Source organism: Mucilaginibacter sp. (genome assembly GCF_025359345.1).
GTDB lineage: Bacteria > Bacteroidota > Bacteroidia > Sphingobacteriales > Sphingobacteriaceae > Mucilaginibacter.
Genome location: NZ_JANYGQ010000025.1, coordinates 115,343 through 173,013 on the forward strand (window position 1 = coordinate 115,343; position 57,671 = coordinate 173,013).

Here is a 57,671-nt window from a genome sequence, read left to right on the forward strand (position 1 = left end):
GATTTCGCGCTTTTTATCTATATCCCCGATACTATAGGCGTATTCCAGTTTAAGTAGGTTATTTAACCCATTATCCAATAAATCTTCAATATCTATCTTCTGCAAATTCAATTCATCGAGCTTGCCATTAAGGATTTCCAGCTTACGGGCATTCAACGCCTTTGCATCCATAAAATCTTCCGGGTCGATTTTTTTACTCGACACCAATTCTACCATATAGGCGATCTTTTCTTTTATCTCTTTAATTTCCTGATTGATCTGGGTTCGTTCGTCCAGTAAATGCGAAGTTTGGCTAACCCAAATATCATGAACGGTCATTTTAAACATTTCGATAACATCTTCCCTGGGTGTAAACTTTTTTAATTCCTGATGGAACTGGTCATTTAAACTATCAGCACGAAACCTGAAGTTGCAGCCGTTGTAGCAGTGGTAATAAGAATAATAATCATGGCGGCCTTTTGAAATACTGCCTGATAGAATTTTACCGCACGATGGGCAGTTCAGAAACCCTCTCAGTGGCAAAGTTGGCTTAGATATGATCTTCGGCAGATAAGTGCGTTTACGGCCATCTAAAACGTCTTGTACCGTTTCAAACAGGTTCTCTGATATTAACGGCTCATGTTGTGCCTTTACAAATTGGCTCTCATCATCTTTGTATTTTGGAACGAAGATCTTACCGCAATACACCGGGTTACGGATCGCAAACCAAAAAAGACTTTTAGCGCCAGTGAAGCCTCTCTCTTTAGCGGCCTTGTAAATAGCCTCTGTGTTATAAGTTTCTTTTGCTATTTCTTCAAAAGCCCAACGTAAGACACTTGCTTCCGGCTCACGGATACCAATATACTTACGTCCGTATTCATCTGAACGGTTGATATAACCAAAGGGAGCTTTGCCCATATACCGGCCTTCCTTCCGTGCACGGCGCATACCGTGAATTACGTTTAATGCCCGGCGGTCATTTTCTACTTCCGGAGCAGCCAGGTAAAAGGCCAGCATCATCTTATTTTCAGGCACTGTCAGGTCAAGAGGTTGTTCAATCGCTTGCGGCTCTACTCCCAGTTTATTAAGCATGCTGATCATTTGATAAGCGTCCCCTGCATTACGACTGAACCTATACCATTTTAGAAAAAGAACTAAATGACTTTTTCCCTTGTGCCGTTTCAAATGTAAAAGCAGCACTTTCCATTGTGGCCTATTGAATGTTTTAGCGGAATGATCTTCATAAATCACTTTCCTCACCATAATATGATTAACCAGACAGTATTTTTGCAGCATCTCTTCCTGATGCCTTTGGGAGAACCCTTTTTCCGCCTGCTCGTCTGTGCTTACCCTGATATATAAATCTGCAATTTTCATTGTTTTAAGTGCTGTTCCACCACTAATTTAGCTAAAAAGTATAGTAAATTCAATACTTTTTCGGCTGTTTCTATGCTTATTTCTTCACCTCGTTTTTGATAAAAGTCGACGACTTTTTCGACGGTCAGTGACCTTTTCTCCTCATTATACGCCAACATAGTTTTTCGTTTGTACAATTATCCGTTAGTACGGTCAAGCGTTAGGACAAGTAGCCTTAAATAAATTTTCCGTCAAATATGCCGTCAGGTACATGTGTTTTAAAGGCTTATTAAATTTTAGGCAACTTGCCTAACCCTTAAAATCCCCCTTCCGACTTTTGACTATCTAATCAGATAGTCATGAAGAATACCGAAGTCATACCCGATCTTAAAGGCCGTAAATTCAACGGCCACCTTACCAAAATCAAACGTATCCGCACCGAGCCGCGTCAGCGGATCAGGCAACTTTTGCGCTCCTTTGTTCCGCTCGATCTGCCAGGCCAAAGGCCGGGGCAACAACAGCAAATTCCATAACAAACCGGGGCCGCAGGCTGCCCGGTTTCCGTTTTAAAAGCGTCCATTTTTCGGAGAAAAAAATGGAGCAAGCGGAAGTTGGGCAGAGCCCTACTTTGCTTGCCCTACGCTTCGCTGCGGGGGTATTAAGCATTCTCCGGGAATGCTTAACCGTGTTAAAGATATATTGCAAGCCGATTTTAGCATTCCCCCAGGAATTACAACAAACATAAATTCATTGTTATGCCACAAGCAAACGATTATAAAAAGACAGTCAAGTACACTGAGGAAACGGATGAGAAATTGCAGAAGCTGGCCGATCAGAGTGGACGTACCAAGCGCGAGTTTTTCATCCAAATGGTAGAATACTTTTACCGGACTAAGAAAGATCCAAAGGACATTAATGACGAGCTTCTGAAAAAGACGCTGGCCAAAAATCACGATACCTATATCCGTTTTATCAGGGCACAGGAGGAAAAAGTACTAATACCGGTTAAAGTGGAAGTTGACCGGATGATACAATCACAAATTAAAATTTTAGATTTCTTTAATAACCATGTATTAAAGGCGAATCAGGATCTATTAAGCAACCAGCAAACGCAGGTGCAGAAATTCACAGAAACGGAAAAGCTATTAAAAATCATTGCCGAGAAACTGGAAACCAAAGAGAGCCTTAAACTCAAATTTCTGTACATCCTGAACAATTACAATAAGGCCAGGGAAAGTTTCGGCTTTACGACACCGGCTAAAGAAAAGGAAGATCTATTAAACTTTACAAGGCAACAGATTGCCAAACTCTAAATAATGTATATCAATATCACCGATAGCGAAACAACGGATAATAAAGGCGGTAGCAGCGCCTTGGTTCATTACTTAGATAAAGAGAATCGAATAAATCTTGCCAAACAGCAGGAATACTGGTTTAATCAGGAACGCAGCAATATCCTTTCCGATGAAGTAAGACCGGCGATTGATAACAACATCGCCAAGTTAAGTAAAGGGGATGCCAAGTTTTTCCTGGTCAATATCAGTCCAAGCCAAAAAGAGATCACTTACCTCAAAGAAAAGTATGGCGAGGATTGTGCCAAAGAACAGCTCAAAGCTTATGCCTCATCTATTATGGATGAATATGCCCGCAACTTCAAGAGGCCGGGCATTGAAAGCGGCAAAGACCTGCTATGGTTCGGCAAGCTGGAAAACTACCGCTATTACAGCCACAAAGACCCTGAAGTAAAGCAGGGCCTTAAAAAACGGGGTGATCGTAAGGAAGGCGAACAAATGCACGTACAGGTCATTGTCAGCCGTAAAGACATTACCAACAAGATCAAATTAAGCCCCATGAATAAATCCAAGGGCAGCAATACGGAGCATTCCAAAAAAATGGGACAATTTGATCGTTCAGCCTTTAAATCATCAGGCGAAAGATTGTTTGATGACAAGTTTGACTTTGAACGTGGCTTAACCGAAACTTTCAGGTATGCCAATGCTCAGAAAAAAGGCGGTTTGGATGAGCGGATAGCCCTTCAAGCAGAAAAGCAAAATCAAGAATCAGTAAGAAAATCAAGACCAGCAGAGCAACAAGGCAGGAAAACCATAGTGGATAAACTATCTATTTCACTATTAGATAAAAGCAAACCATCGGTCGGTCTTTTGGAAAGGGAATCCAAAACTAACCTGCCGGACTTATTATCCCAGGCGTCGGATAACCTGTTACAGCCCCTTTTGGGCAATCCGAACAAAAGCGATAGCGCCCCTTTACTACCACGCAAGAAAGGCAAACGGCGCAAAGGCATGGGCCTTTAATCATCATTTAAATCATTAAAAACTACAGCTATGCAAACCGGCGAAGATATACAAGGATTAAGAAAGATCATTGATTTTACACGGCTAATCAGCCTGTCCATTTTAAGCATTCATTTCTATATCAGCTGTTATGCTGCGTTTCAGCATTGGCACTGGACAGCGGAAATAACCAATCGCATGATTTTGAATATTAGTAAAACCGGGTTATTCGTTGGGATGCTTAAACCTAAGCTGGCCGCTTTGCTGCTATTATTTATTACGCTTATTGGTGCCAAAGGCAAAAAGGACGAAAAGATCAGGAAAGATACCATTGCCATGTATATAGGTGCCGGATTGCTCTTATACTCTATTAGCGTATTATGTTTTTATCTTAATGCTACTGCAACAATAATAGCAATCAGTTACATAGGTATAACCAGCTTAGGATACCTGCTTATTTTAACAGGCGGTGGCCGCTTATCCCGCTTACTTAAATTGAACTTGCAAAATGATATTTTCAATACGGAGAATGAAACTTTCCCGCAAGAGGAACGATTGCTGGAAAATGAATATTCGGTAAACCTCCCAGCAAAATATAACCTGAAAGGTAAAGTACGTAACAGTTGGATAAATTTCATTAACCCGTTTCGGGGCCTGTTAGTGGTGGGTACACCCGGAGCGGGTAAGTCTTATTTCGTTATTCGGCATGTAATAGACCAGCATTTAAAAAAGGGTTTTAGCATGTTCATCTATGATTTTAAGTTTGACGACTTAACGAAGATAGCCTATAATAAACTGGAAAAGTATCAAAAGAACTATAAAGTAAAACCCAAATTCTATCTGATCAATTTTGATGATCTGTCAAGGACACACCGGTGTAACCCGCTTGACCCACAGAGTATGGATGATATTACAGATGCGACCGAGGCATCCCGTACCATCTTGTTAGGCTTGAACCGCGAGTGGATAAAAAAACAGGGTGATTTCTTTGTGGAAAGCCCTATTAACTTTTTAACCGCCATCATCTGGTATTTGCGGAAATATGAGAACGGCAGGTATTGTACCCTGCCGCATGTTATTGAGTTAATGCAAGCCGACTACGAGGAACTGTTCCCGATATTGAAAGAGCAGGAAGAAATTAAGGTGTTGATCAATCCTTTTATATCTGCTTTTCAGAATAAGGCAAAGGAACAGTTAGAGGGACAGGTGGCCAGTGCCAAGATTAGCCTGGCCCGCTTATCTTCACCACAATTGTATTACGTGCTATCCGGTAATGATTTTACGCTGGACATCAACAATCCGAAGGAACCCAAGATTGTTTGCATGGGCAATAACCCGCAGAAGCTGCAAACCTACGGGGCGGTACTATCACTTTACATCTCCAGGGTAATTAAACTGGCTAACCGTAAGAATCAACTAAAGAGCAGCCTGGTCTTTGATGAGTTTCCAACCATTTACTTTAATAATATTGATAGCCTGATAGCAACGGCACGTTCAAACAAAGTCGCCACCACGTTGGGTATACAGGATTACAGCCAGTTAAAAAAAGATTACGGTCGTGAACAGGCCGAGGTTATTATGAATATTGTCGGTAATATCATCAGCGGGCAGGTTACGGGCGATACGGCCAAGCAGCTATCTGAGCGTGTGGGTAAGATCATGCAGGAACGCAACAGCGTGAGCATTAATAACAGTGATACTTCGATTAGCAAATCTACACAGTTGGACTATGCCGTGCCTGCTTCAAAGATTTCCGGCCTTTCATCCGGTACGTTCGTGGGTATGGTAGCCGACAATCCAGATGAAAAAATTGAATTGAAAGTATTTCACAGTGATATACAAAATGATCATGCGGCTATCAAAGCTGAGGAAGATGGTTACGAGCCTGTTCCGTTAATTGATAACGTTACCGCATTGGATATACAGGAAAACTACCTGATGATCAAAGCGGATATTCAAAACCTGATAAATACAGAGATTAGCATTTTAAGAAAAAGAAAGGTTGCTGAAACTACGGAACCGGTTAACCGTGAAAGTAAGGACGAAAATAATGGAGAAACGAACGGAGTGGCGATGTCTATATGATTTTTTTGATCTCTGGTTCGAGCTCAGTCTGGGGAACAAAAAATAGGCTGTTCATAAATCAAACCGACCCTCTGAGAATTGGCTGTAGGAAAATTATCTCCATCAGGTGGGCGCATTAGTAAAAAGACCATCTTGCAGCAGGTATATTCAATTTGACAAACAGATGAAACATTAGCAAAGATATAAATTGTATCAAATGATACAATTTATATCTTTGTAGCCTGTACCGATAAAATGTTTTCCCGGTCAATCGTCTTTATAAGCAGATGAGATATATACTCTTTACCTTTTTACTTGTGATCCTGCTTGGAGCAGATCCGTATTTTTATCAGGCAGTCCAAACCCTGACATCAAACACATATGTTCTTCGGTCATACTGGCTTATTGATATCTTCGTAATCGCCTGGATAGTGGTCGCCCAGCTGTTCCCCCTTCCGGAGAAATTGTCCAAATTATTAAAGTCGGGTTCTATGGCGCTTTTCCTGATTGTTCTGGTACCTAAGGCATTTGCCATACCTGTATTGCTGATCGAAGACCTCTTCCGCGCTTTCCACGCCTTTCCGCCACGCGCAGCCTGGGTAAGTGAGGTTGCAATAGCTATCGCAGCCATACCGTTCTTTGGATTTATCTACGGCTTGACCGGTGGACGCCACCGGTATACCGTTCACCGCGAAACCCTTTATTTTAAGGATCTGCCGCCGTCATTTAATGGATTTACCCTGACACAGCTATCAGATATTCATTCCGGCAGTTTTTCAAACCCTAAGGGCGTGGAAAAAGGAATTCAAATGGTCAATGCGCAAAAAAGCGACCTGGTCCTTTTTACCGGAGACCTTGTCAATAACCAGGCGGCGGAAATGGATCCCTGGATCCCTTATTTCGCACAGGTCAAAGCGGCTTATGGCAAGTATTCCGTTCTGGGTAATCATGACTATGGCGATTACATCAAGTGGGATACGGAAGCGGAAAAACACCGTAACCTGGAACGCCTGAAAGAAGTACACAAGGAGATCGGCTTTAGCTTACTGCTTAACGAAGCCGTGTCGATCAATAAAGGCGGTCAGCAAATCTCCCTCATCGGTGTGGAAAATTGGGGCAAAGGTGGTTTTCATAAGTATGGAGACCTGGACAAAGCCGCGTCAAACGTAGCACCGGGTGTTTTCAAAATACTGATGTCGCACGATCCCTCTCATTGGGAAGCGGTAACCCTTGCACACCGCGAGCATATTCATCTTACCCTTGCCGGGCATACGCACGGCGCGCAATTTGGCCTGGAAATATTCGGGTTTAAATGGAGCCCGATAAAATACGTCTATAAACAATGGGCCGGCTTGTATGAAAAGTTCGGGAAATTTCTTTATGTTAACCGTGGGTTTGGCTTTTTAGGCCTTAAAGGCCGGGTAGGCATATGGCCGGAGATCACCGTCATTACCTTAAAAACAGCAGCGTGATCACCTTTACAGGCAACAAATTTAAATTCAACAGCATCGTCATTCCTTAAACAGATCATCGCGTCATGGCACAATTTCCGTTTTATCTTGGTTTGGTACTTGTTATTTTATTGCTCATGATGCTGGCTAAAAAGCTCCGTGTCGCCTACCCGGTTCTGCTCGTATTGGCAGGCCTGCTCATCAGCTTTATTCCGATGATCCCCAAGCTGCGTATTGACCCTGAACTGATCTTTATTATTTTTCTGCCCCCGTTGCTGTATGAAGCGGCCTGGGCTATCTCCTGGAAAGAACTGTGGCGCTGGCGGCGGATCATCAGCAGTTTTGCTTTTGTCGTGGTCTTTATCACTGCGCTTACCGTGGCCTTCATCGCCAATCACTATATACCGGGTTTTTCATTTGCCCTCGGGCTGTTATTGGGTGGGATCGTATCGCCGCCCGACGCGGTCAGTGCCGGGGCCATATTGAAATTTGTTAAACTTCCCAAAAGAATGTCCAGTATCCTTGAAGGGGAAAGCCTGATGAACGATGCCTCATCGCTGATCATATTCCGCTTTGCATTGATCGCCGTAGCCACCGGGCAGTTTGTATGGCAGGATGCCGCAATGAGCTTCAGCTGGATGCTGGCTGGCGGCGTCGGGATCGGTTTACTGATAGCGGTAGTCTTTATGAAAATGCATAAATATTTGCCTACCGATGCCAATACGGATATCATTTTCACCCTGATCACACCTTATGTAATGTACATCTCGGCAGAGGAGTTGCACAGTTCCGGCGTACTCGCTGTCGTAGCCGGGGGATTATACCTATCCGCAAAGCGGTTCCAATTTTTAAGCGGAAGTTCCAGGCTGAGGGGAAGCAGTTTTTGGGAAAGCCTGAGTTTTCTGCTGAACGGGATCGTATTTATGCTCATCGGCCTGGACCTGCCGGAGATCACCGCGGGACTTGGATCGGTCAGCCTGCTGGCAGCTACCGGTTATGGTGTGCTGATCACGCTGGTGCTGATCATTAGCAGGCTGATCGCTGCTTACAGCGCCATGCTGGTCACACTGATCGCAAAAAACTTCATCAAGGTTGCAGAGACCCGTAACCCCGGCCCAAAAGTACCGTTCCTACTGGCCTGGTCAGGTATGCGGGGTGTAGTCTCCCTGGCCGCGGCATTATCAATTCCTCTGCAACTACAAGGCGGTGCTGCCTTTCCCAGGCGTGACCTCATCCTGTTCATTACTTTTGTGGTTATCCTGCTTACCTTGTTGATCCAGGGACTGAGCCTGCCTTACCTGATCCGGAAGTTTGACCTTCCTGATGTAGATCAGGAAGGTAGTGATGAGGAAATTGAAAAAGGCCTTCGGCAAGGCATGTCGGACATCGGTCTTCGTCACTTACAACAGGAATGTGCCTCCCTTTTAGACACAGATCCGGTGTTGCGGCAAATGGCGATAAAATGGCATAACCAGGCCTATCCAAATTATGAACGCCCAATGACCAATGAGGTGAAAGCGATATGGCAGACAATCCTTGATAAACAAAGGAAATGGCTTTTAGAAAAGAACGGTTTGGAACCCGGTTTAAATGAAGATATTGTCCGGAAGCAACTCCAGTATCTTGACCTGGAAGAAGAGCGGTTGATGTTCATCTAACATTGATGCCAGAATCAATTTCAGTTCAGGAACTTTTCCCGGTACTCCGTCGGTGTCAGTCCGACCTCTTTTTTAAATAACCGTGAAAAATACGGCGGGTTTTCGAAACCTAATTGGTAAGCTGTTTCTGCCACGGTTTTATCGGTACTCATCAAAATATTTTTTGCTTCTTTTACCAAAGCAATGTGAATATGTTCGAGAGCTGCCTTTCCGTTCTCCTGCCTGAGCAGGTCGCTCAGGTACCGTGCAGATAATGACAATTGCGATGCCATGTATGTTACTGTAGGCAACCCGTTTTTTTCCAGGTTCCCGGATTCAAAATAGCACTTCAATATTTCCGAGAACCTGGAGGTTATGGTTCCGGATAATACCGCCCGGTTCAAAAACTGACGCTTGTAGAACCTTTGTGCGTATTTCAATATTGACTCAATATGAGACAGCATGATGTCTTTACTGTAATCATCCTGATTATTATTGTACTCATGACGGATCTTATCGAAAACGTCCCAGATGATCTCTTCTTCCTTCGGTGACAAATGCAATGCCTCGTTGGCCTCGTAGTCAAAATAACCGTATTTTTTTATGGCTTCATGAAGCGGATGTCCTATAAGGTAATCTTCATCGATGTAAATCATAAAACCGCGCTCTGTCAGCTCCAGGTCATTCATGCGGATAATCTGGTTAGGCTTGAGAAAGAACATGGAGCCGTTGTCATGATCATATTTCGTTTTTCCGTACATCACCGTACCTGACTTGATCTTTTTCAAAGCGATCTTGTAAAAACCCATGGTGAATTCCGTATGCGCGAAAACACAGCCTCTGATATCGTCAAAGGTGACCAGCCCGAGCAAGGGGTTTTCCGGAGGCGGAAATCCATTGATCGTGTATAATTCAGCGATTGTCTGAAAATGTTTCATTTTTTATATGTTAAAGATTATCATTTTTTTACAGATAAACTAAAAGTAGTATAACCTATACGTTAAGTGATCCTTAGATTGTGGCATTAAAGAGAAAACCCCGCCAAAACCAGCGGGGTTTTCCTGACCTATCAATATAAGGGTTATATCATCGATAGCACCGCAGCGATCTTTTCATCGCTATGCGGCGAATACCTGAAATCAGGCTCATTGGAAACAGGTTTTTTAAGTACGCTCTTGTAATGGGAGAAAGAACGGAATCCCGCTTCACCATGGTAGTTACCTATCCCGCTGTTTCCAACGCCGCCAAAGGGCAATGCGCCGTTGGCCAGGTGCATGATCGTTTCATTGATCGCGCCACCACCGAAGGAAACCTCAGATAATACTTGTTGCGTAGCCGTGTCGTCAGCTGTAAACAAATACAACGCCAGTGGTTTAGCCCTTAGCTTGATCTCCTCGATAATGTCATCCAGGTTTTCAAAGGACATCACAGGCATCAGGGGGCCGAAGATCTCATCCTGCATGATCTTGTCCTCCCAGGTAACATTGGTCATCACAGTAGGCTCAATGATGCGGCCTTCAATATCATAGCTGCCGCCTAAGATCACTTTTTGCTGATCGATCATGCCGACCAGACGCTCCGTATTTTCCACGGTTATAATGTTCGCAAAATTATTGTTCTCTATGCGGTAGTCCGCCCTGATGATCTCCTCTTTTACTAATTCCAGGAATTGCGCCTCTACCGTATGGTGAACATAAATATAGTCCGGCGCGATACAAGTTTGCCCGCCATTGATAAATTTCCCCCAAACCAGCTTTCTGGCTGCATTCTGCAGATCTGCATCCGGCAATACGATTGCCGGGCTTTTTCCGCCTAATTCCAGGGTTACCGGGGTCAGGTGCTTAGCTGCTGCCTGGTAAACGATCTTGCCGACCGGCACGCTGCCTGTAAAAAATATCTTATCGAATTGTTGTTCCAGGAGGGCATTGGTTTCCACCCGTCCGCCTTCAACTACTACAAAATACGCGGGATCGAAATTATTGTTGATTAATGCTGCCATCAGTTTGCTGCAATGTTCAGTCTGACGGCTCGGCTTCAGGATAACGGTACAGCCGGCTGCGAGGGCTGCTACCGCCGGGGACAGGGTCAGGTTCAAAGGGTAATTCCAGGCACCGATGATCAGGCTGACGCCCAATGGCTCCGGCACGATAAAGCTTTCACCGGGCTGATTGAAACCGTCTGTCGTTACTGTTTTGATAGCGGCCCACTCTGCCAGATTTTTCAAAGCGTCGTCAATTTCCTGGTGAATGATAAATAACTCGGTGACAATATTCTCAAAAGTGCCCTTTCCGAAATCTTTAAATACAGCTTCATTTAGCTGAACGGTATTTTCTTTCAGGATACCCTTTAATTTAGTTAACTGGGCTATCCTGAATGCTACGGGTTTGGTTGCATTACTGTTAAAATAATCCCGCTGTGCTTTTACTAATTCTTCCATGTTGTGCTGATTAAACCGGCCAGGCCGGTGATGTTTCTTTTAATAATTGATGTGGTTTACTTCAGGTCTTTCATGATGGAACCTTCATACATCTTCGGTGCATAATTTTGAAGGAACACGATCATTCCGGACATTTTACCAACCGGGTTAAGCATTTTAGGCTCTTTAGTGGCGATCAGTTTTTCCATTGCGGCAACCACAGCCTCAGGGCCCGGTGCGGCCTCCATGCTTTTCTGTGCATTGGTATTAACTTTATTCCTAAAAGTATCATAATCCGAAATATTGCCTTTTGCGCCCTCTGAATGCTCGCCAAGACCTGTTTTGAACCATAGCGGCTCGATCATGCTGACATTGACATTAAACTGCTTCAGTTCGAACCGGAGCGATTTGAAATATCCTTCGAGCGCGTGTTTTGAAGCTGTGTAATAAGACAATCCCGGAGGGCCGATGAGCCCGACAATGGAACTGATGGTAATGATCTGTCCTGACCTTTGCTTTCTGAATATGGGTAGTAAGGCGTTGGTAATATTAACGGTACCCCAGAAATTGGTTTCGAACTGTTTTCTTCCCAGTTCCACCGGCGTTTCCTCCGCAAGGCCCATCAGCATATAACCCGCATTATTCACGAGTACGTCGATCTTGCTTGCTACCTGAGACAGTTCTTTCTGGAATGTACTGATCGAATTAGGATCTGCGATATCCAGCGCCAGCAATTTAAAAGGTACTTTACCTGCGTATTTCTGTGGTTCCCGGCTGGTGCCAATCACGTTGAACCCTTTTTTGTGTAAGTTGTTGGCTAACAACAGGCCAAATCCTGAGGATGCGCCTGTAATTAAAATCGTTTTTTTCATTTGAATTTTATTTAAGCTTCATGCTGTTGCATTGCTGCATCCCAGCCTGATGGTTTATGATTATTTTTTTTGTAATTGCTTGTTGGCTTCACCGATATAGTAACCCATATTTTTCTCCACCTTCAGGGGGCCAACATCATTCAGCATCTTTCCCAATACAGGAATACGGAGGTAAAGGCCGGGCCACGATAATGATTTCTGAAATTCAATTTGAGAATTCAGGATTTCTGATTCTGTTGGAGAAGCAGTTGCATTGATCTGCTGTTTAACCGTAATCAAAGCTGTTTTATCAAAAGTTGCGATGCGCCTGGCCAGGCCTAAAACAAAACTGTCCAACTGATTGTCGGGTATAGCCCGTGTTATCCAGCCGTATCGTTCGGCCACATCCGCGGTATAGTCGTCAGCGCTGATCAATATTTCCAATGCGCGGTCCCTGCCGGTTAGCCTGGGTAATTGATTGGTGCTGCCGCCACCCGGGAAAAGTCCTACACCAACCTCCGGTTGATTGAACACCGCCAGTTCTTTGCTGGCATAACGCAGATCAAAGGCAAGTGCCAGTTCATCGCCGCCGCCCTGGGTACGCCCCCTGATGGAAGCAATGGTGATAAAAGGGGCTTTGGCAAGGTTTGTCACCAGCTCCACCCAAAGCGGTTTGCCATCCGCGCCTGTTTGCTTAACAAAATTCGGAAACTGGCCAAGGTCAAAATGGTTGTAAAAATAACCGGCTACATCGCTGGAAAATATGACCACTTTAATGCGCTCATCCTTGCTTAATTCTTTAACGGTCTCGTTAAGGCTGGAGATCGTTTCGGGGATTATAACGTTCACCGGCCCGTTGGCAAACTTTACTTTACAAATTTCAGGGGTCAGGTGCTCAATGCTGATGGTTGATTTCGCCGGTTCCTGCGCGTTAGCCGAATTGATGAATAGCAGTGCTGCAAATAGTACGCTAATGGTTTTTTTTAAGTTTTTCATGTTTTAAAGTGTTTTTTTTTAATGTGGATGCAGGTCAAACTCCAGAAATGGTGTCAGCATGGCTTTTAGCTTAATTAGCTTTCTCCCCCGGCTGTGCAATTGAAAATCCCGAAATTTCCGCCATGATCCACATCGTTAATTACTGCGACAAAATTAGATGACGGCGATTACGCCTGAGGTATACAAATGTGGGAGGATGTTATACATTTTGACGTTTCACAAATTATGTGCTTGGTTATGGCCTTGCTTTAACCACTAAAATGTGTTTGTCATTAGAGTTGATGAAAAAATCTTTTTATCTGTATAGAACAATACAGAATGCAACTTGCACCACTTCCCGAAAGTAGATTGTACCTATTTCTACAGACGGAACGCTGTCTAATCTTTATCAAGCGCTTAAGGAAAGCGCAGCTGTTGATCGCCGGAGGCTGTACATTTTTTATTTACACTCCCAATGCGCCGCCCGCCAATCAATTGATCGCCAACGGCGTGCTCACAAAACATTTCTATACATAATCTAAAGCTTTTTTCAAATGGTGTCTTTTACAGAGAAAAATAATTACGATTTAATTTGTATCAAATGATACAATATGTATCTTTGCCTCAGCAATGGCAGGAAGAAATAAGATATATAACGAAGAAGAGGCGCTTGATAAGGCAATCGGCGTATTTTGGGAAAAAGGTTATGAGAATGCTTCTTCCAGGGATCTACAAAAAGCCATGGGCATAGGAATGGGAAGTTTTTACTTGGCTTACAAAGGTGGAAAGCAGGAATTGTTCATTAAATCAATGGATCGTTTTTTTTCTGTTTATCCGACGCATGCCTTATCCATGTTGAAAACGATTGAGAATCCGGTAGAGGTCATTCGTCAGTATTACTATGTTATGGCAGATCCAAACGGTCAGTTCCGGCAATTTGGCTGCTATTTCAGCAATGCGATTATCCAGATCGCTGATCCAGATTTAAAGAATACGGCTATTGGCCATGTGGTGACTGTCGCTAACGCGTTTTCAGCGGCGCTTCTGCGGGCTAAGGAAGCCGGTATTATTCAACCGACGATCCCCCAGGAAATGTGGAACATATATTTGCTTAATTTATGGACAGGCCTCAATACGGCAAAATTTATAGAGAAAGATGTATCTAAAATGAAAGCAGTGATTGACTTTAGTTTAAGGGTTTTTGAATAAACCTTTTTTTTGATCTAAATTGTATCAATTGATACAATTTAGATCAACGATGAAATCAGGTAAATGACAGGACGAAACGCATAAAGATTTATACAGATCAAATAAAAATTTAATAATTATGAAAAAGACAATTTTAATTACAGGAGCATCATCAGGATTTGGTTTGATGCTTGCCAATGACCTTCAGCAAAAAGGGTTTAACGTGATCGGCACAAGCCGTGAGCCAGAAAAGTACAAAGGGAAATTCGCTTTTAAACTTTTGCGTCTGGATATTTCTGACGACGCGTCTATTGCCTTTGCCCGGGAGCTTTCTGCTGAAACACAAAAAGTGGATGTATTGGTAAACAATGCAGGTTATATGGTTACAGGTATTGCCGAAGAAACTCCCGTTGAAGTCGGAAGGCAACAATTTGAAACAAACTTTTGGGGTACCGTTAAAGTAACCAATGCTTTGCTGCCTATTTTCAGAAAACAAAAATCTGGTCAGATCATCACGGTAAGTTCTATCGTAGGCCTGATAGGCCCGCCAAACCTTTCTTATTATTCTGCCTCTAAACACGCTGTTGAAGGGTATTTCAAATCATTGCGTTTTGAACTAAACCAATTCAATATCAAAGTAAGCGTTGTAGAACCAATGTGGTTCAAAACCAATCTGGCACACAATGCGGTAACCGTTAAAACAGATGGTATAGCAGACTACAATGCGTACAGACCTAAAGTGAATGCTTTCACCCAAAAGGGTATTGATGAAGCAGGTTCACCTGACGTGGTAGTCAATACAATTAAAAAACTGATTGATGCAAAAGAGCCAAAATTCAGTAATCCTGTTGGGAAAATGGCGGGGATGGTATTGTTCCTGCAAAGCTATGCACACAAAATGTTCGAGGGTTCTGTATTGAAAGACGTAGCATCGGCACTTAAAAAATAAATATCAGGGAAAATTTCTTATAAAAATCATAACAGTAAAAAATGAATATTACAAACAAAACAGTCCTGATCACTGGTGGTGGATCAGGAATAGGTTTCGAAATTGCAAAATTGCTTTCAGCGCAAGGAAACAAAGTAATACTGGTAGGCAGAACAGCAAGTAAATTACAGGAAGCAGTAAAAAATATAGACAATGCAGTCGCTATTGCCGCGGACATTAACAGCGAAAGCGATGTGAAAAAATTAATTGCACAGGTTTCGGCAGAATATCCGGAACTAAGTGTTTTGATCAATAACGCCGGACGTGCGTTTGCATACACACACGCTGAAAACGCAGATGCTTTTTCAAAAGCAACGGAAGAGTTTGCTACTAATTATTTTTCATTGATCCGGCTGACCGAAGGGTTTCTTCCACTTCTTAAAGCTCAGGACGAAGCAGCCATCGTTAATGTTACTTCTATAGTGGGCTACTTGCCCTCGGCAGCTACACCATCCTATTCAGACAGCAAGGCTGCGGCACGTTCCTACACCCTTTCTTTACGCCATACTTTGGCCCAGGACACCAATATCAAAGTTTTTGAATTAATGCCGCCTTTGGTAAACACCGAGTTCTCCAGAGAAATAGGCGGTGAAGAATTTGGTATGTCTCCGGTAACGGTGGCTGAAGAATTTTTAGAAGGCGTTCGTACAGATGACTATGAGATCAAGGTAGGCCAAACTGCTGGTTTGAGACAATTGTACCTTTCTGATCCCCAGGCGGCATTCAATGCTATCAACCAGGTTGCACACTAATACTAAAAAAAATAAAATGAAAGCAATTAAATATTTAATGCTGATGTCGCCACCAATTAAAATGACTTGTTTATTTACATTATCAACGCATTCAAATAAAATAGCCCCCGGTTCAGTTTTCGCTATGACATATATCGGCTTTTGTTTTAACCCCATTTTAATCAATAGTTTTTTAACATCAGAATCAGTCAGTTGTGGTACTGGCATAATAGTTATTTGTTGTTTTTTCTAATGTAGTCGTTTACGAAAGATTTATGTTATTAAATTGAACGAATTGTATTTAACATTATAATTATAATCACGAATTAATGTCAGGAGCGAAAAAAAATTGTCCTTGCTATCTGTTTTATACTTTTAATTATATTAATTGCGGTTCGAAGTAAAAAATAGGGCATTCATTTATGCAAGCAAAGCTTATAATGATACCAAGTAATTAGAAATGAAACAGTTTTTATTTAAAATACATTAGATTTAGGCAGCACTATTGCTGTCAATCAAATCATTAGTCATCATTTTTCATCTTTAATCTGCATGGGTTGATTCTATGAAAACGCTCTATGCAACACGTTTAAATGGAATAATTATAAAACCAAGTCCGCTAATAATCTTAAATCATGTAGAAAAAGGTTCGAAATTTGTACAGGCAGGGCGACTTAAAGCGATACCAAGTAAAAGCCTCTTCAAAGAAATTTGAAGAGGCTTTTTAATTTAATACCGCGCCTGGATTGAGGTGCTATGCTGCACTGGGTTTTATCGTACCATATAGCTGTCCACACAGATTAAATAAGTTATTGTCTTGATAATCATTGTGTTCCACAGCGTTCCAAGTGTTCCATGTGTGAAAACGGAACGCTTTATCCGTACTTTTGCAGCGTAAAGCCGACGTGAACCATCGATATAAATCATTTCACAACCAACGCTGGTTTGTAATCCCGCCAAAGCCATTCCAGCGCTTCGGGGAGTGTTTGCTGTTTTACTTTGTAATCAACATGCCCAGCGTTGCGGGCGAAAATAAACTGGTATTGATAATTTTTAGCGGCGAGTGCTTTTGCCATATTTTCATTGGCAAGCACCCAATCATGCATGCCATCGCGCATTATATTTGGATTAAACAAGTCCCGGTCGCCCACCTCCATCCAGATCCGCAATGGTTTCAGGCGGCTATTGGGGATGATAGTTTCATGAAATCCCCAGGCACCTTGCGGTGTTTTCGGGTTGTAGGGCCATTGCTGGTTAATATAAGTTCCGGAATAGTTGAGCACAAGGTGATACAATTCCGGATGATACCAGGCCATAATCAGGGCGCATGACGCGCCTGAACTACCACCCATGGTGGCGCGACCAGCGGGGTCTTTGGTTAGTTTTACCTGGCATTTGCTCTCCACCAGCGGCAGTATTTCATTTTCAACAAATTCGGCATATACGCCGCTCATAGTGTCATATTCCAGGCCCCGTTCGCTGCCCTGCGCATCGCCGCTGCCATTACCGATAGAGATGGCAACCATCGGCGGCACTTTGCCTTCGGCAATCAGGTTATCTAACACCGTGAAAAGCAAATTGTCCGGCCCGTCGGTGCCAACTATAAACGGCGCAGCGCTACCGGCGATATACTGTTTGGGGACATATACCGCCAACTGGCGGGTGTAGGGCGCCGGATGACTTGTTGTGACGATTAACTTAGCCGGGTTTGCAGTATCCGGGATGCCAAATGTATTTGGTTCCCGGGCAATGCCGGGATAAATTTTACTATCCTTCGAGTCAATAGTAAATCGGTATATAGTACCCTGCGGTACGTTAGCCTGAACCAACGATTCTGGGGCGGGATCGTGTGTAGGGCCTATAATGAAATTTCCATTGGAACCGGGTGAAGGATTGGTGCCGTCAGGTAATTCCTTAGCTGACACATAACCCGGCGTATGAGGGTCGCGGGTTGGCACCTGGGCCGTGACCGGGCTTATACTACATACCACTTGAAACAACGCAGTGAAAGCAATGGTGCGGTTAATTAGTTTAACTAGCTTCATTTAATTTGATTTAAGGGAGGTTATGCCTGTTTTAAATTTAGGGTTAATAATTGCGGCATCAAAATTTGACCGATAAATTTTTATGTTAACCCGTATGTTTCTTCAAATCAAGAAAAACATTAGAAAACTGTCCCTTAAAAACAGTGATATAAACAACTAAGTATTTGTACTTATAGCCTGGTGTAAGTAGTTTGCATTTGCCTGGCCCTGGTAATGTTGGGCACACCCGGGTTTTCGGCATAATTAAAAGTCCATCTCATTTCATTGCTTCCAATAAATTCTATTTGATATTCAGCATGCTTCACCGGCGAAGTTGCATCAGCTACATCTATTATTAATTTATTGCCTGCCATTTTCCAACGTGAAGCTTTCAATTGACCGGCAATTTGTTTTTGCAACGCAATAGTGCAATCTTTCGCCTGTTCGCTCATTTTTCCATCGGCGGTAAATGTGTAAACTATATTGGCAAAGCAAGGCATGTTTTTTACAAGCATCTTTAAAGTGCTTACTGTTTTGCCGTCTTCCTTTGTAAGGATATCTTCCTTTTTCTTCCATGAGCCTACAACAGCCTGGGCATCAGTAAATGCAGCTATGCTTGCAAACGCAAGTGTTAATAGCAAAATGTATAACTTGTTAATCTTTTTCATTTTATTCATGTATTGTTTTTGGGGGTAACGGTTGCGGGTTTATTTGAACTCTGGACGGTTGAATAGTACCTGTAGAACTTTTCACAGTTTTTGGAGGCAACGGCTGTGGATTTATTTGAACATTTGCCGGCTGAATACTACTTGTAGAACTTTTTACATTTTTAGGCGGTAACGGCTGTGGGTTTATTTGAACATCGGCAGGCCGAATACTGCCGGAAGTTCGCCTCACAGTCCCCCCCGGAGGAAGCGGTTGCGGGTTTATTTCAACTTTGTCCGCGCCTGCATTGTTGTAGGGCCTCCCTGCGTTGGTTTGCGAGGCATGCGGGTCCACTTCTGCTTTAACAGGTTGAACGTTATTACCTGTTCTATCCATCGTGACTATCCTGTCGGGGTTTCCATAAACAACGGAGGTAAAATTGTTATTTCCTGACATCTCCCGGATAACAGCCGCATCGGGTACAGTATAAAAAATTACGCCGCCTTCAAATTTCTGATAGCCCTTCTCGCGATACGAGCTAACCTGCTTAATCCGGTCTACAGGCAGGTTAACGTAATCGGAAACCGGGTAACCTAATTTTCCTTTCTCCCAGCCCGTATTTTTCCAGGCATCGAAGATTTTATTTAATACAACATATGCACCATATTTAGGGCTCCAGTAGATATATCCGTGATTGAATTTTTGAAAAAGGCCGACAGCATCGGGCAATAAAGTCTCGCTTTGTTCGGGCCAGCCTAATTCACCAAATTCGTAACCGGCTTTTATATATTTATCTCTTACTGCCCCCCAATTGGCGCTTGCTGCCTTGGTTTTGTTTGAATAATAAAAGAAAGAATTATTGTTTTTTCCCGGCAAAAAATATCCATTACCATCTACGCGGTTCCCGTTAGATGGGATGGCCAACGAATGATCAGTAGTTCCGCCTGTATTGACTGCTATGTTTTTATCAAATGAGGCTAACATAATTTGCTTTGTCGCGGTAAATTGTTCGTCCGCATTCGACGGCTGATTTCTTAAAATATTTTGAATTACCCATGGCTGTTCAAAATCGCAAGTGATACTGTTACCATTTTTAAATATGCCTTTAGGCCTGTAAAAAAGTGTAACATAAAAATACTGAACAATCATAGCCTGTTGCTCTTCATTGTACGACTCTCCCAGGTTATGCCCGTCGCAACTGTATTGATATTGATTGCTCATAACCGTGTTTTTAAATTGATTTACCGCCCCATCTGCAAATAGTTTTAATGCGCCCACGTGCCATATTTGCCAGGCGTGGGTTAGTTCGTGAATAAAAACATCACCAGGAAAGCCGTTCATATTGTAGTTTAACGGATCATCAAAGGCGTTCCCCAGGTTCATCAGGATATAAACATCGTTGCCATTTTTAATTGGAACAGTGAACGGCCTTTTATCAATCGACATTAAATTGGTGACAATAATCTTATTTATGGGCGGGAGCGAATTCATGAAAATGGTTGAATTAGCAATGTTGTATGCGTTGCCGTAGTCGCTCAGCATACGCACTTTGGGCAAATTTCCGGTTTGCAGGAAGGTTGTAATTGTGCCAAAACATTGTACAAAGAATATCCCGTTGTTAACCACTATGGTTTCTCCCAGGTCTTTCACAGCCTCGCCGGTACCATCAACTGCTGCTTTTACAAAATTTGCCAAATCATTTGCCGCGTCTGAAACGGTATTCCACACGTCGTCAAAGCCGAAACACGTTTTACAATCGCCTTTTACCGATGACGCTACCTTAAAGCTGATGTCAGCCAAATTATTTTGCTGATTTGGCAATGAGTAAATGCCGTAGATAATATTGTTGCCCAGGTATTTTTTAGCATCCGATTTGAATTGATGTGTCATATTAGCCGGTACACCATCATTCGGCTTCCCGCTGAATTTTATTTGTGCATTTGCAGGAACTGTGGTATAAGCAATAGCCACCACATTGCCCTTAACAGAACTATAGCTGGCGTTGTATTGAATACCATTTTGCACCTGTTGGTACGATATGTTGGCATCGAGCTTTTGCAGTAAGATTATGTTGATGAAATGATTGTCCTGCCTATCAGGGCTGTAATTTACCTGCCAAAGCTCCACTTTAATTTTAATGCCCGCAGCCTGCGAAATGTTGCAATTCCATCCTTGCTGTAATTGCTGAACGACGTTGTCATTGGCAAATAAGATACTTCCCTGAACCTGTCCCTGTTGGGACGCCGAAGCGAGGCGGGCTTTGTTGTTAAATGTTCTAATCTGCGCGTTTGTATCATTGCCAGCTACAGTAAAGGCGATAGCTAATAAAGTGTAAAAAAACCTGTTCATTTCTTTGAAGATTAAATATTCGTAAAACGACCAACTACTACCGGGTTTTCAAAAGGGTTAAAACCTTCTTTGGGGTTGCCGGTGCTCCAACTGTATCCTGTTATATTTCCTTGCTCATCGGTGTACAGCCTGAAATTTCCTCTTCCCAAACCGCTGTATTCGCCGCCGTTTGAGTTAAACCGGGAATCGCTTTTGCCGTGCGGGCTTTTACTACAGTCAATGACCTCAACTTCATATTGCTGGGTATTCGGCTCGATAACCTTCGATTGCCTGTGCGGCCTTGGTAAGGCCGCAATCAGCATCACGTGGCCCGTATTATCCTCATGTTCAGACCGATCGACATACTGCAGGGCAATTATATCGCCGGGAAGAATGCCACTGATGTTTTTTATCTGCCGGAAATGGCTGCCGGATACTATTGCATCATAATAATGATGGGCGAACATCCGTTTGTGGCCCCATTCAGTTTTAAAATTATCGTCTGTCCAGTTAAAAGTTTTAGCCATTAGCGCATTGATAAATCCACTGCAGTCGGCAAAGCATTGCCGGGATTTACCGTCGTCGCCCCAGCTTACCGTATTGTCTTTATGCTGGTAAGAAGTATTTTGCGGGTTAATGTTTTGTTGTAGCTTCTGCGCCCAATACAGCAAATTTCCGGATGGATATGCCGCCTGCTGAGCCTGGGCTAAACAGCGGCTGCCAGGGGAGTAAGCAAAGCCTAATATTATAATTATTGCCGCGTATGTAACAATTCTTTTCATGGTTTTATTTAACATAAATAGCTACTACCTGGTTGGCCGACGTTCTTGCACAACTTGGACTTACCACATTACATCCCGGGTCCATTTCAACAAAATTTCCATTTTTCCAGTAGCAGTTATTACCAGAAGAGGAGGAAGCCCCGGTTACGTAGAGGTCGGTGTTATTGTATAAGAATATCGAGGAAATATTTTCTGCAAGCGCGTAGGTGCTTGTATTTATCATCGTGCCATTTTTCCAGACCGCCCCGGCTCCGTTATACTGCCCACCAATGTATACATCTGCACCCTTCACCAAAATGCTGGATACGCGGTTAAATAGGCTGTTTGCCGGGGTGGTAAGCGATATGGAAACACCATTCTTCCAAAGGCGTGGGGCCTGGTTGATAATGCCACCGGTGCCAGGGTCGCGCACTTCTTCAGTACCGGCCACGTAAATATCACTACCTGAAATAAATATAGCCGAAGCTTTCGCACTGCCGGTGTGTATACCATCAGTTATATCAACGGGGTTTCCGTTTTTCCAATAAGTTGCCTTTAGTGTGGTGGTGCCAGCCAGGTATCGTGAGCCCGCTACATACACATCCCCGTTACTCACGGCAATTGCATTGTTTAAATATGAGCTCGCGTTTGAACCAATAACAGTTACACTATTAGTGTTTAGTGCAGTTGGCGTACCATTTTTCCAGGTATAGTATGTGGTTCCAATTGCGCCAAGGCAATAAACATCGGTACCGGAAACAAAAATGGAAAATGTAAATCCCGTTTGTGCTGAAAGTTGCACTGCGGCGCCATTTTTCCAATAAGTCGGGGTGCCGCTTGTAGATGGACCGGCCACATAAATATCATTGCCGGAGCCAACCATCGAATAGGGGTTTGACCAGTCCGCAACAGGCGTGAACACAAAGTTTTTCCAGTAGCCGTAACCGTTCCTCGTATCAGAACCAAGCACATATATATTAGGACCGGTGGTAGCGTAAGTGAAACCGAATGCATTTGATGTGCCACCCGGAGTAGTAACAGTTACATTTCCCGAGGTTCCGCCTGTAGGCACGGTAACCACCAGTTGCGTTACAGTAGCGCTGGTTAATACGGCAGCCGTCCCGTTAAAACTAACATCGTTATTGGCAACGGTGGCATCAAAATTTGTCCCTGTGATAGTTACCGGAGTTCCCGCAGTAGCCGAAGCGGGGCTAATGCCTGTTATTGTTGGTGCCTGCAAATAAGTAAATACAGGCCCTGTAGCGGTGCCGCCTGGCGTAGTTACTGTTACGGCGCCAGTACTGCCGCCCGCAGGAGCTGTAACAACCAATGAGGTTGTTGTTCCGGATGTAATGGCCGTGGTAGTGCCGCTAAATTTAACGATGTTGTTAGCCGGTACAGCATCAAAATTAACCCCCGTAATTGTTACTGCCGAACCCGCCTTACCCGAAGCTGGGTTAATGGCAGTAATAGAAGGTGCCATTAAATAGGTAAATATAGGCCCAGTAGCTGTTCCGCCAGTTGTGTTTACAGTTACAGTGCCGGTGCGTCCGCCGGCTGGCGCCGTTACGACTAATGAGCCGCTGCTTGCCGATGTAACTACGGCCGCCGCGCCGTTAAATTTTACGGTATTAGCCGAGGCAGTTGTACTGAAACCAGAACCGCTAATGGTGACCGCAATCCCGGCAAGTCCAGTTGATGGCGAAATGGCCGTTATTGCCGGCGCCGGGACAGGGTTATTTTTTTTACAGCCTACAAATATTGAAAGGACTGTTAAAACGAGTACAAATGAATAGTTAATTATTTTTTTCATAAGAGTATGTTTTTGGTAGTTAGCGCTGATAAACATTAGCATCTGCAGTTCCATCGCTGTTGGTATCAATGCCCGTTGCTTTTATTTTTATTTTCAGGTAGCCGCTGCTACCGCTGGTGCCAATTTGTTTAATCACAGCCATCAATCCGTAAACTTCCCGGCTGTCCATCTGCATTTTTACTGCGAATACTTGTCCATCGAGTTTTTGACCAATCGATGCATAATAGGCGGCGTAGCCCTGTGCATTGCGCACCGCACTTTGAATTTGGCTGTTGTTTTGAATTTGATTAAACTGCCCGATTGTAAGCCTAGTTAGTGCCACTTCGCTTTCATTAATATCACTCCACTGCATCGCCTGTTCACTAACATGCTCGGTCATGTATCCCGCGGTCGAATTGTTTTTGGCAAAACCAGGTGTCATCAGGTAATAGGTATTCTGACCATCCGCTGGTGCGAAAAACATCAAGTCAACCGCACTTGGTTTTTGTGCGGCTTCACCCATGCCCATCACCGTGCCTGTCATCACATCCAGGCAATTGCCATATATGCCGTTATTTTGGTTGCCCAAATTGCCGGTGCCATCATTATTTACCGATTGTGGATTATTGATGGGCAAACTTTGTCCGGCCAGGTAATTTTGAGAGGAAACGCTGTTATTATTGTTTAATGCCGTATTTTGATTATATTGGTTTGCGCTATTATTCGTATTTTGATTGGATGAATAGGAGCCTGAGCCGCCTGCTGTATTACCGGCATCGTTAGCTGAATAAGAGCCTTGACTGCCCTGGGCGTTCGATGCCGAAACGCTTGAATTTGAGTAGCCAGCAGAACTTTGATTATTTGAATTGCTACCGGGTGCGTTTTTTGATGCCGCTTTTACATCCACCGCAAGTTGTTTACTGTCGTAAAAAAGTTGCCTGGCTTTTAATAAATATGGTTGAAATACGGCAATTAAATTGCTCGCTTTTGTTGTCGTATTATTAACTTTATCAAAAATACTTATTTTGTTATTTTGCTGCGAATAAGCGTCAAATGCGGGTAATAACAGCAGTATCAACACCGGCAAAAGGTTTATTTTTTTCATAGATATAAGATTTATATCTCAAATCTATCTATCCGGGCAGGCGTTTAAAAGTGCTACTCTACGAACGACATAAATAATCGCCCGGTGACGCTGGTTAAAGAATTTTACCGGTTGAAAACAGTTCATTATCATAATTTATTACGATAACATGGTTCATAACAACGACATAACGTGCATAGTAGTAGATGACGACCTGGTAGACAGGTTAATGACTTTGTCGTTTCTTAAAGACTATCCGCAGGTTAAAGTATTAGGTGCCTATTCTTCATCTGTAGAAGCTTTAGATGCCTGTATAAAATTAGCGCCCGATGTATTATTCCTGGATATAGATATGCCCGAATTAAACGGTTTGCAACTGCGGGCGCAACTAATGCAAATTCCTGCCTGTGTATTTATTACCAGTTTTCCGGAATACGCTTTAGATGGTTTTGAAGTAGAGGCTTTTGACTTCATTGTAAAACCATTTACGTCGGAGCGGTTTGAAAAAATGATAAATCGCCTGCAGGAATATTTTTTGATAAGAAATAAATCTGAACTACTGTCCCATACATTGGGTGCTGATACCATTTTTATAAAAGAAGGTACCCGCCAAATTAAGCTGCAATTACACGAGGTTATTTATTTGGAAGCAATGAAGGACTACACCAGTATCAACACCGTGGGCAAAAGGTATATGGTTCTGGAATCGTTGAGTCACTTGATTAAGGAGCGGGGCTTTGCGAATTTTATCCGGATCCATCGCAGTTATGCAGTTCAAAAACATTATATAAAACAATACAATTCGCTAAAAGTGACACTGGCAAATAACTATACGTTACCGGTTGGAAGGAACTTTAAAGAAACATTGCAAAATCTGTATCAATAAAAAAAGCAGTATGATTTACGCGATTGTTTAATTTCCTCAGTTAGAAACCAATACCCCTTTTATAATGAATATTAAAACATCAATTGTAATCTGCCTGCTGATTATTTGTTCCTCAGTTGTTGTTTACCCCCAGGCTAATAAAAAGATTGATTCCTTAAAGCAGGTGGTAGCGCATATTAAGCCAGGCGATAAAGTAACAAAAGCATTTGAATTGATAGCCCTCGGGCAGCAATACACAAATAAGTCCGACTATATATCGGCGATGGATTGTTACCAGCAAAGCCTCAACATAGCGCAAAGTATAAACAGCGACTCGCTTACCGCAAATTGCTATAAGCACATGGCTATAATTGCTTTTGCTCAAAAGAATTATAACCGCGATAGTGTGTATGATGCTGATGCATTGAGGATTTACAAAAAAATTAACGACAAGTTGGGTGAAGGCAGCGTACTGAGAGATATTGGGTCGGCGTACCTTAGACGCGGGATGCCGCTACAGGCAAAAATATACTATGATCAGGCATTGCCAATCTTTAAACAACTGGGGGAGGAGCAACTGGTGGCTGGGATATATTCAAACATGGCCACAATTTATAAAGACAACTACCGGAAATGTATCGAACTACATTTAGCCGCCAAAAGGATATGGGACAAATATCCGGGTGATGATGAACTAATCTCAATTAATACGGGGAATTTAGGAGTAGCCTATTTTTATATGGTACGTTTTGGGGCTTTAAAATCAATCAAGCCCGATTCTATAATTTTCGCCGATTCGGTAAAAGATTTAAAAAATAGCCCAGAAGTATATCAGGCAGGCTATAAAAATGACGGAACTGAGAAACGACATTGAAGATAAGGCGTATTACACCGAAATATTATCTGAATTACAATACCATAACGGCGACTATAAAGGCGCTTACGATAACTTTAACTTTTATCAGGATGTTACCGATTCCATTTTTTCACAGCAAAACAAAAACAAAATTGCTGAACTTGAAAGCAGGAATGAAATTCAAAAGAAGAACCAGCAAATATTAAATCAAAAAATACGGGCCCAATCCCAGCAGCGAAACATTCTGCTTTTATTAGCCGGTTTGCTAATAATGCTGATTATCGGAGGGCTTTATTACCGACTAAGCGCAGTTCGTAAACAAAAGAATATTGCACTAACAAAATTAAACGAGCAACTTGATAGCGCAAATAAACTGAAGGCGAAGTTTTTTGCGATAATTACGCATGATTTGCGGAGCCCGATTGTTAGCCTGGTGAACTTTTTGCAATTGCAAAAACGAGAGGCACGCCTGTTAAGCGAAGAACAAAAAGCTGAACAAGAATCAAAAATCACTAAGTCGGCTGTTGCACTTTTGGAGGTGATGGAAGAAATACTTTTATGGAGTAAAGGGCAAATGGAAAATTTTAGCCCTGAAAAAACGACCGTCGCCGTTACTGGTTTATTCTCTTATTTGAAAGACTTTTTCTCAGGAACTACCGGTATCAATTTTATTTACCAATCAGATGAAAACCTTGTCCTTCGTACCGACGAGAACTATCTAAAGACAATTATGCATAACCTTACGCAAAATGCTGCCAATGCGTTAAAGGGAACACCAGGCGCAACTATTACCTGGAAAGCGTGGGAAGAAAGCGATCAATTTAAACTTTCAATTAGCGATAACGGGCCGGGAATGACCGATGAGCAGGTTAAAAACTTTGAAGAAAACCTGACCATTGGAAGCGCCAAACACGGCCTGGGTTTAAATCTTGTGAAAGATATGGCACAAACAATCGGCTGCACAATTACCCTCAGCTCAAAAAAAGGCACTGGTACAAGTTTCGTTTTAACTTTCAGTTTAGTCCAGGGTTAAATAAATCAAACTAATGGGAACTGATAATCGAGCATATTTTAAAGAAGCTAAAATCAAAATTCTTAATATTAAATACTGTAAACTGACATGAGTTTTTATTATAATTGCTCACTTTATTTTGAGTAATAACTTTAACCTTTATCCTTATGCCTGCTTATCAATTAAACATCAACATCGCTGCCGCCGACCTGCAAACAATTTATGCCGCCAAAGAAAATATCATTTTAATTAAAACAGTGGAGGGCGAGGCTCCTTTTTCGTGGGTCAGTTTTCCTCCTTTTGAGAGTAACGCTGTGACCTGGGATGACGAGACGTATTCTGTTTACGCATCGGTAACCAACAACAGTGGCGTTGTAGTGGTAACAAGCTTTACCGAACAAGCAGCACAGCCTTCACAAAATTACACGTTTGATAAGACTGGCGCCTTTTCGCAGCCCACCCCGGTACCTATCGGGCCGGATGCTTACCAGGTTACCAATCAATATTCTCCGGGCACCGACCTTACATTTGGTTTGGTGCAAGCAGTTTTGGTAAATGGCACAGCTATTGACAAAGCCCTGCTCAATTCGCAATTTATCCCGCTTGCACAGCATGCTATTTTCAGGCCGACAACACAGCTAATCATTTTCCTTGCAAGCAACATCGCGGCGGGAGAAATTGTTGACCCGTCGACAGAAAGCGGTGTTATAAGCCAATCGACAACAATTACGTTTGCTAATGGCATATTTGCAGCAACGGTTACCTATGATGCTGCTACTGGTAGTTTTGTGCAAAGTATTTAAAATAAGGCACATAGCGCTGGGGACATTTGAAATGGGGCTTAAAGGGTAACAAGCTTGTATGAAATTTTAGCAACTTAAAACAAACTAGCCTGCTGCACATCCTGCCCTTGCATTTCGTATTCATAAGCACGGATAAATGCTATAATTTCAGCCCCGTACTGAGCCGCCTTTTGCGGACCTACGCCTTTAACAGCACTCAACGCTTTGAGCACCGGCGGCAGCTTTTCGGCAATGGTCTCCAATGTCTTTTCGGATAATACCATGTTGGGCATAATGTTGTCTTTGGCAGCAACAGTATCCCGCCAGGTTATCAACTGGAAAAAAAGTTTTTCGTTGGGTTTGGCGTTCAACGCCTGCAGGTATGCGCCCAATTTGTTGGCTGGTAAATATTTTTTTAAGCCGAGATAAATATCGCTGGTAAAATCTGATGCAGAAAAATGCTCCATAAGCGAAATACGCGCCATGGCCCAATTAATGAGCTGGTCGGCTTTGGTGGCTTTTTCTTTCGATTGACCTATAAATGCAGGTAGTTGAATATGAAGGTTTTCTATCGTCTCCCGCAGCTTACCGAGAAAATAAGCAGCGGCCGTTTTTATGCGGTCATTATCACACAACGATAACCTCCGAACAAATTTTTCCGCCACGTCGGTAATAGCCGGATCGAGATCAGGGATAAGTTCTTCAAATCCTTTATATTTTCTTTTTAGGCCACCGAAATCAAACAACTCCGCCAGCAGAAACTGCCGGTAAAGTTCGCGGTCGCGTTCCAGCCTTTGAGCATCAGGCTGCAACTGCTTTGCCTGTTCATTAAAACGCCCCACTGCCGGATCACCAATGATATTATTTGCAGTGATGGGATTACGCAGTACCATTCCCGAAAGGCTGCGACAGCGGCTCAAAGCCACATAGGTTTGACCATGGGCAAACGCCTCGCTCACATCAATAATAGCCCTGTCGAAAGTTAATCCCTGGCTTTTATGAATTGTAATTGCCCAGGCCAGCTTTAATGGTATTTGGGCGAAGCTGCCGGCAGTCGTTTCGCTGATCTGCTGCTCTTCCAATTGGTATTTAACGTTCGTCCACTCAACGGCCTGCACGGCAATTTCTTTGCTTTCTCCGCATTGAACAAAAACAGTGTCGGCCGCGAGCTTGGTAACGGTACCTATTTTCCCATTGTAATAAAGCTTTTCAGCCGAGCTATCGTTTTTTACAAACATCACTTGTGCGCCAACTTTTAGCTTGAGGCTGGTTTCGGTTGGATAGGCGTCTTTCGGAAATTCGCCCCTTATTGTTGCCGTAAATTCAGACTCATCACCTTCCAGCGCTTCAACAAATTCGCTATTGATTTGCTGAGCAAGCCCATTATGGGTAGTTAAAGTTATATATGGGTCATCTTTGGCGGGATGAAAACCCGGCTGGTGCCTCGCATTCAGCAGTTCCAGGCTTTTGGGGCTGATGGACTGGTTGCGCACCTCATTCAAAATATCGACAAATGCCTGTTCTTTTTGGCGGTATACATGGTCGAGTTCAATGCGCACATAGGGCGCTTTCTGCATAACTATGCTGCTGAAAAAATACGGGGTGGAATAATACCTGCTCAACATAATCCACTCTTCGTCCCTTATAATCGGGCTCAATTGTGAAAGATCGCCGATAAGCAGTAATTGCACGCCGCCAAATGGCGATGGACATTCCTTTATGTTGCGCAGTATAAGGTCTATTTGATCGAGTACATCAGGCCTTACCATGCTTACCTCGTCTATAATAAGCAGTTCAAGATTTTCCAGTAATTCTCTTTTCTCGGCGCTGTAATATGCGTCCGGCTTTGCATCTCCCGAAGGTATAATAGGGCCGAAAGGAATTTGAAACAGCGAATGGATGGTCATCCCCCCGGCATTAATCGCTGCAACGCCTGTTGGAGCAACAACGGCGAGTTTCTTTTTACAATTCTGCCTTATTTGTTGTAGGAATGTTGTTTTACCTGTGCCAGCTTTACCAGTCAGGAAAACCACTGTGTTGGTTGATTCAACGTAGTCGAAAGCTAATTGCATTACCGGGTTCATTGTGGTAAAGTTATACTAATATTTTTAGTTTTTAACCTGTTTTTATTAACAAAATAGACGCTGTAAAGTTAGTTTGATAGCTGAATTCACCCATTGGTTAGATGCTTATAAGCGATGTTGTTTTTTAGTTTTCTACACCCGAGTTTCGTGTAAAATAAAAGCTTATTTTTAATTCAAATAATATCAAAGTATCATATGGTCTTAATAAAAATTCGCAGTGGTCTAAAATTATTAATAATAGTTTCGTTACTGGTTGCAGTCATGTCCAATGCCAACGGTCAGGCAAACAATATCATCATAAAAAACATTCGCCAGACAGTGGAAAAAATCAATACCGATAAAACATTAAAAATTATTAAACTGGAGAATGAAGACGTTTCGCAAGAAATGCCCGATGGCGGCCTTTCGTTAACCGGATACATCAACGGGAAATCGATTTGTAAAATTGATTATTGGGCAGGCCTTTCATATTGTATACGTCAGTACAGTTTTTACTTTAATAAAAAGGGTAAGATAGCCTTCATTTACGAGACCGAGGAAGATTTTTCGAAAGATAAGCATGGCGGGCTGGACCACGGCAAGACAGTTCCTGCTTTTGAAGGTCGGTATTATTTAGATAATGGGCAAGCAATTGATATAAAACTCAAAGGCAAAAAGCGAATGGGCGAAAATCCATCGGTTAAAGAAATAGGGGATTTAGTATCGGATGCCAAAACATACGTGAAACTTTTATCCGACCGGATAAAATGAATAGCAGGTTATTGCATATACTAAAAAAACAGCATCTGGAAAGCTATCTAAGTACTGGCTTAATATCAATTACAGGCGTCTGATCAAGCACCTCAAGGCCGGCTACTTTAATTACGCCGTCTGCCGATAGATCAATAACCGTTACCGGGTGGATGCCGATGGGGTTAGGCCGGGCTGGCGACCGTGTTGAAAAGACGCCAACAACCGGGGCATCTACGTTATTGCGCGGGTAGCATTTTATAACGCTACTGTCGGCGGCATGCAGCCAGGTTAGTAGCAAAATTTCGGCGCCTGGTTTTATGTCTTTAATACCTTCTATAAATTCCGGGTAGATAATCACTTCCGCATCCGGCGCATTTTCGTTACCCTGCAACGGGCAATCTTCAATAGTTTTTAACACCGAATTTATTTTGCCGATATATTTTATTGTTGCATCCATAGTCTATTTAACAAATATTTATACAAAGCCTACCCCGACGTTATCGAATCTAAATTAAACGTATTAAATTATCCGGTTAAATAAAATGTAAAAAGATACTCCATTACCCGGAGCACCTTTTTACATGATTATTAATTATTATAAGGTTTGCATTTAGTGACTGCCAAAATCGCCGACCTTGTAGGTGCCAACCAACGGACGAAACGCAATATTGATACGGTTATAACTGTTAATAGTATTAACAGCAACGGTTAAATCAACCAGTTCGTCTTCGGTAAACTGGCTGCTTGCCTGTTCAAAAACCTCGTCAGAAACGGTGTTATCGGTTAATTTGGTTAGAGCCTCGGCCGAGGTGAGCGCAGCCCTTTCCCGGTCGGTAAAAAAAGGAGTATCGCGCCAGGCATCCATAACATAAAGGCGTTGTTCGGTTTCGCCTTTAGCGCGTAAATCCTTTGAGTGCATATCCAGGCAAAATCCGCATCCGTTAATTTGCGATACCCTAAAGTAAATTAAATCTAAAAGCGATTTTTCAATTGGCGATTTAGCAAGATAGCTTCCCAAACCATACATAGCTTTAAACGCATTCTGTCCTTTTTCAAACAAATTAATTCTTGGTTCCATTTTCGTAATATTTATTTTGTTATTTATACCTCAATGATGGATGAGATTCGCGGAAATGAACGTTTTGAATAATCTTTTTTTAAATTTGATATTAAGGAATGCTAACTCACTTATTAGCAGGTAATAAAATTTCGAAGGATATAATAATGAACATCTCGAAAATTAGCGACGCTTTATTTCTTGAAGCAATTGCGGCTGTTGACGGCGGCAATATCCCTGTGCTGAAAGGTTTGATAACTGCGCATCCACGCCTTATAAGTGAACGACTAAACTACCCATCGGGTGATTATTTCGACAACCCGTATCTTCTATGGTTTATCGCCGACAATCCCATCCGCAATGAAAAACTTCCGGCTAATATTGTCGAGGTTACTGCTTTGCTTATAGCTGAAATAAAGAAACATGCACCCGACACCGTTCAAAAGCAACTTGATTATGCGCTAGGCCTGGTAACTACCGGACGGATACCCCGGGAATGTGGTGTACAAATACAGCTAATGGATGTTCTAATTGACGCCGGGGCCACGCCCGGTGGTGGTTCGGGCGCGCTTGCCAATGGTAACATTGAGGCTGCCGCTCATCTTATAAAACGAGGCGGCAAACTAACGCTTGGTACCGCAATTGGCCTCGGTTGGTCGGATGAGGTTACCCGCCTTGCCCTCGTTGCAGCTGACGACGAAAAATTGGCAGCGCTGGCGATGTCTGCATTTTATGGTAAAACTGATATGATAGCCTATTTGTTGAGCATCGGTGTCGCCCCTAATGATTATCCGAAAAACGGCACGGGTTTCCATACGCATGCAACGCCGCTTCACCAGGCCGTATGCTCACGTTCGCTGGATTCAGTGAAGCTGCTGGTTAAAGCAGGGGCCAGGCTCGACCTTACAGACAAAGCATACGGCGGAACACCATTGGGTTGGGCTAAATACATGCAGACTGAAGATACTGACGAGCAACATCAAAAGGAGTACGCAGTTATAGAAGCCTATCTTTCAGGCCTAAACTAGCACCTTTATCTTATCAACGTAACATTGCCCGAAAGCACCTGGTTGAAGAGTTTGGTATCTATTACGTAATAATAAACCCCCACCGGCAACTGTTTGCCGTTGTATATCCCGTCCCAGGGTTTATCATAGCCGATAGAGTGATATACCTTTTGGCCGTAGCGGGTAAATATATCAACGGTGGCTTCGGTGTATGCAATTAAGCCTTGTATGTTCCATAAGTCGTTCACGCCATCACTATTGGGCGTAAAAGTATTAGGCACTACAACCTCCGGCGAAACCTTTACCATAGTTGAGTCGCTGCTTACGCACCCGCGGCTGTCTGTAACCGTAAGCGTATAAGTGCGGTCAACAATACCTGTTATTATCGGATTTTTTATTTTATTATCGCTTATATCAATATTGGGCGTCCATAAGTATTGCACATTGTTATCACTTACATTTGGGTGCAGCGTAATTGTGCGATTGCGTAGTACATATCGTAACTTTTCGGCAGTAACTTTTGCAGGCGGGATAAACGTTATCTTCATGGTATCAGTTTCAATCTGGCACGGCCCTGGGTTAGTGACATGTAGCACCAGGTTAACAAATCCGGCTTTTACGTCAGCCGCGCTGGGAAGATAATTTGCATTGTAGTCTGTTGCCGATGGTGTAAAGCTTCCTCCTGGGCCGGTGGACGTCCACTGGGCCTGGGTTCCCGCAAGTATAGGCGAGCCGGCTAATTGTATAGTTGGCGTCTGTTCGCAGACGGCTTGGTCGGGCCCGGCTTTTACAGCAGGTAGAGGCCCGAAAAAAACGGTAACATCGTCTGTAGAAATTGTACAATTATCGTCGCTGGTCGAAGTGAGCGTAAAAGTAACCTGGCCGTCGTTCTTTTCGTCCTGAGATGGCTTATAGTGTGCATTTAAATCTGTAAGTGATGAAAATGTTCCGGCATTGGTACTGTGCGACGACCATATCCCTGTTCCTCTTCCACCCTTTACGGTGCCGGCTAATATAATTTCCGGGTCTGTTATACAAACGATCTGGTCTGGGCCTGCGTTGGCTAATCCAGGTGTTCTTATTTCCACAAGCTGTGTTGTTGATACCTCGCTCGAGCAGCCATTAACGGTAACAGTTAAACTATAAACACCAGTGTTAGCGACCGATGCGTTGGGGATATCCGGATTTTGGTCGGTAGATGAATAACCATTAGGGCCTGTCCACATAAATGCACCGCCAGCAACATCACCTGTACGTAATTGCAAAGTACTGCCAACACATATAGGTGCATTAGTATTAGCAACAGGTTTATCTGGCTGCGGGTGAACAAACACCGCCAGCGTGAAACTTTTTCCGGGACACCCATTCGCAAAAGGCGTAATAGCATAATATACATTGATGGAAACAGGAGTGTGGTTTACAAGTGTCTCCGTAATGGTTGATGACGTTTGATTGGTTACAGTTGGATTGGTGATACCTGGTACTGCAAGCCGGCTCCAAATATATGTTGCCGATGGTATGTTTGAAGATATTACGTAATTTTGCGGCACGTTGCTACATGCCTCTCCGGCGTCTGCACTTGTTACCTTCACCGATGGGTTCACCGTTACATCCAGCTCAAACGGAATACCGGTACAGGTTAGTGTTTGTGATGTGATGATATATTTAACAACGATTGGTGCATCCGTAGTATTAATTAAAGTTTCGCGAATGGTAGCTGTGTTTTGTCCAGAGACTGCCGCGTTCGTTATCCCCGGTACTGCAGCCCGGCTCCACTCAAAATCTGCAGCGGTATTAAAAGTAATATCATAATTCACAGGTGCTTCGTTGCATATGGCAGGCGGCTGTCCGCTTGTAACTATTGGGGTTGGATAAACGGTGACCGCGTATTTAAATGGAGTACCCTGGCAGCCATTATTTATTGGGGTTATAATGTAGGCGACATTTACAGCAGCACCGCTTGTATTTAATAAAATTTCGGTAATGGTATTGCTGGATTGGTTTGCCGCCGGTGCATTACTTATACCAGCAACGGCCGCCCGGCTCCACAAAAAGGTAGCAGCTGCAATATCTGCTGTTATGGTATAGTTTAAAGCATTGCCGCTACAAACAGTACCTGTGGATGCACTTGTTACATTGGGAAGCGCCGATACCGTTACATCTACCTGTGTCCGCGGGCTGGTACAACCATTAATGGTTACCTGCACATAATAAGTTTGATTTGTTGTTAGGGCAGGCGTAGTATAGGTGCTGTTTTTTGATAAAAGGTTTCCACCGGCCGCCGCATCGTACCATTCAAAATTTCCGGTTAAATCAGCAGGAATAAGTATAGCAGTGTTACCCGCACATATTGGTGCTGGTGGCACAACCGGCGCTGCAGGAATATTATTAACGGTTACGAGCACAGTTGTACGCGGGCTGGTAACACCAAGGCTATTTACAGCCTCAACATAGTAGGTGGTATTAACCATTAACACAGGCGTTGTAAAGTTGGCGCCGGTAAATAACAAGTTACCGGCAACCAGCGCGTCGTACCATTTGTAAGTCCCTCCGGGCGCAATTGCACTTAAATTTGCGCTGCTGCCTAAACAGGTTGAATTACCCGTAACTGTTGGGGCAAAAGGCCCGTTTTTAAAAGTTATGGTCATTTTATCCGACTTTGGCCCACATGAGCCAGCCGGATCATCAGAGGTAAAAGTAAGCGTAGCGGATAGCTCGCCGGCACCTGGTGTATAAACAGGGTTAGGTATTGTGGTATTTGAAAACGAGCCCGTACCGCCCGACCATGTACCCTTGGGAACACCGCTTACGGTGCCTGCCAGTTGAACCGCGCTGCCTGCCGTAACAGTTTGATCGGGCCCGGCACTAACGGTTGCCGCCTGTTCAACGGTAACATCTGTGCTCGAGGTACTTCCACTACACCCACCGGTAGCCGTAATAGTATTTGTTACCGTATATTTCTGTGGAATACTTTTTTTTAGGTCAATTTCGCCTGTAGCGCTGTTAATAACCAAACCTGCCGGCGTAGCGGTAAAATTGCCACCGCTGCCAAGTAAACCAAAGTTCGGGAGTGGGTTCGCAGCATCCTGGCAGAAATTCGGGCTGCTATAGGAGAACGACGAATTAGCAACTGTAAAAATTTTGAATCTGGCTTTTTCCGGGGTCGAGCAACTGCCTTTCCCAACAAAAGTGATGGTATAAATTCCGGGCGTGCTGCTACTTATTGTTATCGCTCCTGTTGTAGGGTCTATAATTAACCCCGCCGGTGATGCGCTGAATGTGCCTCCTGCTGGCTCAAAAATGGTAGGGGCAATTGTACCGGGTGTAAGCGAACAAACCGAACCTGCCGGATATTTAAATTGTGGTGTTATTGTTGAGCCAACTGTTACAGTAACTGGTGTGCGGCTGCTTATGCATGATCCTGCTACACTTTGTACATAGTAAGTGGTAGTTGCAATTAATGCAGGGGTTATGAAGGTCGGGCCGATTTTAACCCGGTTGCCGGCAGCCGGTGCATCATACCATTCGATACTGCCGCTTGCTGCAGTGGCTGTTAAAGTTGCTTTTGATCCTGAGCAAACGTTTGTGCCCGATGCCGTTGGCGCTGTCGGAACGGGATTTATTGTTACAGTTACTGCCTTGCGCGCACTTGTGCAGCCATTAACGGTTGTTTGAACGTAATAAGTTGTAGTTGTTATTAACGGCGGGGTCGTATATGCCTGTCCTGTCGCCAACTGGGTGCCCCCGGTTGCAGCGTCATACCATTGGTAAGTCCCGGTACTGCCTGACGCTGTCAACGAAGCCGGGCTACCCGAACAGGTTGACGTATTGGCGGCACTTGGCGGGTTCACTACTGGGGTAACTGTAACAGTTACAGCTTTACGGGGGCTAACGCAACCGCTTATAGTTGTTTGTACATAATATTTAGTTGTTACGGTTAGTGCCGGGGTAGTAAAGGCAGTGCCTGTAAACAATGGTACGCCACCAGAGGCAACATCAAACCATTGGTAAGATCCACCGGGCCCTGTAGCTGTTAAGGTAGTTGTTGAGCCATTGCAAATAATTGCACCTGCTACCGATGGTGCGGCGGGAGGCGGGTTTATAACCACGGTTACCTTTGAGCGGGCACTTGTGCAGCCACCATTGTTATACAACACATAGTAGGTTGTTGTGGAGTTAAGTACCGGTGTTTGATAGGTGAGCCCGGTTTGCAACAGCGTTCCGCCTGCGGGTAAATCATACCACTCGTAGGTACCGGTTGCTGGTGGCGAGGCTGAGGCAGTAAGTAAAATCGACGACCCTTTGCAGGTAGTTTGTATCTGATCGCCAGGAGCTGCTGGGATAGGAGTAACCGTAACCGTAACGGGTACCCGCGAACTTACGCAGTTATTTATTGAATTTTCAACATAGTAGGTTGTGCTGACATTTAAGGGTGGTGTTGTATAATCGGGGCTTAAAATAAGGGCAGTACCACCGCTTGGTACATCATACCAGGCAAAAATGCCCGGCCCTGGCGTAGCATGCAGGCTGGCTTTTGACCCGGCACAAACCGATGTTCCCTGCACAACTGGTGTTTGCGGCGCAGGCGTTACGGTTACATTCACTGGGGTGCGGGCACTGGTACATCCACTTATTACTGCTACCACATAATAGATGGTGCTGGTCGTTAACGGCGGCGTTACAAAATTCGCGCCGCTGGCTATTGGGCTGCCTCCGCTTGCCGAGCTATACCATTCGTAACTGCTGCCTCCGCTTGCAGTTAACGTAGTTCCATTCCCGAAGCAAACTGTCGCATCTTTTACAGTCGGGTTACCCGTTGCATTAACAAAAACCGGGGTACGCAGGCTTGGGCAGCCGTTTATCGTGGTTTGTACATAAAAAGTTATCCCCGAGTTAATGGCTGGGGTTACATAGGTGTCGCCACTAAATAGAAAGGTACCTCCGGTGGGCGCATCGTACCATTGGTAAGCGCCGCCGGGGCCGCTGGCAGTCAGTGTGGCCGATGTACCGGGGCAAACCAAAGTATTGCCGGTTACGGTGGGTGCATTGGGGCTTACACCTACACTTATGGTAATATTACCGCTAACACCCGGGCAACCCGGCGATGTTACCGTAACGCTGTAGGTGCCTTCTTTGTTTACGGTGGTTGTCGGGCCGCTGGCGCCGTTGCTCCATACATATGTAAAGGGGCCGTTGCCGCCCGAAGGCGTGGCGGTTAACAAAACGCTATTGCCCGAACAAATACTTGTGTTTGAAGCAGATACATTAACACCCTGCGCGCATTGGCTGTAGCCGCTTAGTGATAACAATAAACAAACAAGAACAAGTAAGTAATTCCTCATAAACGTTAATGAGTGTTTTTCCCTTTCAGATACGGCTAAATAAAGTAATTAGCTGCCTGTGCTAAATAATAAATTAACTTTAATACGGAATATTGCCCGTATTTGTTTAGTTATTAGCACGTTTAACTGTTAAGAATATTGGCAGTTAATTATTAAGTAAAAGTACAAAAAACAAAAGAGACGTAACAAACTTAATACACGGAAGTTACCAAGACAAGGCTGCCGATGTTAATAAACCGATGCGGAGATGCTTATATTAACCAAAGTATATTAAAACGGCGACGAGATGATTTCAGATTGCCGTTTTACTTATATTAGCCCGCCACTATTTTACAACCAGTAATTAACTATATCATGCCTGCAATTTTCAGAACCACGCTTGCGTTGCTGCTTTCAACATTTTTGCTAACTGACGGTTTTTGTCAGACGACAGCAAATAAGTATAAAAAAAGTGCCGTCGGTACCAATGACGCCGTTGAGTTATGGCTTACAGATCCAACAGACTCAATATTATTTAAACGGGAAAAAGTTGTACAGTCGGGAGTTTCAAATCAGTCGCCAACCATAAAGATCAACAAATTGCAGGCTTATCAATCTATCGATGGTTTTGGGTATGCGCTAACCGGGGGCAGTGCCATGCTGATAAACAAAATGACACCGGCTGGCAGGGCAAAACTTTTACATGAGTTATTTACAACTCAAGGCAATGCCATTGGTGTAAGTTATTTGAGGATAAGTGTGGGCTCGTCTGATTTGGACGACCATGTTTTTTCGTACGATGATTTGCCAAAAAGTGAAAACGACCCCGAGCTGAAAAAATTCAGCCTTGCAAACGATGAAGGAAATTTGATACCGGTTTTAAAACAAATACTGGCTATAAATCCGAAGATAAAAATATTGATATCACCATGGTCGCCACCGGCCTGGATGAAAACCAATGAAGAAACATATGGCGGCAATTTGAAACCGGAGTATTATAAAACCTACGCCCAATACTTCGTTAAATATATTAACGGCATGGCAGCGCGCGGGATAAGAATTGATGCTTTAACCATTCAAAATGAACCGCTCAACCCCAAAAACAACCCCAGTATGGTGATGGAAGCACCACAACAGGCTGATTTTATTGCCAATAATTTAGGCCCGGCGTTAGCGGCTGCTGAACTCAAAACAAAAATTATCCTGTACGATCATAACGCCGACAGGCCCGATTATCCGATATCGATCTTAGATAATAAAGAAGCCGCTAAATATGTAGATGGTTCGGCGTTTCATTTATATGGCGGTAAAATCGATGCTTTATCGACTGTGCATAACGCGCATCCTGACAAGGCTTTATACTTTACTGAGCAGTGGGTTGGGTCGCCGGGCAACCTTAAAAATGAATTAAAATTTCACGTTAAGGAAATTATTATTGGTGCTACCCGCAACTGGAGCCGCAATGTGATTGAATGGAATTTGGCTGCCGACCAAAACCAGGAACCGCATACCCCCGGGGGCTGCGACCGCTGTTTAGGGGCTATAACAATAACAGGCGACGACGTTACCCGTAACCCGGCATATTATATTATTGCTCATGCCGCCAAATTTGTGAGACCGGGCTCAAAAAGGGTGGAATCAAATTTATTGCCGGGTCTACCAAACGTTGCATTTGTTAACCCCGATGGTAAACTGGTACTGATAGTTTATAATGACGACTCGTCATCGCGCAGCTTTAGAATTGCCTTTGGCAAAAAAGCGGTGTCGTCGGCATTAAACGCAGGTGCTGTGGGTACTTATGTTTTAAATTAAGATTTTGACAAATTAAAGACAAATACTCCTTGTAAATCAGCAGCCTGATGTACGTAAAGATACATCAGGCTGTCGATTTTATTACCCCATCGCTTTGTTCAAAGCGATTATGGCAGTATCAAAGTCCTCCCTGTCAATTAAGAACTGGATATTTACTTTTCGCAAAGCGAAGCCGGCACTCTTAATATTGATATGTTTGTCAGCAAGCGCCATCGCAGATTTAGCCAGTAGTCCGGGCCTATCCATGTTAGAGCCTATCAGGCAAACCATCGCCGCTTTTTCAACGGTCACTTTCTCAAATTTATCTTCCAACTCGTGTATCAGTTTTTTACTGAAATCTTTCTCCCAAATCACTATCGATATGCTGTTGGCATTGGTAGCCTTAAAATTATAGCTGATGTTGTGATTATAGAATAACTGCATAATCTCCAGGTCACTTCCCGGCGTGCCCACCATTGATGGGTCGTAAATGTCGATGATAATTACTTTATCAGTGCCGGTAATAACTTCAACGCGCTTGTGTTCGCAAATATATTCGCGGGTTATTAGCGTTCCGGGGTGCTCAGGGTCGAATGTGTTTTTAATTCGAAGGTTTATATCATTGATTTCCAATGGCTTTGATGCCTTTGGGTGAATGGCTTCCATGCCCACATCGGCCAGCTGATCAGCAACATCGTAATTGGTGTTTCCTACAGGGTAGCAATTGTCGACACCAACTAAAACAGGGTCGGCAGTGCATAAATGGTATTCTTTGTGGATGATGGCTTCCTCGGGTTTAACAGCCACGGCTATCTTACTGAACGTAACTTCGGAATAACCACGGTCAAATTCGCGCATAATACCTTCAGTGCCTTTGGCGTAGCCGGTAACAATGCATATAGTTTTCTCAAAATCAATATGTTGCAGGTCGCGTTTAATGCGCTGGTCGATAGTGTAGGAGTGGTGATCGTTAAAGCCACTCAAATCAACCAGGGTGGCATTAATGCCCATATGCTGCAAAATATTGCTAAAGTTGAAGGCCGAATGGCTTTCACCAATAGATGCCAAAATCTCCCGTGCGGCCTGTAAAATACCCTCGCTGCTCACATAGCCCGACGATAGGATGTTAGCAAGGTTCTCCAGGTAGGTTTGTGCATCTTGTATACGTTTTTCAATAAATGCGTCAGCCTCAACAATGTTCAAACCCAAATCTTCGTAGGTTTTGTTTATTTGCTTAAGCTTTATTACCAACTCATTCAGTGGTTTATGAAAATCTTTAAAATTTGCCAGGTTGTGGTAAACGCCGGGCTCGCCGGTTTTCTTATTTTCGAGCAACAGGTTGGTAACCCCCGAAAATGCCGATACTACAAAAATGCGGTTGTACAAGTGCTCGCCGCTGCGGTTAAAGAGGATGATGTTTTGGATTACATCTTTTAATGCGGACATGGATGTACCGCCGATTTTTTCTACTGTTAACATTTTGAACTAAGCTTCTGTAGCGAAGCGCTAAATTGGTGCCGTTAATTAAAAACTTATTTAGTTGTTTAACCCACAGCTTATTATGATTTTTTATTGAAGTTAATTATTACTGCGATGGCTATCGTTTTGATAAACTCTTATCAAAATGAAGTGATTTTATTCTTCCTTATGATAAAGGTCGCCGGCCTTGGCAGCAGAGAGTTTTATACCCTTTATCATAGCTGAACTAAAGCCATTGTGTTCCATCTCGTTTAAGCCGGCAATAGTACAGCCGCTTGGCGACGTTACTTTATCAATTTCCTGCTCGGGGTGTGATGATAGCTGTAGGAGCAGATCCGCAGCGCCTTTGGCCGTTTGGGCAGCCATTTTTAAAGCATCGTGCGCGTGGAAGCCAATTTCTGTTCCACCCTGTGAGGCTGCGCGTATGGACCTTAAGAAGAACGCTATACCACAAGCGCACAAAGCGGTGGCCGATGTCATTAGTTCCTCGTTTATTTGTATTGTTACACCCACAGTTTCAAAAAGCGAACGCACAAAATTGATATTTTTAGGTGTGCCGTTATCGGTAGCTATACAAGTCATGGAATGGCCGATGGCTATAGCTGTGTTAGGCATGGCCCGCACAACCTGTACATTTAAATCCAGCTGTGTTCGGATGTCGCCACAGCTAACACCTGATACTACAGATATAAGTAGTTGTTTATCAGGCTTTATAGATGGCTTTATCTCGTCAAGCAGTTTATTTAGCTGGTGAGGCAAAACCGCAAGTACTACAAAGTCGGCTTTACGAACCGCCTTAAGGTTATTGTCGGTTGTATGGTAACCCAGCTCAGCATAAGGAGCCAGCGCACCCGCATTGCGGCGGGTTAGCGAAATTTGCTGCGGCTTGCATATCCCTGCCTTAACTAATCCTTTTGCTAATGAAAGCCCTATATTTCCGCTGCCTAATATGGCAATGTGCTGCTGTGAATTCATTCGTATCTGCTTAAAAGTGTGCCAAATGGTTCGTTATTTTTCAATTTGCCAAGGTCGTTTGAGTGACCGATAATTACGCCCTTTACACCACACGAGATGGCTGCAAAGGCATTATCCAGCTTGGGCAACATTCCGCTGTGTATAATTTGTTCAGTTTTCAATTCTTCGTAACGTTTAGGGCTGATATCCTTTATCAGCGATTCCTCGTCGTTTATATCTTTCAATACACCCTTTTTCTCGAAACAATAAATAAGGGTTGTTTTGTATAACCCCGATAGCGCTACAGCCAGGGCCGAAGCAATGGTGTCGGCATTGGTATTTAGCAACTGCCCTTCGCCATCGTGCGTTAAAGCACAAAAAACAGGGGTAAAGCCGCCATCCATCAGGTTCTTTAAGTTTTTAGGATTTATCGAGTTTTCATCAATATCGCCAACAAAACCATAGTCAATTGTTTTTACCGGGCGTTTCTTCGCACGGATAAAATCACCGTCGGCGCCTGTTAAACCAATAGCGTTGGTGCCAAACCGTTGCAGCTGAGCCACTATGTTCTTGTTAATCAGTCCGCCATACACCATGGTTACTACTCTTAAAGTTTCAATATCTGTAATCCTGCGACCGTCAACCAGCTTTGGCTCAATACCAAGTGTTTCGGAAAGCTGGGTTGCAACCTTACCACCGCCATGAACCAGTATTTTAAATCCGTCGAGTGCATTGAAATCTTTCAGGAAATTGTGCAGGTTTTCTGAATTATCTATAACATTTCCACCAATTTTAATAACATACAGATTGGTATCGGTACCGTTCTTGGTGGAAATCGTATTGATTTTGCTCATATCACCCAAATTATCAACACTAAAAGTTAAAATTCTTTCATTACGTGCTAATTTCCGGTAAAATTAATAAAAAATACCCTGTTTATTTAAATAAATGATTAAAAATAGCTGATTTTCTTATCAAGGGAGGATTTTCGGGAGGACACAAATATACCCTTTAAATTAATATACGTCAATATCCAAAACTGATAAGTCAGTAAATTGTATATAATTATCACCTACACAATAAGTTTACAATGCATTTATGAAAGATTGTGTAATATTGAATTTTTACAAACGTATATGTTTACTGTTACATCTGAAGATAAAAATGGCGGTTCCAGGCCGCGGGTGGTGATAATTGGTGGTGGATTTGGCGGACTGGCACTAGCACAGAAATTGAAAAAGGCACAGGTGGATATATTGTTGCTTGATAAGCATAATTACCACACTTTTCAGCCGCTACTATACCAGGTGGCCATCGGCTCAATTGCTGCCGACTCTGTAGGATTTCCTATCCGCAGAATATTTACCAAACAGGAAAACTTCAGCTTTAATATGGCCGAGGTGCAAAAGATAAACCCTGAAAGCAATACAATATCAACCGATATAGGAACCATCCATTACGATTACCTGGTAATTGCAACCGGCTCAAACACCAATTTTTTTGGCAATCAGCAAATAGAGCATTTTGCCATGCCGATGAAAAATATCCCCGAGGCATTAAACCTGCGCAGTCTTATCCTGCAAAATTTGGAGACTGCACTGGTTACCACTGACATGAGGGAGAAATTCGCGCTGATGACATTCGTAGTTGTAGGCGGCGGCCCAACAGGCGTTGAACTTTCGGGCGCTCTTGCCGAAATGCGGCACTTGATTTTAGGCAAAGATTACCACGGGTTGAGCAAATATGATATGCGCGTTTACCTGGTTGAAGGTAAAGACCGGCTATTGGCAGGTATGACTGAACCCGCATCGGCGGCTGCTAAAAAGTTTTTAACTGATGGCGACGTAATTATATACAACAGCGCCCATGTGCAAAGCTATGATGGGTTTTATTTAACTATTGATAACGGCAAAACCATAAAAACCCGCAATGTGCTTTGGGCAGCAGGAGTGAAGGGCGAAGTCCCCGATGGTATTCCTGCAGATGTTGTTGTCAGGGGTTCACGAATTCAAACGGATGAAATAAACCGGGTAAAGGGCTATCAGAATATTTTTGCCATAGGTGATGTAGCCGCAATAATTACCGACGCAACGCCAAACGGACACCCAGGTGTTGCCCCGGCAGCGATACAACAGGGGCAGTGGCTGGGTAAAAACTTAATGCATTTAATTAAAGGTGAACCTACGGAGCCGTTTATTTATAAAGACAAGGGAACACTCGCGACCATAGGCCGCAACAAGGCCGTTGCCGATTTGGGCAAGTTGCATTTTCAGGGCCTTTTTGCCTGGCTACTTTGGGGAGGGGTGCATTTGATGTCATTGGCGGGTTTTTCAAATAAGGGGATAATATTTATAAGTTGGGTTATAAATTATTTCAATAAAAATAGTGATAACAGGCTCGTTGTAAGAAGCTTTAACACCGAAACACGCCTGGCCAACCAATCATCCAAATAGGGGAAAAGCCCGGTTAAAACATTTTGACGGTTATTGCCTTATTATGGTAATTAATCATCAATGGGACTATTCCTTATTATAGCACTGCTTGTAGTAGTAAGTGCCTTTTATTCGTATCTCAATGCCCGGTTTTTTAAGCTGCCAGGCACCATCGGTATTATTACTATCGCAATTATAGTGTCGATAGTTACTATTGCTGTCGACAAGCTAAATCCTTCTATCGCCGGTTATCTTACTGTGCTGGCAAAACACATCAACTTTTCGGGCACTGTTTTAAACATCATGCTGGGTTTCCTGCTTTTCGCAGGTTCGTTCACCTCAAACACCAAAAGGCTGCGGCGTGAGTTGAAACCGGTTTTTATTTTAAGCACACTCAGTGTAATCATATCTACGGCGGCATTTGGCGCCTTGTTTTACTATGGTACAATGCTGTTTAATATCCATATGTCGTTTGTATACTGCCTGTTATTTGGCGCGCTAATTTCGCCTACCGACCCTGTAGCTGTCGGGGCGATCATTCGTACCTCAAAGCTACCTGCCAACCTTGCTACTATTATATCGGGCGAATCGTTATTTAACGATGGAGTCGGTTTGGTGTTGTTTATAACCATATTAGAGGCAATAAAGTCGGGGGTAGATAATATAACTTTTGCGCAAACAGCACTATTGTTCGCCCGGGAAGTAGTCGGCGGCATTACGCTGGGTATAATATTGGGCTTTGTTGCCTTCCGGCTCATGAAGTCGATAACGGATTTTCAAACCATTGTTTTGGTTTCACTATCGGCGGTGATGAGTATTTCGGTTATTGCTACTTATCTCGATTTATCCATCCCGCTTGCAGTGGTATCTGCCGGGCTGTTTATGGGCAACCGTACAATTAATATTGACGAAAAGGAACGCTCGCATGAAGCGCTCGAAAAATTCTGGCAACTGATTGACGAAATGCTGAATACTATTCTATTTGTGATGATCGGCTTGCAAATGGTGAACCTGCCTTACATAACCAATTATTGGTTAACCGGTGGGATCGCGATTATCCTGATACTGATTGCCCGCTGGATAAGCATCATATTGCCGCTTACCTTTTTACGGCGAACATTAAATGTAAATTATAAAAACATCAATATACTAACCTGGGCAGGGGTAAGGGGAGGAATATCAATTGCGCTGGCGCTGTCTTTACCCATTAGCCCGTACCGGCATGTAATACTCTGCGGCAGCTATTTTATCGTGATATTTTCGATAGTAGTACAAGGGCTGACATTGAACAAGTTGATAGATGCTTCAATGAAGAAAAGTGAGTCCGAATAATCTAGTCCGCAAATATTTATAAACACTCGATTAGAAATACTAAAATAATTAGCATTTTAGCAGTGTAATTCAATTGCTGTTTATGAATGCTTATGCCGATTATTTGATGATAATTTCTTTGCCGACCGAACTGGTGAAGGAAATCAGCAGGTATAAGCGGGCATCTGTAAACGCAATCGGGCATTTTGAGGGGATGCATAGCAGAGCGTATATTTCGGTTACTCACCAGGTGCGTTGCAAGCCGTTTTTGGCACAGCCGGCAATTGTTCGGATGGGTCAACGACTTAGCACTATGCCGCCTGTTGAACTATATCTTAATGGCTTTGCGTACTTCAGCAATGGCCGTAGCGTGCGGACTATCTACGCCAAAATTGAGATGACCGAACGTGCCGAAAACTGGTTTAAGCTGCTAACCATGCAGATGGGTATAAAACTTCAAAACTTTGTGCCTCATATCACTATCGCCCGAAATATTCCGGTAACTGCATTTAATAAGCTTTGGCCCAACTTCGAGAACCGCGATTTTAAGCACCGCTTTATTGTTAATGGTCTTACAGTTTTACACCGCGATACTTTTGCTGAACAGCTTGAATGGAAAGTTCATAGGGAGTTGCATTTTGGGAATAAGTTGTTTGCATTTTGACCGAGAAGCGTCGAAATAGCCACAAAGTAACGGAGAATGCACAGAGCCTGTCGACTCAATATTATTTTTTATCTCTGTGACCTCTGTGTCCCCTCCTCCGTGTCTCTGCGGTTAAAAAATTTACCAAATTATCTTCAATTTAATTTGCAAATACTAAAAATATTAGCAATATTTGTTTTATCAAAAACGACGAGTTATGACAGGTTACCAGGACTACCTTATAGTGCTTACACCGAGTGACAGCATTTGCAAACGCATAAAACGGATTAAAGACGACAGTGCCGCTATAGTTGGCAATTACGACGGGCGGCACTCAAAGGCGCACGTCAGCATACAGCAATGGCCGCGTAAGAAGCCTGTTTGGATTGAAGCACTGCTACCCAAACTGGAGCGGGAGCTGTTAACCCTGCCACCACTGGTTACCGCCATCAATGGTTTTGATTTTTTCCATCACGAAGAAAACCCAACGATATATGCTCAGCTGGAACAAACGCCGGAAAGCACGTTATGGTTTAAACATTTGAAACGTTTTTTTAGTGGTGGCACATTTGTGCCACATATCGTGATGGCGCGCAATTTGCCGGGGCAATCGTTTAATAAACTTTGGCCTTATGTTAGCAAACAGCAATGGCGCGAGGAATTTAAAGTTGATAAGTTAACCATATTGCGCCGAGACATGATAGGGCATGATAACAGTTATAAAGTTTACAAAGAAATACCATTTAACCGCCGTTTAGACTTTAATACTTTCGCTAATTCGAAGTTAAAAGCGCCGGTAGCGGCCGAAAAGCCGGTAAATGCTGTGCAATTCAGTCTTTTTTAGTTTGATGTAACTAACTGTATAACAATATCTCAGCATTAAAATACCTGTACCTTATCACAATAAAGCCGCTTTTTTAACAATTTGTTAACCGGAAACAAAGGTTTTTATATCTTTGCGGCGGGGTAAGTCTTTTACGGCCAGCTCCTCTTGAACTCCCCCAGGGTGGGAACGCAGCAAGGGTAGAGAGTTGAGCGGCGCGATAAAAGTAGCTTACCCTTTTTTGTGGAATTAACTTTTTAAGGATAACCCATGTTAATGCTGATGTTAGCTTAAACATCCGCAACAGATCTAATACAAAGTCCTGGCAACATCCTGTCTTACATTCGTCGTTTTTTTGTCTTCTTTTGTTCGGCCATGAACTATGAACCATCAACTATGAACCAAACCAGCTATCTTCGCAATAAACATCTTCTAACAAATGCTCGATATACTCATCATAGGCGGCGGCCCCATCGGAATTGCCTGCGGATTAGCTGCCCAAAAAGCTGGTTTAAGCTTCTTAATTGTTGAAAAAGGCTGCCTGGTAAATTCATTATACAACTATCCTTCGACTATGACGTTTTTCTCTACATCAGAAAAACTCGAAATAGGCGGTATTCCATTTGTAACCATTAGTAACAAGCCAACCCGCGCAGAGGCTTTGGAGTATTACCGCAGGGTAGCTACATCAAATAACCTGCCCATCAACCTGTTTGAGGAAGTAACCTATTTGGTGAAAGAAAATGACATCTTTACTATAACAACCAGCAAGGCGACTTACCAGGCAAAAAAAGTGATCCTTTCAACAGGGTTTTATGATATTGCAGTAAAGCTCGATATCCCTGGTGAAGACCTCCCGAAAGTAAAACATTATTATAAAGACCCACATTATTACGCAATGCAAAAAGTAGTGGTAGTGGGTTCCAGCAACTCTGCTATTGATGTAGCGCTGGAGACCTACCGCAAAGGGGCTGAGGTAACATTGGTTATTCGCGGCGATGATGTTAGTCACCGGGTTAAATATTGGGTACGACCTGATATTTTAAACAGGATAAAAGAGGGGAGTATAAAAGCTTACTTCAATTCCAGTCTTACAGCTGTGCGTGAGCATGAGGTAGATATCGCGACTCCGGAAGGCACTGTTACCATCCCGAATGATTTCGTTATGGCGATGACCGGGTATCGGCCAAATTTTGAATTTCTGGAGAAACTGGGTATAACTTTAACCAACGATAAATTTATCCCCCATTATAACCCTGAAACTATGGAAACCAATTTACCGGGTCTTTACCTGGCGGGCGTAGTTTGCGGTGGAATGGATACGCACTTGTGGTTTATCGAGAATTCCCGGGTACATGCGGAGATGATTTTGAATGATATTGTTGGACAAGCTAAATGAACTCAATCAACAATTCAACTATTAACTCTCAATCAACTCAATATAATCAAATCAATTATTTCTTGCATAAGCAAAAAATAATGCGATAATTTGCACAAAATTAAAAAAAACACAACTAGCAACTAAAAAAATGAACCAACAAAGCTTAAATAAGCCCGTAACTAAAGCGCTTTTTGCGCCGGTTGCCGCTGCTTTGCTTTCAAACGTTTTTTTATTTTCTCCGTCACGACGAAGGCCGTATATGCCACGGGCTTGATATACTTTCTCACCCCGAGCCTTGTAAAGACGCAACTTTGCGCCTTTATTCCCAAAAATCATCTGGTTATTAACGCTGTAAAAGGCAATTAATTTAACGGTAATTTTTCCATTAATAATGATTAAAGATTTTGATATACAGGTTGCAACTGCCCAGCACGTTGATTTTGCCCCGCAAATATGCGATGAGATGGCCGAATCGGCCAAAGCACGCGGCACAGGCATAGCCCAGCGTTCACCTGAATACGTAGCCAATAAAATGCTGGAAGGCAAAGCAGTAATTGCATTCCATAAAGACGGCACCTGGGCGGGTTTCTGCTACATCGAAACCTGGAGCCATGGCGATTTTGTTGCCAATTCAGGCCTGATTGTTAGTCCGCAGTTTAGGAAAGAAGGCCTTGCCAAAGCGATAAAAGAAAACATCTTCAATTTATCGCGTAAAAAATATCCCAACGCAAAAATATTCGGACTAACCACAGGGTTAGCGGTTATGAAAATTAATTCCGAACTGGGTTATGAACCTGTAACCTACTCGGAGCTTACGCAGGACGAGGATTTTTGGGCCGGTTGCAAAAGCTGTGTCAATTACGATATATTGACCAGCAAGGGCCGCAAAAACTGCATGTGCACCGCCATGTTGTTCGATCCGGCTGAAAAACAGAAGGAGTACGAGGACAAAATGAAAAAGATTACGCATAAAGCCACATTGCTTGAGCGAATAGAGAATGCTATAAAGCGCAGAATTGAAAAATTTTCGTACAGCACCTCAAACTAATCGTAAAGACGCAAAATTTTGCGTCGCGCCTTAACAAAGGGAATTGCCCCATAACATCAATAATCCAGAGACGCAAATTATTGCGCCTCTACATCAAATAGATCAATGAAAAAGAAAGTTGTTTTAGCGTATAGCGGAGGATTAGATACCTCATTCTGTTGCATATATTTAACACAGGACTTAGGTTATGAAGTTCACAGTGTAATTGTAAACACTGGTGGTTTCAGCGAAGAAGAATTGAAGGGCGTTGAAGAACGCGCCTACAAAATGGGGGTTACATCACACCATGTGGTTGACGAAACCGAAAATTTCTATAATACCTGCGTTCGCTTTTTAATATATGGTAACGTGTTAAAAAACAACACCTACCCGCTGTCGGTAAGTGCTGAGCGTGTTAGCCAGGCAACAGCCATTGCGAACTACGCCAAAGAGATAGGCGCCGAATATGTAGCCCACGGCAGCACCGGCGCAGGTAACGACCAGGTGCGGTTTGATATGATATTTAATATCCTTGTTCCGGAAGTTCAAATTATTACGCCGATACGTGATTTGAAACTAAGCCGTGAAGCAGAAATTCAATACCTGAAAGATCACGGTGTTGAGATGAATTTTGAAAAAGCGAAATACTCTATTAATAAAGGTATTTGGGGTACTTCGGTTGGTGGTAAGGAAACTTTAACGTCAAATCTTGGGTTGCCTGAAGAAGCATGGCCTACGCAGGTTAGCGAAACAGGAGTGAGGGATATCGAACTGTTATTTGAAAAGGGCGAACTAATTGGCATTGATGGCGAGAAATTTGACCATCCGACTAAAGCTATACAGGCGCTGCAAGCGATTGCCCAACCTTACGGAATTGGCCGCGACATACATGTTGGCGATACTATCATCGGCATAAAAGGCCGTGTAGGTTTTGAGGCAGCTGCGCCAATGGTGATTATTAAAGCACACCATACTTTAGAAAAACACGTGCTTACCAAATGGCAACTATCATGGAAAGACCAGCTTTCATCGTTCTATGGAAACTGGTTGCATGAAGGACAGTTCCACGATCCGATTATGCGCAACATCGAAGCATTTTTGAGCGATACCCAGCAAAACGTTAGTGGGAAAGTGTTTGTGCAACTGCATCCATACCGGTTCCAGGTAATAGGTATTGAGTCAGCACATGATCTGATGTCGAACAAATTTGGAAGTTACGGCGAGATGAACAATGCATGGAGCGGTGAAGACGTAAAAGGTTTCTCGAAAATATTCGGCAACCAGGTAATGATATATCATAAAGTTAATTCGTAAGATAATGGGAGCAGAGAACATTTCGAAAACCAAAGTAAGAGCAGGCATCGTCGGTGGTGCCGGATATACGGGTGGCGAGATGCTGCGCATCCTTATCAACCACCCGAATGTTGAGCTGGTATTTGTACATAGCAGCAGCAATGCGGGCAATCATGTTTATGACGTACACACAGATTTATTTGGTGATACAGACCTGAAATTTGCCGCCGAACTAGCCTATAATATTGATGTATTGTTTTTGTGTGTTGGCCACGGCGACGCGAAGAAGTTTTTGGAAGCAAACCCCATTCCGGCCGATATTAAGATAATTGACCTTAGCCAGGATTTCAGGTTGAGCAACGATGCTTCTGGTCATAAAACACGGACTAAGACCTTTGTGTATGGTTTACCCGAATTAAACAGGGAAGCCATTAAACAGGCACAAAATATTGCTAATCCAGGCTGCTTCGCTACTTGTCTGCAATTGGGGCTATTGCCACTGGCATCAAAAGGGTTGCTAAAAGGGGAGGTGCATATCACCGCAACCACTGGATCTACTGGCGCGGGGCAAAGTTTGTCGCCAACATCGCACTTTACCTGGCGAAATGATAACCTTTCGGTTTACAAGGCATTTGAACACCAACACCTGAACGAGATAGGACAATCATTAAAACAACTACAACCCGGTTTAAATCAGCCGATAAACTTTATTCCATATCGCGGCGATTTTACCCGCGGTATAATAGCATCGATGTATGTTGATTGCGACCTATCGGAAGCAGAAGCTTTAAAGCTGTACCATCAATATTATGATTTACATGCGTTTACTCATGTAACAAGCCATAACATCGACCTGAAACAAATTGTGAATACCAATAAGTGTTTTTTACAGGTTAAGAAGCACGGTGCAAAACTTCTGATAATAAGCATTTTAGATAATTTGCTTAAAGGGGCTTCAGGTCAAGCCGTCCAAAATATGAATTTGATGTTTGGGTTAGATGAGAAAGAGGGATTAAGGTTAAAAGCCACCGCATTTTAAGGCAAGATAAATATTAACAAACTTGTCATTGCGAGGTACGAAGCAATCGCATACTATACAGGGCGGACTTTCAAAGTTCGCGATTGCTTCGTACCTCGCAATGACAGCGATAATAATTAGACAGAATGAAATTATTCGATGTATACCCTATAAATCCAATCAACATTGTTAAAGGTGTTGGTAGTCTTGTTTTTGATGACAAAGGCACAGAGTACTTAGATCTCTATGGCGGCCACGCCGTTATTTCTATCGGGCATACTAACCCGCATTACGTAAAACGATTGGAAGACCAGTTGCACCAGATTGGGTTTTATTCAAACTCTATCGAAATTCCATTGCAAAAACAACTGGCTGAAAAGTTGGGCCACGTATCCGGCAAGGAAGATTACCAGCTGTTTCTGTGTAATTCGGGCGCGGAGGCTAATGAAAATGCACTAAAACTGGCTTCTTTTTATAATGGAAAAAAGAAAGTTATAGCTTTTAAAGGCGCTTTCCATGGACGTACATCACTGGCTGTTTCGGCAACGGACAATCCTAAAATTATAGCACCGGTTAACGAAACAGATAACGTAATATTTTTACCATGGAAGGACGAAGCGGCTTTGGAGCAGGCATTCGCCGAAAATGAAATATCCTCGGTAATTATTGAAGGCATACAGGGAGTAGGCGGCATACAGGTTGCGCCGGAAAGTTTCCTGCAAAAAATACGGTCGCTTTGTGATGCCAACAACGCTGTGTTTATCGCTGATTCGGTGCAATGCGGATATGGGCGTACCGGCAAGTTTTTCTCTCATGATTTTGCGAGCGTTGAGGCTGATATATACACACTCGCAAAAGGCATGGGCAACGGGTTCCCCATAGGAGGTATTATCATATCACCCAAAATTCAACCGGCATACGGCATGTTAGGTACTACCTTCGGCGGTAATCATTTGGCATGTGCTGCTGGCTTAGCGGTATTGGAAGTAATGGAACGCGATAACCTGATGCAAAATGCAGCCGATGTAGGCGGTTATTTAATGGATGAGATTAAGAAATTCAAACAAGTTACCGAAGTACGCGGCCGCGGACTGATGATCGGTATCGAACTGCCGGCTGAATTTGCGCACATGCGTAAAGAGTTACTATTTAAACACCACATTTTTACCGGCGAAGCAAAACCTAACGTGGTGAGGCTTTTACCTGCTTTGAATTTAACCAAAGCGCACGCTGACAGATTTTTAGAAGCGTTTGCAACCATATTAAATCAACCATCATAACCTTTATACCGGCCATGAAACTATTTTCCTCTGTAAATGATGTTCCTGATGTAAACGCGCTTGTAAAAGAGGCGCTGCATTTAAAACAGAACCCATATGCTTATAAAGATTTGGGTGAAAATAAAACCATGGCCCTTGTTTTTTTAAACCCGAGCCTTCGTACTCGTATGAGCACCCAAAAAGCAGCCCTTAACCTGGGTATGAACGTGATGGTGCTGAATATGGATAAAGAAGGATGGGCACTGGAACTGCGCGACAACATAATAATGAATGGTACTACAGTTGAACACATCCGTGAGGCAGCTGCAGTAATGGGGCAATATGCTGATATCATCGGTGTACGGTCGTTCCCGGGTTTAAAAGACAGGGATGAGGATTATAGTGAAATGATTTTTAACAAGTTTGTGCAATTTTGCGGGGTTCCGGTGGTAAGTTTGGAGTCGGCTACCCGCCACCCGTTGCAAAGCCTGGCCGACTTGATAACAATAGAAGAACTGAAAACCCGCAGCCGCCCCAAGGTAGTATTAACCTGGGCACCGCATATTAAACCTTTACCGCAGGCTGTGCCGAATTCATTTGCTGAATGGATGTGTAAGGCTGATGTTGATTTTACTATAGCCCAACCGGCAGGATACGAGCTTTGTGAGGATTTTACCAAAGGTGCAACAATTACCTATAACCAGGATGAAGCGTTGGCTGATGCCGATTTTATTTACGTGAAAAATTGGTCGGCTTACGAGCCTTATGGACAAGTTACGCCGATAAAAGAAGATTGGATGCTAACAAATGACCGGTTAAAAATTACCAATAATGCTAAAGTGATGCATTGTTTGCCTGTAAGGCGTGATTTAGAGTTATCATCAGAAATACTCGACGGGCCTTCGTCCATAGTTGTTCATGAGGCTGCAAATAGGGTTTGGGCGGCGCAAGCTGTGTTAAAGAGGATGCTGGAACGATTAAGTTGAAAACCGACGTTATCATTTTGATAGAAATAGACGATTTGGGCAGGCTTTGTATCTGTCCTGAAAAAGAGGAATTTACATTGATTTTTAGAACAGCTACAGAAGTTCACTGGGATGGCAAGGGCCGCTTCCTTTATTCGCCTAAGCCACAGGAATGGTCGTACTTTGAATGGTATAAACATATCACATCGGTGGTTATGGAGGAGTTTAATTGCGAGCTGTTGCTTAATAGTAATACCCGATTTGATAATCTACCAGAAAATCTGCTGAATCAAATTTTATTGAAGTAACCGCAATCGCTAACTTTACAGCATGTTTATCCCATCCGTCAATAAATTTGAAGATACCGACGAAATAGTAGCCTTCATGCAGCGCTACAGCTTCGCCACAATAATCACCGCTAAAGATGGTATACCAATCGCTACGCATCTGCCGTTCATTATAACACGCGTGGATGATAAAGTTATTTTAAAATCGCACCTCGCTAAAGCTAATCCACAGTCAGAAGATATAGTCAATAATAAATCGCTGGTGATTTTTACTGAACCGCATGCATACATCTCCCCAAAAAACTACGAAAAAGAACTTAATGTGCCGACGTGGAATTACCTCGCGGTTCATGCGTATGGCAACTGCGTTATTTTAGACAGCGAGGAAGAAAAAGCTGCCTTACTTGCAGAAACTATAAAATATTACGAGGCCGACTATCTAAAACAATACGAAAGCTTATCGGATGACTATAAACACAAAATGATGAAGGGCATTGTTGCCTTTCAAATTATTGTGGATGACTTGCAAGCCAAAAAGAAGCTAAGCCAAAACCGCAGCGAAAAAGAGCGGGAGCATATTGTTGAAAGCCTGGGAAAATCTGAAGATAAGAGCGAACAGGATATTGCTGCTTACATGAAGCAGCTACCCAAGTAAGATCAAAAGACCTTTTAAGCTTTGCCTTTCGTGTTTTACGTGTAGTTGTATTTGCTAATTATATTAGTATTTACTACATTTGTTTTATGCCAGCCAAACGCATCATCATGCATATCGACCTCGATTCGTTTTTCGTTTCAGTGGAGCGAAAATTCGACCCGTCGTTGATTGGCAAACCTGTAATTATAGGTGGCTCGGCGGAGCGCGGGGTAGTGGCCAGTTGCAGTTACGAAGCGCGTAAATACGGCATCCATTCGGCTATGCCAACAAAGCAAGCTTATAAACTTTGTCCGCATGCTATATTTTTACGGGGCTCACATGGGCGCTATGGCGAGGCCAGTCGCGAGGTTACCGAGATCATCAATAACGCGGTGCCATTGTTTATGAAAACATCAGTAGATGAGTTTTATGTAGATTATACCGGTATGGACCGCTTTCATAACTGTTATAAACACGCATCCGAGCTGCGACAAAAAATAATGAAGGATACCGAACTGCCAATATCCTTCGCCATGTCGTCGGGCAAAACGGTATCCAAAATGGCTACTAACCAGGCTAAGCCAAATGGGCAGCTGTATATTCCACACGGCGCGGAGAAACAGTTTTTAGCACCACTATCCATCACTAAAATTCCGGGATTGGGCGAGAGTACCAGTCAGAAACTTTTTCAATATGGAATAGAACGCATTGGACAATTGCAAAAAATGGATATCCGTTTTTTAGAGTCGGTATTTGGTAAGATGGGGCGCTTTATTTGGGAAAAGGCGCAGGGCATTGACCACGGCGAGATCATCCCGCACAGCGAACGTAAATCTATATCAACGGAACACACTTTTCATACCAACATCGCCGACAGGCAAAATATTGAAACCATTCTCGTTTCAATGACGGAAGAATTATCGTCCAAATTGCGCAAGGAAAACAAACTGGCATCCTGCCTGGCTATAAAAGTGCGTTATGCCAATTTTGAGACCCACACCCAACAGGAAAAAATACCACTAACTGCCGCCGAACACATACTGATACCCGGTGTGAAAAACCTGCTGAAAAAAGCCTGGAACCAGCACCGGCCGATAAGACTAATAGGAGTAAGGCTAAGCAACCTGGCAACCGGAAGTTACCAGATAAACCTGTTTGAAGATAATGAGGAACAGATACGGCTTTACCAGGCCATGGACAAAATTAACTTTAAGTTTGGCGAGAAAACGGTTTGCCGGGCAGCAGGTATGGAAATTGGAACAAGGAATTTTAATCCGTTTATGCGTGGGTGACCGCTGATTTAGGGTGATTAAAATGATTTCACTGATTTTGTTCAAACTAAATCTTTATGTAAATCGTTCCCTTAATATGATTATTAATCGTTTTGATATGCAAAAGATGACTTTTTCGGCGTTTTTTTGTTTTATGCTGATGTTCGCCTACCAGGTTTCAGCACAGGTAATTGCCGGTAACTACGCCATCAAAAACGTCCAACCCGGGATGTTGCTAAGGGTTAAAGATGCCCATTCCGAAAATGGTACACCGATGGTTAGCTACAATCCTGAAAATTGGAAATGCATGAACTGGGATTTCAAACATGTTGATGGCAATACTTACCAGCTGCAAAACCTGCTTACAAATAAAACTTTTCAAACCAAAGGAAACGCCAGAGCGGGCGCAACTTTTGAAGAACAGCCTTTGAACGCAGGTTCTGTTCAGCAGCAGTATGTTTTTGAACCGGCAGGCGTGGACGTTTATATGATAAAATTAAAAGGAACAGATCTATATATTACCGCAGACAAAAGCGGTGAAGTAAATTCGCCAATAACACTGTCAGCGAAAACCAACACTGAAAATCAATATTGGGCTATATATCAGCAGGCACCTACTATGTGACCGGGATTTTTAGGATTCGTTGGATTATAAGATTTAAGCGGACTGAAAAAATCCTACCATCCAATAAATCCTAAAAATCATAGGTCTTTCTTCATTAGTAAATCCGTCTGCTTGTCATCACCCAACATAAAATCATGGCTGCCGCAAAGTTCAAAACCTTGGTGCTTATAAAAACCCAAAGCCTTTTCATTGTGTTCC

The 57,671-nt window shown here is 43.2% G+C and carries 50 protein-coding genes and 1 other RNA gene (2 of these 51 running past the window's edge); 31 read left to right on the forward strand and 20 right to left on the reverse strand.

Annotation, left to right across the window (positions count from 1 at the left end; translation table 11 throughout):
• Positions 1 to 1,356, reverse strand: partial view of a recombinase family protein gene (locus tag Q0R52_RS15725; RefSeq protein WP_295795927.1) — the 5' portion only. The gene continues 174 nt to the left of window position 1, outside the view; 1,356 of the gene's 1,530 nt are visible here — the first part of the coding sequence; its start codon is at positions 1,354 to 1,356; its stop codon lies off the left edge, out of view.
• Between the two features lie 338 nt (positions 1,357 to 1,694).
• Between Q0R52_RS15725 and Q0R52_RS15730 the strand changes: the two genes are divergently transcribed.
• From Q0R52_RS15730 to Q0R52_RS15755, 6 genes are all read left to right on the forward strand, one after another.
• Entirely contained in the window at positions 1,695 to 1,868 is a 174-nt protein-coding gene (locus tag Q0R52_RS15730) for a hypothetical protein (protein ID WP_295795930.1), read from the forward strand.
• Between the two features lie 222 nt (positions 1,869 to 2,090).
• Positions 2,091 to 2,648, forward strand: a complete 558-nt coding sequence (locus Q0R52_RS15735) for a BfmA/BtgA family mobilization protein (RefSeq protein ID WP_295795933.1) — start codon at positions 2,091 to 2,093, stop codon at positions 2,646 to 2,648.
• 3 nt (positions 2,649 to 2,651) lie between these two features.
• Positions 2,652 to 3,650 carry a DUF5712 family protein gene (locus Q0R52_RS15740; protein ID WP_295795936.1) on the forward strand — a complete coding sequence of 333 codons (999 nt, stop codon included), beginning with the start codon at positions 2,652 to 2,654 and terminating at the stop codon, positions 3,648 to 3,650.
• A 30-nt stretch (positions 3,651 to 3,680) separates the two neighbouring features.
• On the forward strand, positions 3,681 to 5,714 hold the full coding sequence (gene mobC / locus Q0R52_RS15745) for a conjugal transfer protein MobC (protein ID WP_295795938.1): 2,034 nt from the start codon (positions 3,681 to 3,683) through the stop codon (positions 5,712 to 5,714).
• Positions 5,715 to 5,980: 266 nt separating this feature from the next.
• Entirely contained in the window at positions 5,981 to 7,165 is a 1,185-nt protein-coding gene (locus tag Q0R52_RS15750) for a metallophosphoesterase (RefSeq protein WP_295795940.1), read from the forward strand.
• A gap of 65 nt (positions 7,166 to 7,230) precedes the next feature.
• Positions 7,231 to 8,802 (forward strand): Na+/H+ antiporter, encoded by a 1,572-nt coding sequence (locus Q0R52_RS15755; protein ID WP_295795941.1) that lies wholly within the window; start codon positions 7,231 to 7,233, stop codon positions 8,800 to 8,802.
• 20 nt (positions 8,803 to 8,822) lie between these two features.
• On the opposite strand, the gene Q0R52_RS15760 is transcribed toward Q0R52_RS15755, so the two are convergent.
• From Q0R52_RS15760 to Q0R52_RS15775, 4 genes are all read right to left on the reverse strand, one after another.
• Complete coding sequence (locus tag Q0R52_RS15760; protein WP_295795944.1) at positions 8,823 to 9,719, reverse strand: response regulator transcription factor; 897 nt, start codon at positions 9,717 to 9,719, stop codon at positions 8,823 to 8,825.
• A 143-nt stretch (positions 9,720 to 9,862) separates the two neighbouring features.
• Complete coding sequence (locus Q0R52_RS15765) at positions 9,863 to 11,218, reverse strand: aldehyde dehydrogenase family protein (protein ID WP_295795946.1); 1,356 nt, start codon at positions 11,216 to 11,218, stop codon at positions 9,863 to 9,865.
• 56 nt (positions 11,219 to 11,274) lie between these two features.
• The gene (locus Q0R52_RS15770; protein WP_295795948.1) at positions 11,275 to 12,069 is read right to left on the reverse strand and encodes an SDR family oxidoreductase; all 795 of its coding nucleotides are present in this window, start codon (positions 12,067 to 12,069) and stop codon (positions 11,275 to 11,277) included.
• A gap of 60 nt (positions 12,070 to 12,129) precedes the next feature.
• Positions 12,130 to 13,044: an enoyl-CoA hydratase/isomerase family protein gene (locus Q0R52_RS15775; protein ID WP_295795950.1), complete on the reverse strand. Its 915-nt coding sequence runs from the start codon at positions 13,042 to 13,044 to the stop codon at positions 12,130 to 12,132.
• A 609-nt stretch (positions 13,045 to 13,653) separates the two neighbouring features.
• On the opposite strand from Q0R52_RS15775, the gene Q0R52_RS15780 reads away from it, so the two are divergent.
• The 3 genes from Q0R52_RS15780 to Q0R52_RS15790 all read left to right on the forward strand — a co-directional run bounded on the left by Q0R52_RS15780 (position 13,654) and on the right by Q0R52_RS15790 (position 15,951).
• Complete coding sequence (locus Q0R52_RS15780; protein WP_295795953.1) at positions 13,654 to 14,232, forward strand: TetR/AcrR family transcriptional regulator; 579 nt, start codon at positions 13,654 to 13,656, stop codon at positions 14,230 to 14,232.
• A gap of 118 nt (positions 14,233 to 14,350) precedes the next feature.
• On the forward strand, positions 14,351 to 15,160 hold the full coding sequence (locus Q0R52_RS15785; RefSeq protein ID WP_295795955.1) for an SDR family oxidoreductase: 810 nt from the start codon (positions 14,351 to 14,353) through the stop codon (positions 15,158 to 15,160).
• A gap of 41 nt (positions 15,161 to 15,201) precedes the next feature.
• Positions 15,202 to 15,951 carry an SDR family NAD(P)-dependent oxidoreductase gene (locus tag Q0R52_RS15790; protein ID WP_295795959.1) on the forward strand — a complete coding sequence of 250 codons (750 nt, stop codon included), beginning with the start codon at positions 15,202 to 15,204 and terminating at the stop codon, positions 15,949 to 15,951.
• 902 nt (positions 15,952 to 16,853) lie between these two features.
• Here Q0R52_RS15790 and Q0R52_RS15795 read toward each other — a convergent pair.
• The 6 genes from Q0R52_RS15795 to Q0R52_RS15820 all read right to left on the reverse strand — a co-directional run bounded on the left by Q0R52_RS15795 (position 16,854) and on the right by Q0R52_RS15820 (position 24,585).
• Positions 16,854 to 17,975, reverse strand: a complete 1,122-nt coding sequence (locus tag Q0R52_RS15795) for an alpha/beta hydrolase-fold protein (protein ID WP_295795961.1) — start codon at positions 17,973 to 17,975, stop codon at positions 16,854 to 16,856.
• Between the two features lie 170 nt (positions 17,976 to 18,145).
• On the reverse strand, positions 18,146 to 18,622 hold the full coding sequence (locus Q0R52_RS15800) for a hypothetical protein (RefSeq protein ID WP_295795962.1): 477 nt from the start codon (positions 18,620 to 18,622) through the stop codon (positions 18,146 to 18,148).
• 1 nt (position 18,623) lies between these two features.
• Positions 18,624 to 20,948, reverse strand: a complete 2,325-nt coding sequence (locus Q0R52_RS15805; protein WP_295795964.1) for a hypothetical protein — start codon at positions 20,946 to 20,948, stop codon at positions 18,624 to 18,626.
• A gap of 11 nt (positions 20,949 to 20,959) precedes the next feature.
• Positions 20,960 to 21,709 carry a hypothetical protein gene (locus tag Q0R52_RS15810; protein WP_295795966.1) on the reverse strand — a complete coding sequence of 250 codons (750 nt, stop codon included), beginning with the start codon at positions 21,707 to 21,709 and terminating at the stop codon, positions 20,960 to 20,962.
• A 4-nt stretch (positions 21,710 to 21,713) separates the two neighbouring features.
• Positions 21,714 to 23,501 (reverse strand): IPT/TIG domain-containing protein, encoded by a 1,788-nt coding sequence (locus tag Q0R52_RS15815; RefSeq protein WP_295795967.1) that lies wholly within the window; start codon positions 23,499 to 23,501, stop codon positions 21,714 to 21,716.
• 19 nt (positions 23,502 to 23,520) lie between these two features.
• Positions 23,521 to 24,585, reverse strand: a complete 1,065-nt coding sequence (locus Q0R52_RS15820) for a hypothetical protein (protein WP_295795970.1) — start codon at positions 24,583 to 24,585, stop codon at positions 23,521 to 23,523.
• Between the two features lie 148 nt (positions 24,586 to 24,733).
• Between Q0R52_RS15820 and Q0R52_RS15825 the strand changes: the two genes are divergently transcribed.
• The 4 genes from Q0R52_RS15825 (at position 24,734) to Q0R52_RS15840 (ending at position 28,100) form a co-directional block, all read left to right on the forward strand.
• Positions 24,734 to 25,450 carry a LytTR family DNA-binding domain-containing protein gene (locus Q0R52_RS15825; protein ID WP_295795972.1) on the forward strand — a complete coding sequence of 239 codons (717 nt, stop codon included), beginning with the start codon at positions 24,734 to 24,736 and terminating at the stop codon, positions 25,448 to 25,450.
• Positions 25,451 to 25,514: 64 nt separating this feature from the next.
• The gene (locus Q0R52_RS15830) at positions 25,515 to 26,303 is read left to right on the forward strand and encodes a tetratricopeptide repeat protein (RefSeq protein ID WP_295795974.1); all 789 of its coding nucleotides are present in this window, start codon (positions 25,515 to 25,517) and stop codon (positions 26,301 to 26,303) included.
• Positions 26,278 to 27,318, forward strand: a complete 1,041-nt coding sequence (locus Q0R52_RS15835) for a HAMP domain-containing sensor histidine kinase (RefSeq protein ID WP_295795976.1) — start codon at positions 26,278 to 26,280, stop codon at positions 27,316 to 27,318. The genes Q0R52_RS15830 and Q0R52_RS15835 overlap by 26 nt, the downstream gene beginning before the upstream one ends.
• Positions 27,319 to 27,464: 146 nt before the next feature.
• The gene (locus Q0R52_RS15840; RefSeq protein WP_295795978.1) at positions 27,465 to 28,100 is read left to right on the forward strand and encodes a hypothetical protein; all 636 of its coding nucleotides are present in this window, start codon (positions 27,465 to 27,467) and stop codon (positions 28,098 to 28,100) included.
• 74 nt (positions 28,101 to 28,174) lie between these two features.
• On the opposite strand, the gene Q0R52_RS15845 is transcribed toward Q0R52_RS15840, so the two are convergent.
• Complete coding sequence (locus Q0R52_RS15845; RefSeq protein WP_295795979.1) at positions 28,175 to 30,163, reverse strand: HRDC domain-containing protein; 1,989 nt, start codon at positions 30,161 to 30,163, stop codon at positions 28,175 to 28,177.
• Positions 30,164 to 30,481: 318 nt separating this feature from the next.
• On the opposite strand from Q0R52_RS15845, the gene Q0R52_RS15850 reads away from it, so the two are divergent.
• Positions 30,482 to 30,913: a hypothetical protein gene (locus Q0R52_RS15850; protein WP_295795981.1), complete on the forward strand. Its 432-nt coding sequence runs from the start codon at positions 30,482 to 30,484 to the stop codon at positions 30,911 to 30,913.
• A 43-nt stretch (positions 30,914 to 30,956) separates the two neighbouring features.
• Here the strand turns inward: Q0R52_RS15850 and tsaA are convergent, their stop codons facing one another.
• Positions 30,957 to 31,352, reverse strand: a complete 396-nt coding sequence (tsaA, locus tag Q0R52_RS15855) for a tRNA (N6-threonylcarbamoyladenosine(37)-N6)-methyltransferase TrmO (protein ID WP_295795983.1) — start codon at positions 31,350 to 31,352, stop codon at positions 30,957 to 30,959.
• Between the two features lie 153 nt (positions 31,353 to 31,505).
• Positions 31,506 to 31,973, reverse strand: coding sequence for a carboxymuconolactone decarboxylase family protein (locus Q0R52_RS15860; RefSeq protein WP_295795985.1), 468 nt, complete (start codon positions 31,971 to 31,973; stop codon positions 31,506 to 31,508).
• A gap of 98 nt (positions 31,974 to 32,071) precedes the next feature.
• On the opposite strand from Q0R52_RS15860, the gene Q0R52_RS15865 reads away from it, so the two are divergent.
• Positions 32,072 to 32,980: an ankyrin repeat domain-containing protein gene (locus tag Q0R52_RS15865; protein WP_295795987.1), complete on the forward strand. Its 909-nt coding sequence runs from the start codon at positions 32,072 to 32,074 to the stop codon at positions 32,978 to 32,980.
• Between the two features lie 5 nt (positions 32,981 to 32,985).
• On the opposite strand, the gene Q0R52_RS15870 is transcribed toward Q0R52_RS15865, so the two are convergent.
• Positions 32,986 to 38,301, reverse strand: coding sequence for a PKD-like domain-containing protein (locus tag Q0R52_RS15870; protein WP_295795989.1), 5,316 nt, complete (start codon positions 38,299 to 38,301; stop codon positions 32,986 to 32,988).
• Positions 38,302 to 38,655: 354 nt separating this feature from the next.
• Here Q0R52_RS15870 and Q0R52_RS15875 point away from each other — a divergent pair, with 354 nt between their 5' ends.
• On the forward strand, positions 38,656 to 40,092 hold the full coding sequence (locus Q0R52_RS15875; RefSeq protein ID WP_295795991.1) for a glycoside hydrolase family 30 beta sandwich domain-containing protein: 1,437 nt from the start codon (positions 38,656 to 38,658) through the stop codon (positions 40,090 to 40,092).
• A gap of 81 nt (positions 40,093 to 40,173) precedes the next feature.
• Here the strand turns inward: Q0R52_RS15875 and Q0R52_RS15880 are convergent, their stop codons facing one another.
• From Q0R52_RS15880 to argB, 3 genes are all read right to left on the reverse strand, one after another.
• Entirely contained in the window at positions 40,174 to 41,550 is a 1,377-nt protein-coding gene (locus Q0R52_RS15880) for an aspartate kinase (protein ID WP_295795992.1), read from the reverse strand.
• A gap of 156 nt (positions 41,551 to 41,706) precedes the next feature.
• Positions 41,707 to 42,525 carry a pyrroline-5-carboxylate reductase gene (proC, locus tag Q0R52_RS15885; protein WP_295795995.1) on the reverse strand — a complete coding sequence of 273 codons (819 nt, stop codon included), beginning with the start codon at positions 42,523 to 42,525 and terminating at the stop codon, positions 41,707 to 41,709.
• Positions 42,522 to 43,358 (reverse strand): acetylglutamate kinase, encoded by an 837-nt coding sequence (gene argB, locus Q0R52_RS15890; RefSeq protein WP_295795997.1) that lies wholly within the window; start codon positions 43,356 to 43,358, stop codon positions 42,522 to 42,524. Before argB ends, proC begins: the two co-directional genes overlap by 4 nt.
• Positions 43,359 to 43,640: 282 nt before the next feature.
• Here argB and Q0R52_RS15895 point away from each other — a divergent pair, with 282 nt between their 5' ends.
• The 6 genes from Q0R52_RS15895 (at position 43,641) to Q0R52_RS15920 (ending at position 49,112) form a co-directional block, all read left to right on the forward strand.
• Complete coding sequence (locus tag Q0R52_RS15895) at positions 43,641 to 44,957, forward strand: NAD(P)/FAD-dependent oxidoreductase (RefSeq protein ID WP_295795999.1); 1,317 nt, start codon at positions 43,641 to 43,643, stop codon at positions 44,955 to 44,957.
• Positions 44,958 to 45,017: 60 nt separating this feature from the next.
• Positions 45,018 to 46,268, forward strand: a complete 1,251-nt coding sequence (locus tag Q0R52_RS15900) for a sodium:proton antiporter (protein ID WP_295796001.1) — start codon at positions 45,018 to 45,020, stop codon at positions 46,266 to 46,268.
• An 82-nt stretch (positions 46,269 to 46,350) separates the two neighbouring features.
• Positions 46,351 to 46,911, forward strand: a complete 561-nt coding sequence (locus Q0R52_RS15905) for a 2'-5' RNA ligase family protein (RefSeq protein ID WP_295796003.1) — start codon at positions 46,351 to 46,353, stop codon at positions 46,909 to 46,911.
• A gap of 196 nt (positions 46,912 to 47,107) precedes the next feature.
• The gene (locus Q0R52_RS15910) at positions 47,108 to 47,734 is read left to right on the forward strand and encodes a 2'-5' RNA ligase family protein (protein WP_295796005.1); all 627 of its coding nucleotides are present in this window, start codon (positions 47,108 to 47,110) and stop codon (positions 47,732 to 47,734) included.
• Between the two features lie 120 nt (positions 47,735 to 47,854).
• An RNA gene (ffs, locus tag Q0R52_RS15915) (signal recognition particle sRNA small type) lies at positions 47,855 to 47,953 on the forward strand.
• A gap of 199 nt (positions 47,954 to 48,152) precedes the next feature.
• The gene (locus tag Q0R52_RS15920; protein WP_295796007.1) at positions 48,153 to 49,112 is read left to right on the forward strand and encodes a YpdA family putative bacillithiol disulfide reductase; all 960 of its coding nucleotides are present in this window, start codon (positions 48,153 to 48,155) and stop codon (positions 49,110 to 49,112) included.
• Between the two features lie 51 nt (positions 49,113 to 49,163).
• On the opposite strand, the gene Q0R52_RS15925 is transcribed toward Q0R52_RS15920, so the two are convergent.
• Positions 49,164 to 49,430 carry a hypothetical protein gene (locus Q0R52_RS15925; RefSeq protein WP_295796009.1) on the reverse strand — a complete coding sequence of 89 codons (267 nt, stop codon included), beginning with the start codon at positions 49,428 to 49,430 and terminating at the stop codon, positions 49,164 to 49,166.
• A 52-nt stretch (positions 49,431 to 49,482) separates the two neighbouring features.
• On the opposite strand from Q0R52_RS15925, the gene Q0R52_RS15930 reads away from it, so the two are divergent.
• The 9 genes from Q0R52_RS15930 (at position 49,483) to Q0R52_RS15970 (ending at position 57,473) form a co-directional block, all read left to right on the forward strand.
• Complete coding sequence (locus tag Q0R52_RS15930) at positions 49,483 to 50,142, forward strand: GNAT family N-acetyltransferase (RefSeq protein ID WP_295796209.1); 660 nt, start codon at positions 49,483 to 49,485, stop codon at positions 50,140 to 50,142.
• A gap of 105 nt (positions 50,143 to 50,247) precedes the next feature.
• Complete coding sequence (gene argG / locus Q0R52_RS15935) at positions 50,248 to 51,435, forward strand: argininosuccinate synthase (RefSeq protein ID WP_295796012.1); 1,188 nt, start codon at positions 50,248 to 50,250, stop codon at positions 51,433 to 51,435.
• Between the two features lie 4 nt (positions 51,436 to 51,439).
• Entirely contained in the window at positions 51,440 to 52,453 is a 1,014-nt protein-coding gene (gene argC / locus Q0R52_RS15940; RefSeq protein WP_295796013.1) for an N-acetyl-gamma-glutamyl-phosphate reductase, read from the forward strand.
• Positions 52,454 to 52,578: 125 nt separating this feature from the next.
• Entirely contained in the window at positions 52,579 to 53,712 is a 1,134-nt protein-coding gene (locus tag Q0R52_RS15945) for an aminotransferase class III-fold pyridoxal phosphate-dependent enzyme (RefSeq protein WP_295796015.1), read from the forward strand.
• Positions 53,713 to 53,726: 14 nt separating this feature from the next.
• On the forward strand, positions 53,727 to 54,677 hold the full coding sequence (locus Q0R52_RS15950; protein ID WP_295796017.1) for an acetylornithine carbamoyltransferase: 951 nt from the start codon (positions 53,727 to 53,729) through the stop codon (positions 54,675 to 54,677).
• A 17-nt stretch (positions 54,678 to 54,694) separates the two neighbouring features.
• Complete coding sequence (locus Q0R52_RS15955) at positions 54,695 to 54,964, forward strand: hypothetical protein (protein ID WP_295796019.1); 270 nt, start codon at positions 54,695 to 54,697, stop codon at positions 54,962 to 54,964.
• Between the two features lie 22 nt (positions 54,965 to 54,986).
• Positions 54,987 to 55,598: an FMN-binding negative transcriptional regulator gene (locus Q0R52_RS15960; protein WP_295796021.1), complete on the forward strand. Its 612-nt coding sequence runs from the start codon at positions 54,987 to 54,989 to the stop codon at positions 55,596 to 55,598.
• Between the two features lie 86 nt (positions 55,599 to 55,684).
• Entirely contained in the window at positions 55,685 to 56,869 is a 1,185-nt protein-coding gene (gene dinB, locus Q0R52_RS15965) for a DNA polymerase IV (protein WP_295796022.1), read from the forward strand.
• Positions 56,870 to 56,966: 97 nt separating this feature from the next.
• Positions 56,967 to 57,473 carry an RICIN domain-containing protein gene (locus Q0R52_RS15970; RefSeq protein WP_295796024.1) on the forward strand — a complete coding sequence of 169 codons (507 nt, stop codon included), beginning with the start codon at positions 56,967 to 56,969 and terminating at the stop codon, positions 57,471 to 57,473.
• A 77-nt stretch (positions 57,474 to 57,550) separates the two neighbouring features.
• Here the strand turns inward: Q0R52_RS15970 and Q0R52_RS15975 are convergent, their stop codons facing one another.
• Positions 57,551 to 57,671: the final stretch of a GNAT family N-acetyltransferase gene (locus Q0R52_RS15975; protein ID WP_295796026.1), read on the reverse strand. 398 nt of this gene lie beyond the right edge of the window; the window shows 121 of its 519 coding nt (coding positions 399-519); its start codon lies beyond the right edge, outside the window; the stop codon is at positions 57,551 to 57,553.

Coding starts and splice junctions, on each gene's coding strand:
- Q0R52_RS15905 (WP_295796003.1), top strand. CDS start 46,351: ATGAATGCTTATGCCGATTATTTGATGATAATTTCTTTGCCGACCGAA.
- Q0R52_RS15895 (WP_295795999.1), top strand. CDS start 43,641: ATGTTTACTGTTACATCTGAAGATAAAAATGGCGGTTCCAGGCCGCGG.
- Q0R52_RS15760 (WP_295795944.1), bottom strand. CDS start 9,719: ATGAAACATTTTCAGACAATCGCTGAATTATACACGATCAATGGATTT.
- Q0R52_RS15765 (WP_295795946.1), bottom strand. CDS start 11,218: ATGGAAGAATTAGTAAAAGCACAGCGGGATTATTTTAACAGTAATGCA.
- Q0R52_RS15735 (WP_295795933.1), top strand. CDS start 2,091: ATGCCACAAGCAAACGATTATAAAAAGACAGTCAAGTACACTGAGGAA.
- Q0R52_RS15730 (WP_295795930.1), top strand. CDS start 1,695: ATGAAGAATACCGAAGTCATACCCGATCTTAAAGGCCGTAAATTCAAC.
- Q0R52_RS15875 (WP_295795991.1), top strand. CDS start 38,656: ATGCCTGCAATTTTCAGAACCACGCTTGCGTTGCTGCTTTCAACATTT.
- Q0R52_RS15830 (WP_295795974.1), top strand. CDS start 25,515: ATGAATATTAAAACATCAATTGTAATCTGCCTGCTGATTATTTGTTCC.
- Q0R52_RS15770 (WP_295795948.1), bottom strand. CDS start 12,069: ATGAAAAAAACGATTTTAATTACAGGCGCATCCTCAGGATTTGGCCTG.
- Q0R52_RS15845 (WP_295795979.1), bottom strand. CDS start 30,163: ATGAACCCGGTAATGCAATTAGCTTTCGACTACGTTGAATCAACCAAC.
- Q0R52_RS15950 (WP_295796017.1), top strand. CDS start 53,727: ATGAAACTATTTTCCTCTGTAAATGATGTTCCTGATGTAAACGCGCTT.
- Q0R52_RS15970 (WP_295796024.1), top strand. CDS start 56,967: ATGCAAAAGATGACTTTTTCGGCGTTTTTTTGTTTTATGCTGATGTTC.
- Q0R52_RS15755 (WP_295795941.1), top strand. CDS start 7,231: ATGGCACAATTTCCGTTTTATCTTGGTTTGGTACTTGTTATTTTATTG.
- Q0R52_RS15870 (WP_295795989.1), bottom strand. CDS start 38,301: ATGAGGAATTACTTACTTGTTCTTGTTTGTTTATTGTTATCACTAAGC.
- Q0R52_RS15835 (WP_295795976.1), top strand. CDS start 26,278: ATGACGGAACTGAGAAACGACATTGAAGATAAGGCGTATTACACCGAA.
- Q0R52_RS15960 (WP_295796021.1), top strand. CDS start 54,987: ATGTTTATCCCATCCGTCAATAAATTTGAAGATACCGACGAAATAGTA.
- argC (WP_295796013.1), top strand. CDS start 51,440: ATGGGAGCAGAGAACATTTCGAAAACCAAAGTAAGAGCAGGCATCGTC.
- Q0R52_RS15805 (WP_295795964.1), bottom strand. CDS start 20,948: ATGAACAGGTTTTTTTACACTTTATTAGCTATCGCCTTTACTGTAGCT.
- Q0R52_RS15775 (WP_295795950.1), bottom strand. CDS start 13,044: ATGAAAAACTTAAAAAAAACCATTAGCGTACTATTTGCAGCACTGCTA.
- Q0R52_RS15795 (WP_295795961.1), bottom strand. CDS start 17,975: ATGAAGCTAGTTAAACTAATTAACCGCACCATTGCTTTCACTGCGTTG.
- Q0R52_RS15945 (WP_295796015.1), top strand. CDS start 52,579: ATGAAATTATTCGATGTATACCCTATAAATCCAATCAACATTGTTAAA.
- Q0R52_RS15825 (WP_295795972.1), top strand. CDS start 24,734: ATGGTTCATAACAACGACATAACGTGCATAGTAGTAGATGACGACCTG.
- argG (WP_295796012.1), top strand. CDS start 50,248: ATGAAAAAGAAAGTTGTTTTAGCGTATAGCGGAGGATTAGATACCTCA.
- Q0R52_RS15815 (WP_295795967.1), bottom strand. CDS start 23,501: ATGAAAAAAATAATTAACTATTCATTTGTACTCGTTTTAACAGTCCTT.
- Q0R52_RS15860 (WP_295795985.1), bottom strand. CDS start 31,973: ATGGAACCAAGAATTAATTTGTTTGAAAAAGGACAGAATGCGTTTAAA.
- Q0R52_RS15790 (WP_295795959.1), top strand. CDS start 15,202: ATGAATATTACAAACAAAACAGTCCTGATCACTGGTGGTGGATCAGGA.
- proC (WP_295795995.1), bottom strand. CDS start 42,525: ATGAATTCACAGCAGCACATTGCCATATTAGGCAGCGGAAATATAGGG.
- Q0R52_RS15880 (WP_295795992.1), bottom strand. CDS start 41,550: ATGTTAACAGTAGAAAAAATCGGCGGTACATCCATGTCCGCATTAAAA.
- Q0R52_RS15810 (WP_295795966.1), bottom strand. CDS start 21,709: ATGAAAAGAATTGTTACATACGCGGCAATAATTATAATATTAGGCTTT.
- tsaA (WP_295795983.1), bottom strand. CDS start 31,352: ATGGATGCAACAATAAAATATATCGGCAAAATAAATTCGGTGTTAAAA.
- Q0R52_RS15740 (WP_295795936.1), top strand. CDS start 2,652: ATGTATATCAATATCACCGATAGCGAAACAACGGATAATAAAGGCGGT.
- Q0R52_RS15800 (WP_295795962.1), bottom strand. CDS start 18,622: ATGAAAAAGATTAACAAGTTATACATTTTGCTATTAACACTTGCGTTT.
- Q0R52_RS15900 (WP_295796001.1), top strand. CDS start 45,018: ATGGGACTATTCCTTATTATAGCACTGCTTGTAGTAGTAAGTGCCTTT.
- Q0R52_RS15750 (WP_295795940.1), top strand. CDS start 5,981: ATGAGATATATACTCTTTACCTTTTTACTTGTGATCCTGCTTGGAGCA.
- Q0R52_RS15920 (WP_295796007.1), top strand. CDS start 48,153: ATGCTCGATATACTCATCATAGGCGGCGGCCCCATCGGAATTGCCTGC.
- Q0R52_RS15780 (WP_295795953.1), top strand. CDS start 13,654: ATGGCAGGAAGAAATAAGATATATAACGAAGAAGAGGCGCTTGATAAG.
- argB (WP_295795997.1), bottom strand. CDS start 43,358: ATGAGCAAAATCAATACGATTTCCACCAAGAACGGTACCGATACCAAT.
- Q0R52_RS15840 (WP_295795978.1), top strand. CDS start 27,465: ATGCCTGCTTATCAATTAAACATCAACATCGCTGCCGCCGACCTGCAA.
- Q0R52_RS15785 (WP_295795955.1), top strand. CDS start 14,351: ATGAAAAAGACAATTTTAATTACAGGAGCATCATCAGGATTTGGTTTG.
- Q0R52_RS15925 (WP_295796009.1), bottom strand. CDS start 49,430: ATGATTTTTGGGAATAAAGGCGCAAAGTTGCGTCTTTACAAGGCTCGG.
- Q0R52_RS15910 (WP_295796005.1), top strand. CDS start 47,108: ATGACAGGTTACCAGGACTACCTTATAGTGCTTACACCGAGTGACAGC.
- dinB (WP_295796022.1), top strand. CDS start 55,685: ATGCCAGCCAAACGCATCATCATGCATATCGACCTCGATTCGTTTTTC.
- Q0R52_RS15820 (WP_295795970.1), bottom strand. CDS start 24,585: ATGAAAAAAATAAACCTTTTGCCGGTGTTGATACTGCTGTTATTACCC.
- Q0R52_RS15865 (WP_295795987.1), top strand. CDS start 32,072: ATGCTAACTCACTTATTAGCAGGTAATAAAATTTCGAAGGATATAATA.
- mobC (WP_295795938.1), top strand. CDS start 3,681: ATGCAAACCGGCGAAGATATACAAGGATTAAGAAAGATCATTGATTTT.